The organism is Rickettsia senegalensis (assembly GCF_056135685.1).
Map to the genome: position 1 here is coordinate 576,716 of NZ_JBVYTQ010000001.1, position 57,671 is coordinate 634,386.

The window sequence follows — 57,671 nt, forward strand, 5'->3', positions numbered from 1 at the left end:
ATTCTTTCCAGTTGCAAACTTTTTGTAGCTTTGACATACACACTTGTGGTTAAGTTTTTTGTCAATTTACTACTTTTCTTAGTTCGCAGCTACTTTTTTTATATCTACGCAACAAGGTCTTGCGAGGAGCGAAGCATTGTTGCAACCTAGAAAATAATTAAAAAAAAATTCTGTAAATCAGAATTTTTAACTGGATTGCTTCGTCAATTACTTTGTAATTTCCTCGCAATGACGGAAAAGCAGGTCCACGCTACAATGTCACGCGAAATGGCATAGAATAAAAATTGTTCGGTATATAGGTCAAGCCACGGGATGACAGTGGTGAAATCGAGCTATGCAACAATGCTACGCGAGAATGACATCACCTAATTTTTCACCCAGTGCAATATCTTCATTAACCTCAAATTTTTATTGACTTTTAGTCGAAAAGATATAAAGCTTTACAGCTAGAAATTTAAAATTAATAAATATTATAAAAAAATATATATTAGTGATTAGTATACTTCTAATAAGCGGAACTATATTTGCTCAAAGTCAAATATCTAATTTAGTTGTACCGGTTAGCTATTTTATAAATCATGTATCGCAATTAGAAAAGCTAAAAGAAAATCTTAATAAATACAAGCAATCTAGTGTAGTAGGGGGAAGCGGTATGGGTAAAACCCAGCTTGCTAGGATGTACGCTTATGAAAATAAAGATAACTATAATATAATTTGGTTTATTGATTGTAATCTAAATATAGAGCAGCAATTACTCAAATTATCTAAAGCTATTAATATTGAGGTAAAATCACCGGTGATTTCAGAAGATATGGCAGTGATGAGGAACGATTTAATAGCTATCTAGCAAGTAAAGATAAATGGTTGTTGGTATTTGATAATTTTAAAAATAGGCGAGAATAAGAAAATAGAAGATTTTATTAATTGGGAATATAACGGTAATATTATAGTTTGTTCTCAAGATGATGAATTATTTGTAGAAGTCAAGATTTAATCTTACAGACATTATAAAAATTATATCTGAATGTCTGATAAGTTATGACTGTCAGATGAGTATTCAAGATATAAGATTTCGTTATTCTTTTCAACAGCTAACTTTTTACTATCCATAAAAGTCTGCATAGGTGTTTTTCCATAGCAATATTTACCGGAATGCGGTCTTTCATTATTATAATATTCTAGCCAAATATCAAGATCTAGTTGTAGATCATCAAGATCAGTATAGATCTTTTTACGCATAGCAGTATCAAAGAATTCTTGTTTCATAGTTTTATTAAAACGTTCACACATACCATTTGTTTGAGGAGAATATGCTTTAGTAGTAGTATGCTCAATACCCTCAATGCTTAAGAACAATTCAAAAGCATGATGTTCTATATTACCTTTATACTCACCACCTCTATCAGTTAAAATACGAAGTACTGGTATTTGCTGACTCTCATACCATGGTAACACTCTATCATTAAGCATGTCAGCAGCGGTAAGTGCTGTTTTATCAGTATATAGTTTAGCCTCTGCAACCCGAGTGTAACTATCAATAAACACTTGAGAATATACCTTGCCTATGCCTTTAAAATTACCTACATAATATGTGTCTTGGCATCCTAGATAACCTGGATGCTGTGTATCAATCTCACCATGAGCTTCTTTCTCGCTACGCCGTTTCTCTAATACTTGTAACTGAGCTTCGGTAAGAACAATACCATCCTGAGCCATTTTGGCTTCTAATGCTTTAAGTCTTTTATTGATATTATTTAAATCATTACGTAGCCAAATAGATCTAACTCCTCCAGGTGATACAAGAATACCAGTCTTTTTAAGCTCATTTGATACTCGCAGCTGACCATAAGCAGGGTATTCTATTGCCATATCTAATACTGCTCTCTCTACGGCAGGATCAACTCTATTCGCTATAATTGGCTTCTTCCGACTAATCTCATATAATGCTTCTTCTCCTCCTGTTTCATATAACTCTTTAAACCTATAATAACTGTCTCTACTGTAACCCATAGCTTTATATGCTGACGATATACTACCAAGACTCCTAGCTAATTCTAGTAATCCTATTTTTGGCTTTATTATTTTTTGATTTAGATTCATCTCTAATCCTCCATTTAATATTATCTTAATTTTACTAAATGTAAGATTAAATCTCAACTATTACATATGAAATAAGTAATATGTATCTTGCAGCCGCTAAAGCTAGTTGTGCTTTACCTAAGAAATTTTGGTATGAAAAATTCCGTAATAATCAGATAGAAAAATTTGGAGCTGATCATCCGAATAGTATTAAAATTTTAAACCTTAAATGTGATGGTTCAAATTAGCTAGAATTTTTTCTGATTAGTGCAATAAAAAAGCCGAAAGCGGTAAGAATAATTCCAAGCCAAATAAAGCTCATCATTGGTTTATAATATATTTTAGCATGAATTATATCGCCGTCTATATTACTTAAAACGGCGTAAAGATCATATGATAAGTAAGAATATATATCACTTTCTTGCGATAAGCTCTTCTCAACTATATAAAGCCTATTTTCCGGCTTTAATATAGTTATATTACGGCTATTATCCTCAAGCCAAAATTCAGCGATTTGTCTATAATAATTTTTACCTTGAGCAAACTTAATATTTTGCAAGGTTATTTTAAATTCGTTAAATGTTTTGCTTGCCCCTATTTTACCAGTAAAATCCATTTCACTTTGTAATAGTGCATTCATAGTAATACTGAAAGCAATTAGTGCAAAACCAAAATGCCCTAAGGTCATACTAGTAGTACTTGTTTTAAGCCTATTTCTAAAATAATTAGTTTTAATCAAAAGATAATAAACATTATGAAGCATCAAAAATATAGATGCGATTATAGTTAAAATCGATATAACACTAAATGTTACTTTTAACGAGATAAAATAAGTAATTATTAGAGATAATATTAGAATTATAATATGTTTTTTAATAGAGCTTTTAGTAGTAAATAATCCTATAGTACAAAGAATAGGGATAACGAATATAATAAAATTATTAACAAAAAATGTTTCACCGATAATAATAGGTTTATCGTCAAATAAAGAATAAATTGGCGGGTAAAGTGTGGCAGCTATTAGCACAATAAGGCTAAGGAGAAAGAAGATGTTGCCGAGGGTTATACCAGCCATTGTGAAGCCACGAAAGTGGCTGTGGCAATCTCGGTCAGTTTCCTGAGATTGCTTCGTCGATGCTGATGCATCTCCTCGCAATGATGTGGTAGTATACAACGAAGTACTACCAATCCCCATAATCAAGAATATCCCAAGTAAGTATATTCCTCTCTCAGGTGAGAATGCAAAAGAGTGAATTGAGGTAATAAAACCGGAGCGTACTAAAAAAGTACTAAATATTACGAGCAAAAAAGTAACAATTGATAAGATTATCGTCCAGTTTTGCATTCGGTTTGTTTTGGTAGTAACTATTATAGAATGATGTAGCATAATTCCGGATAACCAAGGAAATAGCGAAATATTTTCTACCGGGTCGAAAAACCAAAATCCACCCCAGCCGAGTTCTCTATAGGCCCACCAAGAACCTAGGCTAATGCCGATAGTAGTAAACAAGATACCAATATTGGAAAATGTTTTGAGAAAGCGTATGTCATTAATGGATTCCTGCTTTCGTAGGAATGACATAGAAGAGGAATGGAATAACATAGCGGCACAAACAATAGTAAAAGGCATTACATAGCTGACATAGCCTAAATAAAGCAGAGGAGGATGGATGCTCAAAGCAATATCTTGGAGCATCGGGTTTAGTCCAAGCCCCTCTTTAGGAGCGAAAGAAAACACGTTAAAAGGATTGGAGGTAAAGTAAATAAAACTACTAAAAAATAGTTGTATGGCTGATAGAATAATAATAGATGAAAATTTAAGACGGTTATCTTTAAGTAAAAATATATAACAGCAACTAACGATTTGTAATAAACAAAACCATAATAACATTGAGCCTTCGTGGCTTGACCAACTACCGGCTATTTTATATATTAACGGCTTTAAGATGCTAGAATTTAAGAAAACATTTTGTAGTGAAAAGTCAGAAATAATAAAAGCATAGACTAGGGTAAAGAAAGCGAGTACGGGGCATAAGGCACTTGCGTAGAAAGAAAAACTGATAATATTGTCATTGCGAGGAGGCACGAAGTGTCGACGCGGCAATCTCAGGAGTTTTTGTATTACTTCATGAGATTGCCACGCTCCTTTTAGTCGCTCGCAATGACGCGTTAATAAGCCAAAAACAATCGACATCCCGCTTAAGCACATCGTTGTTAGTAGTAAAAAATTACCGATTTCACTCACTGCTTATTGTTTCCTCGGTAGTAGGTAATACGGTAATTTTTACGCTATCAATCTTATTGGCAATTTTCTTTAAAATTATTATTTTAAAGTTAAATATTTCAATTACTTCTCCTTGATTTGGAATTCTAGCAATTTTATGGATTATTAACCCCGCTATAGTATTTGCATCCTCATCCGATAAATTCCAATCAAGTTCTCGGTTAATATCTCTAATAGTCGTAGTGCCTTTTATAATGAACTCGGTATTAGACTTCTTGATAATTTCATGATTAAGCCTATCATGTTCATCGGTAATAGGTCCTACGATTTCTTCTATAACATCTTCAAGAGTAATAATTCCCTGTAAATCGCCATATTCATCTACAACACAAGCAAAATGATTATTACGCTCTCTAAAGGCATGTAACTGATCTACTACAAGTGCGTTCTCAGGGATAAACCAAGGTGGAGTTAGAAGTTTATTAATATCAACTTTTTTTGCATCATTATTATTTTCGTATAATGCTTTAAGCAAATCTTTTAGATTGAGAATCCCTATTATATTATCTCTATTATCTTGCCACAAAGGTATACGTGTATGAGCCACCGATAATAAAGTTTTAATTATCTCTTCATGAGGTAGGTCAATATTAAGGGCTATAATACTACTTCTGTGAGTCATAATTTCCGATACCGTCATATTACGTATATCTAATATTCCGCCGAGCATATTACGATCGGATTTATAAACTCCGCCTTCTTGATGGTAATGCTCAATCACGCCTCTTACTTCTTCCGTTCCTGATATTTGAGGATTTAAATTAATACGAAATATGAAGCAAAATATTTTTGTAATGTAATCAAGAGCAATATTAATAGGTTTGAAAAGCTTTAAAAATATTACGATAGTTGAAGCCATTTTTAATGCTAATTGTTCAGGCTTAGCAACGGCTATTGCTTTCGGTACTACTTCGGCAAAAACAATAATTATAAAAGCCATAACGCCGGAAGCAACTATTGGTCCGTTATCGCCGAGAAAGCTAATAAAGAGAGTAGTAGCAATAGTGGTACAAACCGTATTGATTAAACTATTACCTATTAATAAAGTTCCTATGACTTTTTCTTTTTTCTTAAGAACCTCTAAAACTGTTTTAGCACGCTTATTACCGGCAATTTTAAGCTTATGAATTTTCCCCGGCGAGGAGGCGGTAATAGCAGTTTCTGTAGCAGCAAATAAAGCTGATAAGGTGATCATTATTATAATAACGATCACAAGTATGATAGTCATTCTTGTTAAATATAAATTAACTATAAATAATTATATTAGGAATTAGGAATTTTGCCTAATGTTTTTTTTGTATACTCAGGTAGAATTTCAAAAATTGGCTACGTCGTTCTACAAGAGCTGCGGTACTCACATATTAAGTATATGCTCCGCTCCGAGGACTTTGAACCGATTACTCTTTTTAAAGTTGCACCAAGTATACTACTTATTCTTATAAGAGTATATTAGAGTCGTCTAGAGTGATCAGTTGTTTTTTGATTCTTCACTAATTCTTGAAATTTATTACTTGATTGCTGTACAGAATTTGTTTTTAACGGTCTCACGATTTCTTGTGCTTGCTGTTGCATTAATAGTGTATTAGCTTGAGCCTTTCTTAAATTTATACCTTGTCCTTTAGATTCTTCAGTAGTTAGAATTTTTTGACCTTTAGAAAATTTTATTGCACTATCGCATACGAAAACTCCGCAATCATAAGCGTTTTCTTGTTGTTTGGTGTTTAGTTCTATTATTTTTGCACCGGGATAAACTTCGTTAATATATTTTGTTACTTTAGGACGAGTTTCTAATGGCTCACCATGGGGTCATTATAAATAAAGTTTATATTTCCTTTATCATCTTTACTAGCCGTTAAGAGTAACCAATGTTTATGCCCTGTATTTAATGGTATAATTGCAGATTTGTTATCTAATAGTAACCCCTCTCCTGTAGCATAAAGAGTATCTTTTAGTATTTCCGGCTCTTCTAAAGAGGCGTGATGAAATATAGAGAATTTATTCTTATCTATATTTGCTTCCAATATATTTTTTATATCATCTTCAGTGTATAAATACTCAGGTTGTTTTATATTTTCTGTATTATAAATACCGGCTTGAGCTTCAGTATCTTCAGTATTTATAACCGGTTATGATTTTTTTTAGGTATTTTTGGCTCTATTAGTGATTTAATTAATTGTTTTTCTGCTTGCAGAGATGCTTCATACATTTTTTGTGTAACTCCTAGTTCTTCCCATGGTTTTGTATTACTCACGGAAGCTTGTTGTTCCGGTTGAGTTATAGAAGGGACAGCAACTACTTGCTGTTCTTGCGTCATTGCTTCCGTAGTTGGAGATGTTGATTTTTGAGTTTTAGGTTCTTCTTTTTTGCCGAATATTTTTTCTTTAAAACTAGTTGCTATATTTTTAAAATAGTTAAAAACTCTTCTAAAAAAACCTTGCTGTTGTGGTTGGTTTTCTTGCGGAGGTTTATATGGTGTTGTTTGTTCTTTTTGTATATCCTCAGCTCTATCTTTCATAACTTTCTTTGTATTAAAATTAAAGTCAATAGGGCTTACCTCAGCTTTACCTAAATCTTTTTGAAATTGCCTAGATATTTGTGATACAAATTTTTTAAAGTTTTCAGCAACATTATTTGGATCTTTTAAGATTTCATTAATTTCAAGTTTCAATCCGTAAATTTGATCTTCAGAGCTAATACCGAATTTAGCAGTGATAAGATTTGTTGCTTCGTCTGCAGAAAGAGGCCAAGTTTCTATAATTACTCTACCACCTTGATTTTTAGCTGTTTTTATTAGTTTATCTAATTTTGCTTTGTCAGGTATCGTACCGGAGAGCAACTGGTCAATTTCACGATCATATACAAGATTGTTAAAAACAGATGTTACTAAACTTATATCCGTAATTGTAGTGGTTTTATCTTTTGGCACTATACCATCGGCTATAGCTAAATTTTGATCTGTTTCATTTGTGAAAAAAACATGATCAACTTTTTCCATAATTTGCTTCCAATAAGCTTCCAGCTCAGGATTTTGGGTTAATGAATTATATTGATCAAAAGTAATAGTAGTTTTTATATTTAAATTTTGCGAATTAATTAAATCTTGTACCCGAAAAATTGGTTTTACATCATTATTGTTAAGTTGAATGTTAAAAATCGGTGTTTTGCCCTCTTTATGGGATCTTTCTAAGATTTCCGAAAAAATACGTTCTTTATCGGATATATGTGATTCTTTATTAACTTGAAGCGGAATAATAGGTAGTTTATTTTGAGCTTCCTGATTGTTTATTCTTTCTAATATCTGATCTTTATTGCCAAGTAAAAGAGTAAATATGATAGGCTCAGCCATTACTAACCTTTATTAAATAAATAGTATTAATATAATTTAATTATCAGAATTTTTGGGCTTCAAATCAAGCTATATTTAATAATCCGTGCTTTAGCTTATATAATTTATCCATTTTATGTGCTAACTCATGGTTATGTGTTACCATAATAACTGCGGTGTTTTGCTCTCTTGCTACTTTTAAAAATAAATTAAATACTTCATTTGTAGTTTTGGGATCTAAATTACCTGTCGGTTCATCAGCTAAAATAATTTTCGGCTTATTAATTAGGCTCCGAGCTATTGCAACTCGTTGTTGTTCTCCTCCCGATAATTCTCCGGGCATATTATAGAGTTTTTTCTCAAGTCCTAAATCATCTAATATTTTGCACGCATCTTCTATTGCTTCTTTTTGATCAAGACCGCTAATAAGTCTTGGCATAATAACATTTTCAAGAACGGTAAAATCTTTAAGTAAGTGATGTTGTTGATAGATAAAACCTAAATAATGAAGACGAATGAGATGATATTTTTGATACTTGCTATTTGGTATAATGACTTGACCGTTTGTAGGTTTATCAAGCAAGCCGGCAATATGCAGTAAAGTTGATTTGCCGCTACCTGAAGAACCTATTATAGCGATTAATTCACCCTCATTAACCGTTAAATTAAGGTCATCAAGTACCCTAACAATAGTTTTGCCTTGGCTGTAATGTTTTGAGATATTTTTTAGAATGAGGACTGTATTATTCATATCTTAGGGCATCCACGGGATTTAATTTTGAGGCTCTATAAGAAGGATAAATTGTCGCAAGAAAACACAATATTATAGATAAAGAGGTAATTAAAATAATATCCTCAGCTCTTACTTTTGAAGGTAAACTATAAAGAAAATAAATAGCTGCCTCGAAAATTTTAGTACCGGTTATACGCTCCAAATAATTCTTGATAGTTTGAATATTATAAGAGAAAGTAACACCAAGGATTACACCTAGCGTTGTGCCAAGTAATCCTATAAACATTCCGTTATAGATAAAAATAAGCATTATTTGCTTAGTGCTTGCTCCCATAGTTCTAAGAATTGCAATATCTGAAGTTTTATCTTTAACAAGCATAAATAAGCTTGAAATAATATTAAATGCGGCAACCGTAATAATTAAAGATAGAATAGTAAACATAGCCGTACGCTCGACGGCAAGGGCGCTTAAAAACTGTGAATTTAAGGTTTGCCAATTAAATACGTATAGGTTTGGACCTAATAATGATTGTATTTTATATGAATATGCAAGAGCTTTATCGGGGTCTAGACTATTAATTTCGATTAAATTAATGTCGTCGCCGAGAGATAAGAAATTTTGTGCTGCGGTAAGCGGCATTAATATCGTTGTCAAATCATAATCATACATACCGCTATTGAAAATTGCGATAATTTTAAATTCTTTTGATCTTGGCATACTGCCAAAGGCGGTAGAAACTGAATTTGGTGAAATTAATCTAATCTTATCCCCAATTGTTACGCCTAAATTACTTGCTAATTGTTCTCCGAGTGCTATTACGTTTTTGCCGTGAAAATCATCAAAACTACCGAAATTTACATTTTTAAAAATTTCATTTCTTAAACTGAGATCCTTTAATTTCATACCTTTAATAAGCGCGCCGCTATTATTGCTTTTACCAAGAGCCAAAGCTTGACCGTGAGCGATGAATGTTACATGCTTTACATAATCTTGTTTTAGGAGTTTAGCTTTAATTTCTTCATAGTTACCAATACTACCGCCTTGCCGATTTATTACTATATCCCCATTTAAGCCGATAATATTTTTAGTAAGCTCTATATGAAAACCGTTCATAACAGACATAACTACTATCAATGCTGTAACGCCGATCATTACGCCTACTAAAGAAAAGGCAGAAATAATAGAAACAAATTTTTCGTTTTTCTTAGCTCTAAAATATCCGAAAGCTATCTTGAAAATAAAATTGTTATTGATCATTTTTTTATTTGTTCTTATATCTATATCGTCATTGCGAGGAGCGAAGCGACGTGGCAATCTAGTTTTTATTTCCTGAGATTGCCACGTTCCTTGCAGTCGCTCGCAATGACGAAACAAAGACCTCTACACTCTATCAGAAATCTCAAAGACTTTATCGTACTTAAATAATTTAGGTAATGTTATTAACCCAAATAGCGTAACAATGGATATAGTAATGCCAAGAGGGGCAAAAGTACCGTTATATAAAAATCCTACTAATTGCAGCCCAAATGCCGTTAAAATCAATCTAGCCGCAGTAAACATAGCCGTCATACGAGCTTTACCGTCCGGAATAGCTTCTAAAAGCAACGGCCATAATATGTTAATCGGATATATCACGCCAAGAGATAATAATAAAGTAACTATTGTTATAGTTAAAGGGTTATTAATATTATATATAACTAATATACTATTTCCTAGTAGGAATAGTATTATAAACATAACTCCAAAATAGAAGCAATTTCTAATACCGAATTTTTTAAAACAATAACCGCTTGAAAAGCTCATAATTGAGAATAGAGCCGCCATTGCTCCTTGATAAAGTCCGAAATATTCTAAAGTTACACCTAAATCTTGCATATATAAAATAGGAGCAATCCCAATAAATATCCAATATCCTTGTGCAAGAAATATCATTGTAAGTATATAATATATAGCTTTTGGTGATTTGAAGATAGGTATATATTCTTTTAAGGAAATATGTATTTTTTTATTAACTTTTCTTTTCGGAATAAATAATATACCAAGAATTAGACTAATCAAACCTACTATAAGCAATAAAACAAAATTACCTCGCCAGCCCCAAAATAAATTGACGTAGCTACCTATAACCGGTGCTATTGCCATAGAAAGAGCAATAGTGCCGTTTAAAATGCCTATTAATCTTTGCTGCTCTTGTACTGAATAAATATCGGCAAGAACAACATATACTAGCACTGCAACCGATGATATCCCGCATCCTTGCAAAAATCTTCCAAATAATATAGCTTCATAATTATTTGCAAATACACAAAATAAACTACCAAGATTAAAAATCAGTAAACCGCGTATAATAATCGGTCTGCGTCCATACCTATCTCCTAAATTACCGACTATAAGCGAAGTAATACAATAAGCGGTTAGATTTACACCGAGTAGTAGTTCCGTCATAAAAGTTGAAAGGTTGAATGTATCTTGTATTTCAGGGAAGCTTGGAACGAATAAATCTATTTCCGCTCCAGCGAGTATTTCCATGATGATTACGGTAATAAGTAATTTCATAAGTAATTGTTAGTTTTAGGTTACGTTGACGATGTCATTCCTGCAAAAGCGTATAGGTGTCAACTTAGGGCGAATCTCATTAGGTGTCATCCCTGCGAAAGCAGGGATCCATGCTAAAAATCTTTAATTTTAAAGATTTTTTTATTATATTTTTTAAAAAGCGAAGGTAATCTCGCTTTATGCTGGATTCCCGCCTATGCGGGAATGACATAGAGCCTTAAGTTGCCCCCGTGTGCTTTTGAGAGGATGACACAGTATTATTTTACTAAAGAAAGAATAAATGAATATTTATGCTCGTCTAGCAATTTTTATTTATCAATGAGTATATACATGACACGATAACAGGAAGACTGAAAGGAAGTGAAAGCAGAAACTTTTAGTGATATATGTTAAGAATAATTATTTCTAACATATGGGACTATTAACAAAATAAATTTTAAAGCTAATTGAGTTTACTTTTGCTGTAAATTATAAAACTTTTTTAAAATAGTATTAACTATACTTTCAAAAATCTTATTAATTTTCGCTAAAAATTCTTTTTAATTATTAATTAGAATTATTTTGTTAACAGCCCCCTATCGATTTTAAAAATCAATTAAAATATTACTGATTAATTCCTAAAGCTTGTTTTTGAGCATCGGTAGTATTTTCCATTACCCACTTTTGGACATCAGGACTTAGTTGAGTATATGGGTTTGAATCCGGAGTTACAGATGCTACTAAGCTAGCAACCCAAGCTTGTTGATCGTCAGTACTCATAGCTTGTATTTGGGTTGTTGTAACTGAAGCTGGGTCAGGCATTTGCATTGATGAAGCAAATACTGGGCTTGCGAAAGCTAGAATTAATAAAATCTTTAATAAATTTTTCATTTTGTAAACCTTTTTTGTTTTGTAATTACGATTATAACAAAGCCACGGCAGCTTTCAAGCTAAATTATATTTAATATTTAAATTTTTTATACCACGGAGCTTTTATTGTAACAAATATATCAATTATCTACTTTATTGTCATTCTTGTGAGGTATTGTTGAGTAGGCCGGTTTATCCGTCATTGCGAGCGACTGAAAGGAGCGTGGCAATCTCATGAAGTAATAACAAACTCCTGAGATTGCTTCGTCGAATTACCTTGAAATTCCTCTCGCAATGACGGGGTGATACCCACGCAGGCGCAATGACATACCCCTTTATACTGTTAACTGTTCTCTGCAAATATTACGATAGGTTTCTGAGTTTTTAGATAAATCATTATGTGATCCGCTAGCCGCTACTTCTCCTTTATCTATCACTAAAATATAATCAGCTGATTCTATACTACTAATCCGATGGGCAATTGATATAATAATTTTCCCTTTCATTATTTTTTTTATAGAGTCTAGTAATTTCTGCTCGCTCATGGTATCTAAAGCACTCATTGCTTCGTCAAGAAGTAGGATTTGCGGTTTACGTAGTAATGCTCTAGCAATAGCTATCCTTTGTTTTTGTCCTCCTGATAATCTAACTCCTCTCTCACCGATTTTAGCATTGATACCGTCATGAAGTTTAGCGGCAAATTCTTCTATTCCCGTAATTTTTATTATCTCATTTATTTCGTCGTCGCTCGCTTGCGTATTACCGAATATAATATTGGACCTTACAGTGCCGGAAAAAATGTTAGCTTCTTGGGGAACATAGGCAATTAATTTACGAATTTCCGCAGGATTTGAAAGAGTTATATCTTGATTGTTAATAAGGATAACGCCGCTTTCTTGCCGGTAAAAACGCAGCAGTAACTGCATCAAGGTACTTTTGCCTCCGCCTGATCTGCCTACAATACCGATAAATTTATCGGCATTTATCTTCAAAGACATATTATTAATAATCCTTAAATTAGGTCTTGAATGATAGGTAAAATCGACATTTTTAAATTCTATCGAGATTGGATCGGAATTATTTAATTCTAAGTAACTATTATGTGTTATAGGAGTCTTGTCTATAATTGTAATTATTCGCTCTAGCGCGGCGAGTGGTAGATGTATTTCGCTTAATAGTGCAAAAATACCGCCGCTACTAAAGCCGGCAATGATTGCGTAATAAATAAATGATATAATTTGTCCAGCAGATACGTTCCCTTTAACTATATCCGAAGCTCCAATCCAAACAACTAAAGTAATTGCAAGAAATATAATTGCTATTGAAATCGCAAAGAATAAAGCACGAATTTTTAAACGAGTTTTGCAGTATGTTAAATAGTTTTGTAGTTTAGTATCAAAATCGGTAATTTTATTTGTTTGATTGTTAAAAGCATAGATAGCTCTAATATTATTAAAAGTTTCATCAATATCCGATGCTAAAAATGATTTAGATTCTAGAGCTTTTTTAGATAAAGCTTTAACATGTTTGCCGAATTTAATTAAAGGAATTAATAAAATAGGAATGGTAATAATTACTATAGAAGCGAGTTTAAAGCTTTCAAAAAACATTAAAGTAACGCCGCCAATTAGCATCACTGAATTGCGAATGAAAAAAGATAAGAAATTAACTATGAGAGTAGATATTTGATCTATATCATTTGTTAGGCGTGAAATTATATCGCCGATTTTTAATTCTTCAAACTCTTCGATTTCATAATTAATTAAATTACTGTAAGCTTCTTTTCTTATTTGATTAACTGCTTTTTCAGCAACATTATTGATAAAATATGAACGGAAAAAACTAGCAATACTTAAGATGATAATTAATAAACAGATATATAGTATGGATTTATCAACCGATAAAATATGGTCTTTGCTCAAGCCTCTATCAACTAAATTTCTAAAAACACTACCGATTAGTAATAATGAAGCTGATACGCTAAGTAAAGAGATCATAACGATGATCAAGTCTTTTTTATAGAACTTTAGATACTTAATCAGTCTATATAAAAGTTTGATATCCATAAGAAAAAATGTCATTGCGAGTGACTTTAGGCGTTGTTGGATATCAAATCGTCATTGCGAGGAGCGAAGCGACGTGGCAATCTAGAAAAATAATAAAAAGTACTAACTTTAGTATTTTTTACTGAATTGCTTCGTCGAATTACTATGTAATTTTCTTCGCAATGACGATTTGGTAACCACATAACAATCCCAAAATATGGGGCGAGTGACGGGATTCGAACCCGCGACCCTCAGAACCACAACCTGATGCTCTAACCAACTGAGCTACACCCGCCATAAATTAACAACGTAAATTTAGATTATCAGAAGGATTTAGTCAAGAATAATTAGGAGTGATAAGATTTATTTTCGGAAAATACGTTTTATATCGTCTTACATCTCTTGTTAACAAATCTACCTTCAATATACTCGCATGAGCACCAATAAAAAAATCCGGTAACATTGAATTTTTAATACCACTGTTCAATTTATATTTTTGAAAGGCTTTGCCTGCTAAAAACAATGCTTCTGTAGACAGGGGGGTAAGTTTAAAAAAGTTTTCAGTTATTGTAGCTTCTAACTCTTCTATTCTTTCGAACCCAATTGATATTTCAGTATAAATAATATCATTAATTATAAGTTCATGAAATTGCGAAAGTAATTTAATTTTATTTGAAGACCGCTCATACCAATTATTATCAAAAGTTATAATATCTAGTATTATATTGCTATCGACTAAAATCATGATTTAGTTAATTTCATTATTTCATCGGTAGACATATTTGATGTACTCTTGCCAGATAATTGTTGTATTAATTTTATACCTCTTTGATTGGAATTTTTTTTCTTTTTTAATAAAAACTCCATCTTTATGTAAAACGAAAGAAATTTCAGTATTAGGCAGCATTCCTAATTTACTTCTGATATTAATAGGTATGGTAATTTGTCCTTTAGTAGATATTTTCATAATTATAAAATAATTTTATCATTAGAGTTATAGTATACTATAAGTAAGAAATTTACAAGTAAGATTCTTACCCTGCGTTTTTTAATTCTTGAATAATTTTTTAGTTCATAATTTTATTTAATTACAATATAATTGATATATAGACAAACTGAATATACAAGATGAAAGCAAATGACGCATTTGACAGGTTTACTATAGAGCTTTTTAAAGATACGGATGGAGATTGGTTAGCAAGATTTGAAGAATTACCGCATGTATCGGCTTTTGGCAATTCGCCCGAAAAAGCACTGCATGAATTACAACAAGCTTGGACTTTAATGAAAGAAAGTTATATAAGTCATAATCAATCTATTCCTTTAGCACCCTCTAGGAAAGAGTATAGTGGGTAGTTTAATGTTAGAGTAGATAAACGTGTGCATCGAACTTTAGTACTTGAAGCACTTGGAGCAAAAATCAGTTTAAATGCTCTAGTATCTCAAAAATTAACTTTATCGGTAAACAATGAAAAAAGCAGTTATTCTAGTTAGCGGCGGGGCAGATTCTGCTACGGTTCTTGCAATAGCAAGAGAAATGGGTTATGAAATCCATGCTATGAGTTTTAATTACGGACAACGTAATAATGCAGAACTTCGGAAAGTTAAGGAGCTTATAAAAGAATATAACGTCAAGCAGCATAAGATTGTTGATATAGATTTGCGGGCTTTCGGTAGTTCTGCTTTAACCGATAATAATATAGATGTTCCGCATTATCACGATGTAAACGAACTACCTGAAGATGTGCCGGTTACTTACGTACCTGCTCGTAATACGATATTTTTAAGTTATGCACTAGGGTATGCAGAAGTAATAGGAGCAAAAGACATTTTTATAGGTGTGCATACAAGCGATTCGGCAAATTATCCTGATTGTCGCCTTCAATATATTAAATCTTTTGAAGAAATGGCGAACTTGGCAACCAATATAGGAAACAGAATTACCATTCATACTCCTTTAATTGACATGACAAAAGAGCAAATAATTAAAACAGGGCTGGAGCTTGGTGTAGATTATAAAAATACAATTTCATGTTACGACCCTACGGAGGATTATTTATCTTGTGGTAATTGCCTTGCTTGCATGATAAGACTCGATGCTTTTAAAAAGAATAATATACAAGACCCGATTAATTATGTATGATATATACTACTTATCTTTCAAGAATTGCTCTTTCATTTTATCAAGGACTCGTGATGCTCACGTACTATAGTGTACGCACCGCGCACTCGCCTATCAAAATAAAATTCAATCCTTGAAATACAAGCAGTATAACGACTTGAAGTATTATGATAAATAGAGAATATTTATATACTCCTTTTCCTGCACTTGATTTAAACGATATAGTTTTACGTGCGTTAGTCGAAGATGATGCACAAGATTATTTTAATTATATGAGTAAGTCGGAAATGGCTATTTATATAACTGATAGTAATAGACCTAAAGACTTAGAAGAAGCTAGAGAAGAAATGCGTTATTGGTCTAGTCTATATAAAAATCATAGAAGTTTTTATTGGGGAATTGCACTTAAAGATGATAATAAATTAATAGGTACGGCGGGCTTTAATACAATAAATTTAGAGCATCACAGAGCAGAAATAAGCTATGATCTAGATCCTAGTTTTTGGGGTCAAGGTATGATGTTAAAATCTATAAAAAATATATTAAAATTTGCTGATTATATTGGTATTATAAGAATACAGGCAACAGTAATTACTGATAATTTTCGTTCAATTAATCTTCTTGAGAGATGCGGTTTTGCTAGGGAGGGAATCCTTAAAAAATACGAAATAGTTGCAAATGGACATAAAGATTATTATATGTATGGTAGGGTTGTATAAGGTGTTGTTGACCGTCGTTGCGAGCGACTGCAAGGAGCGTGGCAATCTCATAAAATAATACTCCTGAGATTGCGTACGTACAAAACTTATAGTTTTTCCTCGCAATGACGATAATAAGAACTATTAAAATAAACATAAAAAAGAAAGTTAATGGTAGTAGAAGCTGATAAAAAAGAATTGATTTGTTCATTTTGTAGTAAAAAACAACATGAAGTAAAAAAACTAATAGCAGGCCCTGCGGTATTTATTTGCGATGAATGTATAGATTTATGTACGGATATTATGAAAGAAGAAAGTAAAGTTGCGTTAAAGCAAATTACTTCTTCAATTCCAACACCGCAAAAAATATGTGCAATTCTAAACGATTACGTAGTTGGTCAAGACCAAGCTAAAAAGATTTTAGCAGTAGCAGTTTATAACCATTATAAGAGACTTGAATATGTACAATCCGGCAATAATGACGTTGAACTTAATAAGTCGAATATTTTATTGATTGGTCCTACCGGCTCAGGAAAAACTTTACTTGCTCAAACGCTTGCTAAAATTCTAGACGTACCTTTTACTATGGCAGATGCTACTTCTTTAACGGAAGCCGGTTATGTCGGTGAAGATGTTGAGAATATATTACTACGTTTATTGATAGCAGCTGAGTTTAATATAGCGAAAGCACAAAAAGGCATAATTTATATTGATGAAGTTGATAAAATTACCCGTAAATCGGAAAATCCTTCTATTACTAGGGATGTGTCAGGAGAAGGCGTACAACAGGCGCTACTTAAAATTATGGAAGGAACAGTTGCTTCCGTACCTCCTCAAGGCGGTAGGAAACACCCGCAACAAGATTTCGTACAGCTAGATACTTCAAATATCTTATTTATTTGCGGTGGTGCTTTTATGGGGATTGATAGCATTATAACCGCAAGAACTAATCATAGTTCTATAGGTTTTGCGGCTAACGTAAATATTGATAAAGAGAAAAATAATAGTGAGATTCTTAAATCTCTAGAAATTGAAGATTTAACTAAATTCGGTTTAATACCGGAGTTTATCGGTAGGTTACCTATCGTTACGACTTTAGACGAGTTAGATAAAGATGCTTTAATTACAATTCTAACTAAGCCTAAAAACGCTATAGTAAAGCAATATCAGAAACAATTCGAGCTTGATGATGCTGAGCTTGTAATTGAGAATTCTGCACTAGAAGCTATTGCTGAAAAAGCTTTAGCTAAAAAGACTGGAGCAAGAGGGCTCCGTTCAATACTTGAGCATCTTTTGCTTGATAGTATGTATAAAGTTGCTGAGCTAAAGAAACAACGCGTTACTATTACAAAAGAGGTAGTTAACGGCTTAGTAGCACCGATAATGACCTCTCTCATTTCTACAAAATCAAACAAAAAACAACCGATTATTGAAGATATACCGGCATAAATATTGTTTACTCTCTATGTAATTCTTACGGGCTTGCCTGCGTGTATCGAAAAACGCATTCGGTGTCATCACGTGGCTTGACCGGCGTTGTTGCATGGCTCGGTTTTCCCGTCATTGCGAGAAGAATTACGTAGTAATTCGACGAAGCAATCCAGTAAAAATGCTGATTTACAGAATTTTTTAATCTTTTTCTGGATTGCCACGTCGCTTCGATCCTCGCAATGACGACTGGGAGTCTACGCAAGCAAGCCTTTCTCGCAAGGCGTTGTTGCGTAGAGATTAAAAAAGTCAATATAGCGCTTAGAGTATAAAAATAATTAAATTTTATATAATTCTAAAAGCTATATTGAGCTTTCCCAAGTGTAGAAGTCAAGATTTAATCTTACAGACATTATAAAAATTATATCTGAATGTCTGATAAGTTATGACTGTCAGATGAGTATTCAAGATATAAGATTTCGTTATTCTTTTCAACAGCTAACTTTTTACTATCCATAAAAGTCTGCATAGGTGTTTTTCCATAGCAATATTTACCGGAATGCGGTCTTTCATTATTATAATATGTAATAGTTGAGATTTAATCTTACATTTAGTAAAATTAAGATAATATTAAATGGAGGATTAGAGATGAATCTAAATCAAAAAATAATAAAGCCAAAAATAGGATTACTAGAATTAGCTAGGAGTCTTGGTAGTATATCGTCAGCATATAAAGCTATGGGTTACAGTAGAGACAGTTATTATAGGTTTAAAGAGTTATATGAAACAGGAGGAGAAGAAGCGTTATATGAGATTAGTCGGAAGAAGCCAATTATAGCGAATAGAGTTGATCCTGCCGTAGAGAGAGCAGTATTAGATATGGCAATAGAATACCCCGCTTATGGTCAGCTGCGAGTATCAAATGAGCTTAAAAAGACTGGTATTCTTGTATCACCTGGAGGAGTTAGATCTATTTGGCTACGTAATGATTTAAATAATATCAATAAAAGACTTAAAGCATTAGAAGCCAAAATGGCTCAGGATGGTATTGTTCTTACCGAAGCTCAGTTACAAGTATTAGAGAAACGGCGTAGCGAGAAAGAAGCTCATGGTGAGATTGATACACAGCATCCAGGTTATCTAGGATGCCAAGACACATATTATGTAGGTAATTTTAAAGGCATAGGCAAGGTATATTCTCAAGTGTTTATTGATAGTTACACTCGGGTTGCAGAGGCTAAACTATATACTGATAAAACAGCACTTACCGCTGCTGACATGCTTAATGATAGAGTGTTACCATGGTATGAGAGTCAGCAAATACCAGTACTTCGTATTTTAACTGATAGAGGTGGTGAGTATAAAGGTAATATAGAACATCATGCTTTTGAATTGTTCTTAAGCATTGAGGGTATTGAGCATACTACTACTAAAGCATATTCTCCTCAAACAAATGGTATGTGTGAACGTTTTAATAAAACTATGAAACAAGAATTCTTTGATACTGCTATGCGTAAAAAGATCTATACTGATCTTGATGATCTACAACTAGATCTTGATATTTGGCTAGAATATTATAATAATGAAAGACCGCATTCCGGTAAATATTGCTATGGAAAAACACCTATGCAGACTTTTATGGATAGTAAAAAGTTAGCTGTTGAAAAGAATAACGAAATCTTATATCTTGAATACTCATCTGACAGTCATAACTTATCAGACATTCAGATATAATTTTTATAATGTCTGTAAGATTAAATCTTGACTTCTACATATTACCTTTATACCCACCACCTCTATCAGTTAAAATACGAAGTACTGGTATTTGCTGACTCTCATACCATGGTAACACTCTATCATTAAGCATGTCAGCAGCGGTAAGTGCTGTTTTATCAGTATATAGTTTAGCCTCTGCAACCCGAGTGTAACTATCAATAAACACTTGAGAATATACCTTGCCTATGCCTTTAAAATTACCTACATAATATGTGTCTTGGCATCCTAGATAACCTGGATGCTGTGTATCAATCTCACCATGAGCTTCTTTCTCGCTACGCCGTTTCTCTAATACTTGTAACTGAGCTTCGGTAAGAACAATACCATCCTGAGCCATTTTGGCTTCTAATGCTTTAAGTCTTTTATTGATATTATTTAAATCATTACGTAGCCAAATAGATCTAACTCCTCCAGGTGATACAAGAATACCAGTCTTTTTAAGCTCATTTGATACTCGCAGCTGACCATAAGCGGGGTATTCTATTGCCATATCTAATACTGCTCTCTCTACGGCAGGATCAACTCTATTCGCTATAATTAGCTTCTTCCGACTAATCTCATATAATGCTTCTTCTCCTCCTGTTTCATATAACTCTTTAAACCTATAATAACTGTCTCTACTGTAACCCATAGCTTTACATGCTGACGATATACTACCAAGACTCCTAGCTAATTCTAGTAATCCTATTTTTGGCTTTATTATTTTTTGATTTAGATTCATCTCTAATCCTCCATTTAATATTATCTTAATTTTACTAAATGTAAGATTAAATCTCAACTATTACATATTAGAGGAATTTTAATTAGTCTTCCAGGATTAACTCCAAGCCATTTTCTAAATCCAAGCAAGATATCCTTCATGGTAACTATGTCTGGTCCAACTATTTTTAATAATTTGTGGATTTTTCCTTCCTTTCTATACAGTGAATAATTACTTTCGTTAAATCATCAATATGAATAGGTTGAAATTGTTGTAAACCATCGCCTATTAAAGGAATAAAATACGGTAATGTTGCAAGAGCCCTAAATAGTGAGGTACTACCGTAACAACCGCTTGCGTAAACAAGAGATGGCTGCAAAATTACCCAGTCTATATTTTCTAATTTTTGTAAATATGCTTTAGCTGCTTTTTTAGTTAACGCATAAGCAGTGTTTTCTTCATCATCTATTCCAAGAGCTGAAATATGAATAATTCTTTTTACATTAGTAATGGTGCAAGCCTTAAATAGAGCCTTTGGACCATTGACATGAACATTTTCAATATTATTAGCATGACTAGACTTTAATACACCTGATACATTAATAACTATATCTATGTTATTTAATCTATTTATCTAGCTTTGTGGTGTTAGGTCTATATTAAAATCACAATATATAACTTCTGCAGTAGGGAATTTTTTCTTGGTAGATTCAACATCTCTAACACAGCATATTACTTCATAATTATTCTTTAATAATTCAGCTGTAATATATGAGCCAATAAAGCCGTTAGCTCCTGTTATTAGTATTCTCATTATAATATACTCCGAGTAAATGAAAAGTTGGTATACGAAGCTCAATTTGGAAAAGAGCAAGGAGTCTGTAAGCTGAGGAGCGGAGCGTAAAATAATAATACGTGAGCATCCGAGGTCTTACAAAGACGACGTAGCCAATTTTTCAGATTCAGCGAGTATATAGACGATTTAGATATTGATATTTTTTATATCATTAATCAGATTCTGTTGCAAATAGAAGATAAAAAAGGATATATTATGTCCACAACTATTGTTTTTTGGTTAAAAACTTTTGCGCCCTAATACTCTTCTCTCTTATCAGAAACCGGCGTTGCCCGTGTGTGATTTTAATGTTATCTCATAATAAAATAATTAAAGATTATAAATAATTAAATATAAAAGATTTGAATAAATATTAAGAGATTTTTATATTTTTATTTTAACTTTAATATTTATTTAATTGAAATTATGAGTAATAAACTAGAAGTAATAATAAAATATTATAATGATATATCAAATTTAGGCGTAAGATTATGGAAAACTACTACAGCACTTGCTAGTTTTAATTTAGGTGAGGTATTGAAAATATGGTTCTGTGATAAAAATTTTAAAGATTTAACGATACTAGATCAAAGTTTTATTTATACTCAATATTTAGAAACAATGTTAAGTAAAGTAGCTGCTACCGGAAAGTATCAAGATGAGAATATCGGTCATTCTCACTGGAGCAATTGTTTTGGAGAGATAAATAATCAAGATCATTTTTTAGATACAAAGCTACAGAAGTTAATAGGAGTAGAAAACAAGAATATCATTGATTCTATGCTAGATAATATAGGGGATATAAATGCACTAGAGTTTAGTACCTTTGTGACTAAAGCCCAAGGATTTTTAAAAAATAATTTAGATCAATCTGAAAGCTTGATTAAAGCAGCCGAAGAAATCGATGCTATGGCATATCCTCTGACGAGAGAGTATTTTTTATATCGCTATATAGCTAAAGCAATATTACTTACAAATACTTTAAACGTATCTTCCTCTTATGAAGCCGAGTTTAATATAGTAAAAAAAGCCCATTTAAATTTTACAAATCATCTTAATTCATTAGAGCAAAGTCTTACTAGAATAGAAAAAGCTACGGATAAATATAATGAAGATCATAAAATTGCTTCTTGGTTAACTGAAAAATCAGATTTAGTTAGCAACCATTCAGGTAAAATAGCAGCTACTTATGCTGCTCTTATAGCTGGTGTAATTGCTTTACGTTCGTATGTAATTGATGAAGATGATCCTTGGTATGAATTATGTGCTTTACCGACCACTAGCCTTGCGATGCTACAAATTTTATTATCTTTTCCAGGTACGGTCTTATCAAATAGACAAACTAAAGAGATTAATAATAATATGTTTCAAGCATTAGAAAATAACAATGACAATGAAAATGCTGAAGACATTAAATTTTTATTTGATTACACTCCAAGCCTTGCTAATGATGCCGTAAATACAACTGCGATTTGTTTTAGATATGCTGCTAATTTAGGGTTACAGCCTATCGATTTATTAAATAATGATATTATTAATCGTATAATTGTATATACGGCTTTGCGATGGTCTGCAGCTGCAGGAGTAGTAGAAGAACAAAGTAAAGTTACAAATTTTATGCAAAATAAATTAATTAAATTTTTGCATGATAAAATTGTACCGGCTTTAATTGAGAATAAGAAATTTACAGCTGAAGAAATTAAACCATATTTTCAGTTACTATATAAACATTCCGAAAAAGATAAGAATACGCAAATAAAACTTCAGGCAATATATAATAAACTTACTAATCAAGATATAGATTTTAACAATATTGAACCAGACATTAGTACCTATCATGGATGGAAGAGTACTGCTATGTGTTCGGCAATAGCCACGCTGATTTTAGATTATATATGTTTTTATTTTCGTAATCCAGAATTAGAATTTTATGAAGATCCAATGTTTTATGCCTCCACTTCTGTTAAATTAATGCGTCTTGCTTCTTTATTGGTATCAACATATTGTGGCAATAAAGTTATAGAAAATATCACCGGCAAAAAATTAACTAATGATGTGTTTTTTCAAAAGTTTTACTACAATGATGCTGCAAGGTTGACTGTAGCGATAGTACCTTTAATAATGTTTGAGTCTATTAAAGATTTAAAATTCTTAAGTCTTGCAACTTTAATAGATGTTTTAACAACTGCTATATCGGATTTAAATGCTGGTAAGGCAATTAGTAGTGCAGGTAAAAATATTGCTGAGAAAGCCGCTACTACCCTTACTTGGCTTAATAAAATTGCCTCAGGCACAAACGATGATACAGTTATTGATATTGATGCTACAGAAGAAGTACCATGTCTAGGTTCTGTGCATATTTGATTAATTATGATTATTCTATTAAAAGTAGACAGAATCGAGTATAAAAAATTATAATATTACTAAGAGCCTGTCGGTAAATAAATATTAATCGGTAATTTGGTTCTTTTTTTGCTGCAAATTATAAGATTTTTTTGAAAAATGAATAACTATTCCTGCAAAAATCTCATTAGTTTTCGCTAAAAAAGCTCTTTAATTACTAATTAATATTTATTTACCGCCAGGCTCTAACTTCTTTTTAGAGTATTTATGCGTATTAAAAATAAATCGAAACTTGTGTTAATTTTTCCATTTATATTATTAGCAGTAATTTTACCAATATATTTGTTATTAGAAATTTATGATCTAGGAAAAAATGGTATATATCGCAAGGATCTATATCAGGGGCTTTATTATAATTTTTCGTCCCTTTCATTACAGAAACAGTTAGAAAAGTACAATTATACCGTACAGCTTCCTAAAAATCCAAATGTTCCTTACAGAATTGCAATACTATGCAGACATGATCGTTTGGCCTGTATGAGAGTGCAGCAAGCAGCGAATAATCTTGGGTGGGAATCATTATTTATTTCAATAAGCACTGATATGCATCCGATAGATATTTTTAGAATGTATAGTATAGTTAGGCAATTTAATCCTGATTTTACTATATCCGCAGCTGATTTTGGTAAGGTTGGGGATATTAAACACTATTTTATTTTACATTTTCCTTGTCTGAGAAATAATGCTAAATATTTGATAGACATTGCTTTGGTTCCCTATTATTGTCCTAAACCTATTAAATCTGATGGATTGCTTGCTGTTACGGATTTTAAAAAAATTAATCAATATTATGAAGATATTTCCATACCTATAATTGATTTCAAGTTTTCACGACCTAAAACAGAGTTTATTAAAATTAATTATTCGAGGTTATTTATGTGTGGCTATAATTGGGATAATACTCGCTTTGGTCTCAAATATAAAAAGTTATATAAACTACTTGATAAACGTAAGGATGTAGACATGTATGGCCCTAGATCAGGATGGTTACTGCTTAATTCCTATAGAGGATTTATACCTTGTAACGATCAGTTATTTGTTGATACAATAAGAAAAAGTGGTATTGGTTTAGCATTGCATTCGGAAGATCATATTATGGAAAACTTTCCTTCCGGACGAGTTTTAGAACTTGTGAGTTCTTCAGCATTGGTAATTGTTGATGAAATGCCGTGGGCAAAAGAAACTTTTGGTGATAATATACTATATATAGAAACTTTAAACAAATCTCCTGAGGAAATATACTCTCAAATAAATCAACATTTAGAATGGATTAAGTCTCATCCTGAAGAAGCTTATGAAAAAGCAAAAAAAGCTCATCAGATTTATCTCGATAAATTTACTATGGAACAAATCCTTACAAACATAGCTAATATGCATAATAATATTGTAAGCCGGGAAAATTAGGGGGGCAGAGAGTGTATAAAGTTATACTTATAATTTTTGTAATTATTTGGGGAACAATAAATGTGTACGACTCTTCATTTATCCGTTTTTTTTATTATAGATTTTTACCTGTAGAAAAAATTACTAAACTGGATGTTATTAGTGGTGAAAACCTGCAGACCGGTAAGTTGGAGATGAGTAAACATAAGGTTGTTTTTGCCGGCATTACAAGGAGTAATGCGCCTCATTTACCAAACGCAATGCGTCATATAGAATATATAGGACAGTTTTTTTAGATTACAGGATAATAATTTTTGAAAATGATTCTACCGACTCTACAAAATTAATGCTAAACTTGTGGCAGTTAATAAATCATAAAGTAAAAATTATATCACAGGACTTTTTTAACCAAAAAAGACCTTCTATAAAGTTCCTAGCGGATATTAGAAATAAATATCTAGAAATTTTTAATACAAGTGAATTTGATGAGTTTGATATAGTAATCATTCTTGATATGGATATAGGTTACGGTATTGATATTAGGGGAATATTAGACAGTTTTAGCAAAATTGATCGTTGGGATGTTGTATGCTCAAATGGAATATTTAACTCCAAAGGACAAATGTATGATGCTTTTGCCTTTCGTAATGAAGAATTTTCCTATACACCGTATGAGTATAACCTAAAAACCGGCAAGAGTTATTTTGATACGGAAAACCTTGCTTTAATGCAGAAAATATATCCTCCGGATTCAGATTTACTACCGGTAAATTCGTGTTTTAATGGTCTTGCTATATATAAAAGAAAATTTTTTGAAAACTGCTTTTACGATTCCATAAAAGAAGATTGCGAACACATATACCTGCATGAGTGTATGCGTTCTAAGCATAATGCACGAATATTTATGAATCCAGCACAAATTATCCGTTATGAGCATTATAGGTAAGGTTATAGTATACCTCTATAATTTTTCTTCTATTTGTGGTGGATTTTCTACTTCTACTTCGATAATCTCAGATTTAGAAGAAACGATTTGATAACGCTCTAAGGTAGCTGGCATGACTTTATTTCCTGAATCAATGCCGAGTTTGTGAATGTTCTTAACTCTCGACATAAAATTACGATTAAACGAGGCAGCGAATTTATCATAATTAGTAACCATATTATGTAGGTTATTACCTATTTTCTGAGAATAATCAGCCATAGTACCGATAGAGCTTAGTAATTTTCTTACTTCTTCAATAATTACCTTATAATTTTCCGAACGACGATGATCGGTGATTTGAAATTTTGCAAATGATAGCATATTCATAAGCCCGGCAGGTCCTACGGGAAAGATATTACAGCTCCAAGCTTTTTGTAAAAATTCAGGGTCGGCTACAATGACTTTCTCGACCGCTTGTTCAGTGGGTAAAAACATTAAAGTAATAACATTGTTAAAGCTCTGATCCTTTTTGTTTAGATTAGTTAAAATATTTTCGGCATAGTCTTTATTAGCCAAAGATTTTAAATGATAATTCATGGTTTTACTAAGACTCATGTTATTATCCTGCTCGTCCACAAGAAATTTAGAAGCTTTAGAATCAATAACCATTAAATTACCAGAAGGAAGAAAAATAAGAGCATCAGGTCTTCGCTTTCCGCTATCTGTTGTAGTTAGACCGTATTGCATAATGAAGTCTAAATTAGGACGTAAGCCTGACGATTTTAGGATATTCTCAAGCGTAATTTCAGCAAGTAACCCCGCACCGATCGGAGAAAGCAACGACTGCTTAATCAAATCAACCGTACCTTTTGATTGCTCTATATCTTTATTTAAAGCTCCCACCATCGTAATTAATCGCTCGAACTCGCTATTAAACTTCCCTGATGCAGTAGCGATATTTTTCTCGGCTAGCTCTCTTGCCGCATTGTTTTCCATTTTGTGAATTTCGATTAATTGCTTGGATAAATCCTTACCTAAATCAAATAACGCAGCTTTAGCCGATGAAAATGATTCTTCTCTTATTTTTTCCGAATCCTTAATAGTCTGCTCTTGAAATTCTACTTTGCACTTCAATTGCTCAATTTTCTGTAAGAACCCTATTTTTTCTTGGTTCAATAATTGGTTGTTATTACTAATTTCTAGATTCTGCTCTGATAAGAATTGTAGCTGGGTTTTTAAGGTTGTAGTTTTTACATAAAGCCAAATGATTAAAGCTAGTAAAATAAGTAGCGTAGCTGCGGTAATCGGTAATAAATAAGGCATAGAATAAGTTTGAGTTTTTAATATTAGATAATACTAAAATCTTATACAATTTTCACCAAATATATTATTAACTAAATATTAAAAAATTAACTTGAAAATTTAAAGCTGGGTGTTTTATGAAAAAAATTATGTTGCAAGGGCCAAACGCAGATATGGATTATGACATAAACAATGAAGATATTGAAATACTAAACAATGAAGAAAGTTTTGATGATTTTCTTAATCCTACAAAAGATAAAAGAGCAGGAGCTGAAATATTTCTTTATGCTCATGGCAATACAGAATTAACAGAAGTAGCAGGAGATATATTAAATTTATATTCATCAGAGCGTAGTAACGATAATAAAGCTAACAAGATAATTGCAAGAATTGCTTATAATACTGAACCTGAAGAGGTTAATATTATTCATGTGCTTGCCTATCACTCTAGTGATATACATAATCATATAAAGCGGATAGAAGGTAATATAGTACTACTGGCCTATAGTCGTTCTGATGATGTAGCGTGGAGCGACGATTGTGAACATTTTTATAATTCTAGGGTCAATAATAATGAAAGTATTATATGTAATAGTTGAGATTTAATCTTACATTTAGTAAAATTAAGATAATATTAAATGGAGGATTAGAGATGAATCTAAATCAAAAAATAATAAAGCCAAAAATAGGATTACTAGAATTAGCTAGGAGTCTTGGTAGTATATCGTCAGCATATAAAGCTATGGGTTACAGTAGAGACAGTTATTATAGGTTTAAAGAGTTATATGAAACAGGAGGAGAAGAAGCATTATATGAGATTAGTCGGAAGAAGCCAATTATAGCGAATAGAGTTGATCCTGCCGTAGAGAGAGCAGTATTAGATATGGCAATAGAATACCCCGCTTATGGTCAGCTGCGAGTATCAAATGAGCTTAAAAAGACTGGTATTCTTGTATCACCTGGAGGAGTTAGATCTATTTGGCTACGTAATGATTTAAATAATATCAATAAAAGACTTAAAGCATTAGAAGCCAAAATGGCTCAGGATGGTATTGTTCTTACCGAAGCTCAGTTACAAGTATTAGAGAAACGGCGTAGCGAGAAAGAAGCTCATGGTGAGATTGATACACAGCATCCAGGTTATCTAGGATGCCAAGACACATATTATGTAGGTAATTTTAAAGGCATAGGCAAGGTATATTCTCAAGTGTTTATTGATAGTTACACTCGGGTTGCAGAGGCTAAACTATATACTGATAAAACAGCACTTACCGCTGCTGACATGCTTAATGATAGAGTGTTACCATGGTATGAGAGTCAGCAAATACCAGTACTTCGTATTTTAACTGATAGAGGTGGTGAGTATAAAGGTAATATAGAACATCATGCTTTTGAATTGTTCTTAAGCATTGAGGGTATTGAGCATACTACTACTAAAGCATATTCTCCTCAAACAAATGGTATGTGTGAACGTTTTAATAAAACTATGAAACAAGAATTCTTTGATACTGCTATGCGTAAAAAGATCTATACTGATCTTGATGATCTACAACTAGATCTTGATATTTGGCTAGAATATTATAATAATGAAAGACCGCATTCCGGTAAATATTGCTATGGAAAAACACCTATGCAGACTTTTATGGATAGTAAAAAGTTAGCTGTTGAAAAGAATAACGAAATCTTATATCTTGAATACTCATCTGACAGTCATAACTTATCAGACATTCAGATATAATTTTTATAATGTCTGTAAGATTAAATCTTGACTTCTACAACTGAAAAAACTAGAGAATTTCAAGGTGACTTTTTACTATACAGATGGAGGTCATGCCTCCATATTGCAGTTACGCCTATTAAAAAGCTATACGTTCAATAAGAGTACCAATAACCTTATCATGAATATCCAATGACTTGGAAAAGCAGATTGTCTTACGTGCAAGCCTCTTGCATCTCGTTCTAAGGTTCAAGTTACTTCGTTCTATCCGTTGAGTGATTTTTTACTGATAATATGCTTTTTAGGGTCTAATAACCTAGCATAACTCCCCCATCCATCTGTATAGTAAAAAGTCACCTTGAAATTCTCTAGTTTTTTCAGTAATGATTCTAATGTGCTATCACATCTTGTACCAAACGTATAAGCAACTACTTTTAACGAAATCTTATCCAAGGCATACCAAAGCCATCGTTGTCTGGATTTATTCTGTACATAAGACCATTGTTCATCTATCTCAGGAGCAATAATTACTTCTGTTGTACTGATAGAATGATTTATTGTTTTTTAATACTAGATTTTTTTAAAACACGGATAACTGTATTGATACCCACTTTTAATACTCTTACTGTATCTCTAACTCCAGAGCCGTTGATTGACATTTCTACTATTTGCTCCTTAACTCCAGGCTTAGATGCATTATTAATATACTCCAATTAAAAATATCGATTACACCGCTTGCATTGATATCTCTGTTGTTTTGAAATTGAATATCCTGACTTTATTACTTCTTCTGTGTTGTTACAATATCTACACTTAACATCTATTTTTGCCATAACTCCTTAACTATAATTCTCTCTTATTACTGTTTGAGGATTATAGACTATTTACTCTAAACTGCAATACGGAGGCACGACCTATGCACGATAGTTTAGAGAATGGTAGGAAATATCGTTTATTTAATGTGATTGATGACTTTAATAGAGAGAGCCTTGGTACTGAGACTGATTTTTTATTGTCAGCAGGAAGAGTTATCAGGTCACTAGATCAAATTATAGAATGGCGAGGTAAGCCAAAATCTATACGTTGTGATAATGGACCTGAATATATCAGTAAATTATTGAGCAAGTGGGCAAAAGAAAAGAATATCAAGTTATTATTCATTCAGCCAGGCATGCCTCAGCAAAATGCATATATTGAAAGATATAATAGAACTGTAAGATATGATTGGTTAAATCAGTATTTATTTGTTAATATACAAGAAGCACAGGATCTTGCAACTCAATGGCTTTGGTCTTATAATAACGAAAGACCTAATATGGCTATTGGCGGTATAACACCAATACAAAAATTAGCTCTCGCAACTTAACTCTCTACTCTCTATTGCGATTAAAAATGGGAGGATTACCGGTTATTATTGAAAAACAATTAACACATATGCTAAAAGAAATACTTCCTACTTCTTCATTTATTGTTAACAGTAATCACTTTGTAAAAGCTATTGAAACTAACAATCCTGAAATTATTAATTTAATATTCAATCAGCGTTCACAAGATGCTAGGTCGTGCCTCCGTATTGCAGTTTAGAGTAAATAGTCTATAATCCTCAAACAGTAATAAGAGAGAATTATAGTTAAGGAGTTATGGCAAAAATAGATGTTAAGTGTAGATATTGTAACAACACAGAAGAAGTAATAAAGTCAGGATATTCAATTTCAAAACAACAGAGATATCAATGCAAGCGGTGTAATCGATATTTTTAATTGGAGTATATTAATAATGCATCTAAGCCTGGAGTTAAGGAGCAAATAGTAGAAATGTCAATCAACGGCTCTGGAGTTAGAGATACAGTAAGAGTATTAAAAGTGGGTATCAATACAGTTATCCGTGTTTTAAAAAAATCTAGTATTAAAAAACAATAAATCATTCTATCAGTACAACAGAAGTAATTATTGCTCCTGAGATAGATGAACAATGGTCTTATGTACAGAATAAATCCAGACAACGATGGCTTTGGTATGCCTTGGATAAGATTTCGTTAAAAGTAGTTGCTTATACGTTTGGTACAAGATGTGATAGCACATTAGAATCATTACTGAAAAAACTAGAGAATTTCAAGGTGACTTTTTACTATACAGATGGATGGGGGAGTTATGCTAGGTTATTAGACCCTAAAAAGCATATTATCAGTAAAAAATACACTCAACGGATAGAACGAAGTAACTTGAACCTTAGAACGAGATGCAAGAGGCTTGCACGTAAGACAATCTGCTTTTCCAAGTCATTGGATATTCATGATAAGGTTATTGGTACTCTTATTGAACGTATAGCTTTTTAATAGGCATCACTGCAATATGGAGGCATGACCAGATGCTATAAGCGATAATCCTGCACAAATTCTTAACATAGCTATTGAGTACAACAACAAAGATGTCATTGAGTTTCTAGTATCAAATGTAGAAGATGAAATATCAGAAATGCAGCTAGAACAAACTTTAAAGAATAATTTTATATCATCACTTAAATATAATCTTGTAGATAGAGTAAAATTGTTATTGCCTTTCGCATCAAAAATATCCTTCGCATCACAAGATTTAATAAATAGTGGTATTGATATTAGAAAAATCGTTGAAAATCATGATGAAGAAATAGTAAAAATGATATTTGAATCTCCAAATATAATATCCCTACATGGATATTATGTTAACTTAGAAATACAAAACGGTGATTGGAAAAACGCTGTATATTTAAAAAAAGCTGCCAAATATACTCAAGGATCCAGTACCCTAGTGCAAGAAGGATTAATAAGAGCATGGGATCTACAAAATAAATTTACTGGAATGAGTGTAAGTGAAGTTGCTAAATTTGGCTCACCAGAATTAATGGGGCTAATATTTAAAAATTTAAGCCCTGAGCAAATTCAAGATACTCTTAGTAAAGCTGTAACAAAATCTATTCAATTTAATAAAGATACTGCTGAGCTTAAGGAGCTACTACAATATCCAGATATTAAAATAACTTCAGAAAATCTTTATGAAGCGATACTCACGGGAAATAAAGAATCAGTAGTATTAGTAGTTAATCATCCGTCTACTAAAATAGATTATTGGTCTTTTATAGAAACAATCTTAAGAGTAAAAAATTCAGAAATCCTAGATTTAATATGTACTCATCCGTCTTCAGCAGAATTAGTAAGAAATTATTATTACAAAAATGAAAGGCATCCGGATAAAATTGCTAAGATTTCACATTATGTTCAAGAAATCCATGAAGATACTATCAATATTTTAGGGAATGAAGAATTTTAGCATAACTTAATTTGTAGAAGTCAAGATTTAATCTTACAGACATTATAAAAATTATATCTGAATGTCTGATAAGTTATGACTGTCAGATGAGTATTCAAGATATAAGATTTCGTTATTCTTTTCAACAGCTAACTTTTTACTATCCATAAAAGTCTGCATAGGTGTTTTTCCATAGCAATATTTACCGGAATGCGGTCTTTCATTATTATAATATTCTAGCCAAATATCAAGATCTAGTTGTAGATCATCAAGATCAGTATAGATCTTTTTACGCATAGCAGTATCAAAGAATTCTTGTTTCATAGTTTTATTAAAACGTTCACACATACCATTTGTTTGAGGAGAATATGCTTTAGTAGTAGTATGCTCAATACCCTCAATGCTTAAGAACAATTCAAAAGCATGATGTTCTATATTACCTTTATACCCACCACCTCTATCAGTTAAAATACGAAGTACTGGTATTTGCTGACTCTCATACCATGGTAACACTCTATCATTAAGCATGTCAGCAGCGGTAAGTGCTGTTTTATCAGTATATAGTTTAGCCTCTGCAACCCGAGTGTAACTATCAATAAACACTTGAGAATATACCTTGCCTATGCCTTTAAAATTACCTACATAATATGTGTCTTGGCATCCTAGATAACCTGGATGCTGTGTATCAATCTCACCATGAGCTTCTTTCTCGCTACGCCGTTTCTCTAATACTTGTAACTGAGCTTCGGTAAGAACAATACCATCCTGAGCCATTTTGGCTTCTAATGCTTTAAGTCTTTTATTGATATTATTTAAATCATTACGTAGCCAAATAGATCTAACTCCTCCAGGTGATACAAGAATACCAGTCTTTTTAAGCTCATTTGATACTCGCAGCTGACCATAAGCGGGGTATTCTATTGCCATATCTAATACTGCTCTCTCTACGGCAGGATCAACTCTATTCGCTATAATTGGCTTCTTCCGACTAATCTCATATAATGCTTCTTCTCCTCCTGTTTCATATAACTCTTTAAACCTATAATAACTGTCTCTACTGTAACCCATAGCTTTATATGCTGACGATATACTACCAAGACTCCTAGCTAATTCTAGTAATCCTATTTTTGGCTTTATTATTTTTTGATTTAGATTCATCTCTAATCCTCCATTTAATATTATCTTAATTTTACTAAATGTAAGATTAAATCTCAACTATTACAACTTATTTTAATACTACTAGCTAGACTATTTCGTTGCTGATGTCGGAATAGTCTTAACCATTTCGACATTTAATTATAAGCCATATCCTCGTGCATACCAATAAATGTAGCTGAATTGACTATATTCACTTTATCTTCTAGAGGTCCGAGTGGCTGAGCCGGTTTTAACAATTCCTGCGTTAGTATAAATTTGGTTTTTTTCTCGATATTCGATAAAAAAGGTAAATGTAAGCTATGAGGGCTGTATATTATTGCATATTTATCCCATTCTAGATATTGTCTATTCAAATGCTCTTTATATTCAGATGGGCCATATACTTCTATACTACCAAATTTATATTTTTTTAAAGGATATAGTTCATACTCATAAAAAAAATCATTTGGATATTTATTACGCATGCTTTGATTAAAATGAACAAATTTATCATTTTCTTTATGAAATACGAAAATATCTAAGCATCTTTCCCCGCAAATTACATAAATTTTATTATGTTTAACGCGATATCCTAATTGTTCAAATTGCGGTAATATTTGTTGCAAATGTATTTCGTCTTCATGCATAATACCGATATCTAAATCATCGTCAAAAGGAATTATGCCTTGATGTCTAACGGCTCCAAGCAGAGTGCCGCCTTCTATCCAATAATTAATATTATTCTTACCAAGTAGCTCATGAGTATCTTTCATTAGCTGATAAAGGCTAAGTGCTTTTTTCTCACTAATTCTATATTTTTTTACTTGTTCATCACTTAAGGTTACATATCGCCAGTCATGTTCTAATATATAAGCATAAAAAAATATGCCGACGAAAATAGTAAGAATTAAGCGTAAAATATTTTTAAAGGATAATATTGACTTTAATTTTATCACCTTGAACTTTAAATTACATTTTCCTTGCTGATATAACATTTTAAAACAACTGGCTATTACTTCTTTATCTCAATTTGTTTAAAAGCTTATTCTATCCTCTAAAGGACTAAAAGGCTGAGCCGGTTTTAACAATTCCTGCGTTAGTATAAATTTGGTTTTTTTCTCGATATTCGATAAAAAAGGTAAATGTAAGCTATGGGAATGCTCTATCACTGCATACTTATCCCATTCTGGATATTGCCTATTTAGATTTCCTATAGGATCAGCAGGACCATAAACCTCTATACTACCGAATCTATATTTTTTTAAGGGATATAATTCATTATCATAAAATGAACTCTTCGGATACTTATCTCGAACTGCTAAATTAGTATGTATAAATTTGTTTTGTTCTTTATGAAAAATAAAAATATCTAAACAAGCTTTTTTGCATATATTATAAGCTCTCTCGTAGGAAACAGTATAACCGAGTTGTTCAAATTGCGGTAATATTTGTTGCAAATGTATTTCGTCTTCATGCATAATACCGATATCTAAATCATCGTCAAAAGGAATTATGCCTTGATGTCTAACGGCTCCAAGCAGAGTGCCGCCTTCTATCCAATAATTAATATTATTCTTACCAAGTAGCTCATGAGTATCTTTCATTAGCTGATAAAGGCTAAGTGCTTTTTTCTCACTAATTCTATATTTTTTTACTTGTTCATCACTTAAGGTTACATATCGCCAGTCATGTTCTAATATATAAGCATAAAAAAATATGCCGGCAAATATAATTAATATTAAGCCTGTAATATTTTTAAAGGATAACATCGACTTTAATTTCATCATCTTTCATCTCAAATTGTATTTCTTCTGCCGATGTGACGTTTTTTAAATCTTCTGTTAATTCTGCAGATAATTCTATGCCGCTAACTTTAAGCAGTTTTATAGGAGCTTTTATAGATAGATTTTTCTCAGCTTTGAATTTTCTGACGATATCTAAAATTTCAAGCAGCCCTTCTGCTCCTTTTGCATCTATATTATAGTTTAAGTCACTGTAATTAGTCCAGCTGCCCTTAACGTGAACAGAATTTTCACTATATAATAGCTGATATAATTCTTCGGTAATATGCGGCACGAACGGTGCAAATAGTTTCAATAACATTTGCATAATATGATATAAAGTTAATATGCTACTATATTGTCCTTGCGGGTTTTTATTTTCTTCATCATAAGCTCGATTTTTACTTATCTCTAAATAATTATCACAAAATATTGCCCAGAAAAATTTTTCTGTTAAGTGCATAGCATTTGCATATTCATAATTTTGTAACTCATTTGTGGCTAGCTTAACTAGTTCTACTAGCTTATTAATAACCCACTGATCAAATTCGTGAGTAACTTTCTCTTTAATATCGAACAAGCTTACTTTTTTATCTTCATCTTTTAATTTCTCAAAATGTATAGAAACAAATTTAGCGGCATTCCATAGCTTGTTAACAAGCCTTTTGCCGTTTTTCATAACGTCTTCAGAATAGGCGGTATCGCTACCCAGTTTTGAATTTGCCGACCAATAACGTATGACATCGGAACCGTATTGCTCTAGCAGTTTTTCAGGTACTAAAACATTACCCTTAGATTTAGACATTTTACTTCGGTCTTCAGCTAAGCACCAACCGCTTACCATGATGTTTTTCCACGGCAAAGTATTTTGGTGTAAATGAGCTTTTAAGATAGTATAGAACGCCCAAGTTCTTATAATTTCATGTGCTTGAGGTCTTAAATCCATCGGAAATAATTTATCGTGTCTATCTTTATTAACAGTGAAACCATCAGAAATACCATGAGTAGAAAGTTGAGGCGAAACGGAACTTGTTGCCCATGTATCCATAACATCTAAGTCAGGCTCTACTTCCTCCTTACTATAACCTATAGGCAAATCTTTTAGGGGGTCAATAGGTAGTTGCGAGACATCAGCATATAAAATCTTGCCTTCCTCACCGGCTCTTTTAGAGTACCAAACAGGGAAAGGTACGCCGAAATAACGTTGCCTACTTATGCACCAATCCCAACTAATGGCGTTAATCCAATTCTCTAAACGAATCTTCATATTTTTAGGATGCCAATTTAACTCACTTGCTCTTTTAAGTAGAGCTTCTTTATGTGATATAGTTTTAACGAACCATTGCGGTACGGTTAGTATCTCAAGAGGAGTCCCTGACCCCTCAGCACATTTAACGGTATGAGTTATCTCTTCTTGTTTAGTAAGTAAATTCTGCTCTTTTAAAATATCTATTATTTTTGTCCTAGCTTCTTTAATTTTTAATCCGTCTATAGCAATATCATGAGGGAAATCTATCGTACCTTTCTTAGTTACAATAGTTTTTAAAGGCAAATTATGTGTTTTCCACCAAGTAATATCCGTTTGATCACCAAATGTACAGCACATAACTAAACCCGTACCTTTATCCTGTTGTACTAAAGGATCGGCAAGTAGCGGAACTTTAGCATTAAACAGTGGAGTAACGGCAAATTTGCCCGCTAGATGATTATAACGCTTGTCATCAGGGTGATAAAATACGGCGACGCAAGCTGGTAATAACTCAGGTCTTGTAGTTGCAATAGTAATAGACCTCTTCCCAAACTCTACTTCTAGAGGTAATTTGTGCGTCAATCCGGTACTCGCATCCTCGCGTACTTTTATGTACGCTGCGGTACTGCGTTCCGTGTTTCCTACAAATTCCTCTCTATAAGCGAATTTGGAAAAAGGTCTATCATCTTCTTCAATTTCAAAAGTAATATAATTCATGAAAGAGGTTTTTTCCTTGTCCTCAATATCAGCTTGAGCAAGAGCGGTGCCGTCTACCGGATCCCATAATATTGGCTGATCATTGCGATAAACCTCGCCTTTTTTAACTAAATCAAGAAAAGACATTTGAGATATTTTTCGAGATAAAGGACTGATAGTTTGGTACTCTAAACTCCAATCAACCGATAATGCTATTTGGTTAAATAGACTTCTAAACCTCTCTTCTTCATTTGCTACTACCTCTTCACAAATTTTTATAAACTCAGATCGAGACATATTATAAGCTTTGATCTGTTTTTGCTTTTCAACAAGTCTCTCGGTCGGTAGCCCGTTATCATCAAAACCCATAGGATAGAAGATATTTTTACCCGTCATACGCTGAAAACGTACGATAAAGTCGGTTTGCGTATAGCTATAAACATGTCCGATATGTAACTGCCCCGAAACCGTCGGCGGCGGCGTATCGATTATATAAGTTTCTTCTTTTGAAATATTTGGATCATACGCATAAATTTGTTTTTCTTGCCAAACTTGCTGCCACTTTTTTTCATTTTCAGTAAAATTATAATTTTTTGGAAATTCTTTCATATGTTTTATTCGTGTTTAAGAATATTATTATAAAGATTATATGCGATTATGACAAGATACGTTTCTTTTCTTTGATATGATTTGGAGATTTAGAATTTGTGCAGCAGGTTGCTGCACAATATCGTATTTATTTAAATTTAAAAAATTACTTTTTTACAATTGAACGAATAAAATTTTCTTCACGATGTGTAATTTTGGCAATAAGAGAAATTTTAAAGCCTTCAGTAAACATTTCTTTTGCTACAATTACCGCTCTGTTGTGGTCTCCTATCTCAATACCTTGTGCCACACCTTCCTCTCTTCCTTCTTCTCTATATGTGTCAGCGATAGTTTTCATAATAATATCCTTATCTTGCGGTAATAGATGTTTATTCAATACTTCTACTAATTCAGGTTGTTTTTGTTTTGATAATTTTGCATCAGTATACCATAAGAACGATCTTAGGTAAATATAACCTTTTTCTTTATCCAATATTATAATATGTTTAAACTTTGTTAAAAATTTTTCCCATAGTTTTATCATATCACGCATGTGTATATATTTCATCATATATTCTAGCATGCCTAAATGCTTTTTCTTGATGATTCGGTAATCCTCCCATTTTTAATCGCAATAGAGAGTAGAGAGTTAAGTTGCGAGAGCTAATTTTTGTATTGGTGTTATACCGCCAATAGCCATATTAAGTCTTTCGTTATTATAAGACCAAAGCCATTGAGTTGCAAGATCCTGTGCTTCTTGTATATTAACAAATAAATACTGATTTAACCAATCATATCTTACAGTTCTATTATATCTTTCAATATATGCATTTTGCTGAGGCATGTCTGGCTGAATGAATAATAACTTGATATTCTTTTCTTTTGCCCACTTGCTCAATAATTTACTGATATATTCAGGTCCATTATCACAACGTATAGATTTTGGCTTACCTCGCCATTCTATAATTTGATCTAGTGACCTGATAACTCTTCCTGCTGACAATAAAAAATCAGTCTCAGTACCAAGGCTCTCTCTATTAAAGTCATCAATCACATTAAATAAACGATATTTCCTACCATTCTCTAAACTATCGTGCATAAAATCCATGGACCAGCAATCATTTATTGTTTTAGACACTATAAGCTTTTTAGGCTTTGCTCTAAGTAATCTCTTCTTAGGCTTTATTCTCATATTAAGGGCTAGCTCCTTATATATCCTGTATACACGTTTATGATTCCAACCAAAACCTTTGATATTACGTAAATATAAAAAGCAGAGGCCAAGGCCTCAGTTCTTTTGATCACCTACTAAACGCATTAGCTGGCCTGCTATAATATCATCCTCAGATGATAGCTTCCTTTTATATCTATAGCATGTTTCGCTGACACCAAAGATCTTGCATGCACTCCTTATAGAAATATCTTTTTCTCCAGATATTATTTTAGCCATCTCCCGCCTTTGAGATGGCTTCCTAACTTTTTTTCAAGTACTTCCTTTAATATATCAGCTCTTAGCCTTTCCTCAGCATACATCTTTTTAAGCCGTGCATTTTCCGATTCTAACTCCTTTAATTTAGTAATCATCGGTAAAGCTATACCACCATACTTTGATCTCCATTTATAAAATGTCGCTGATGGTATTTTGTGCTCTCTCAGTATAGACGCTACAGGCATCCCACCGCTCGCTTGCTTTAAGATAGACATGATTTGGCTATCACTGTGCTTTGATATTGTCATTTATAGAATCTCCTCCTTTGTTTCTAGAAAATTCTACTCCTTTTGTCGATTGTTTTTGGGGGGGTTACCATTTCATCATCTGACATAGCTTGCAAATCTACTAACCGGTAATCTTCCGTCATTAATTTATTTGCCATTACACTATCAGTAAATAAACTCCATAGATTTCTTGGAGCATTATAAACTGCTTTGCCGTTGTAAATAACTAAATTATAAACTAGCGACAATTTATCCTTTCCTTTTTTGTGTCTTTCACATAATAATAGCGTATATTTCCATAACCGCAAAGCCGTCCAATAATCAATTGTTGATTGAGCTTCTATTAACACATATACAAAAGCTTTTTCTTCACGCTTGGTACTAATTTTATATACTATATCACTATATTTCTTGTTTAAAGATTCCTCTATATAGCTTTCTTGCTCTAACGTTATTTTTGATAAATCTATTAGTTTCTTAAAGTCCTCGGGTAAATAATATTCTAAAAACTCCTCAGCTGCTATCGGGTTGGTCATTATTGTTTTTACTAATGAATCATGTTTTAATTTTTTTGACCATAAAAATTTAGTAGCTTTATTTTGCAGCGTATTTTATCTTAAATTATCTATAATATCTACATTTATTTAAATTTAAAGTTTAATATTAATAATGCCAAACAAACTTTTACTTACTTTGAGGTTAATGCGGGCAGATAAGCCGGTACCTTATATATTAGTTTTTTTTCCTGCTTTATTTGGATTATTGCTTGCAAATCCTTCTAACACGGAATTAGCTTATTTATTACCGTTATTTATTTTAGGTAGTATAACGACAAGGAGTAGTGGGTGTATTATTAACGATATATTTGATCGGAAATTTGATCAACGCGTTACAAGGACTAAAGACCGACCTTTAGCAAGCGGCGCTTTATCTGTTTCTTATGCTATTTTTATACTGCTTATTCTTAGTATTATCTCGCTTTGTATCTTGCTACTTTTAAACAAAACAGCCATATATACAGGTTTTTTTGCGGTAATAATGATTAGCCTATATCCGCTAACGAAACGTATTACCTACTTCCCGCAAATATTTATGGGCTTTACTTTTAAGCTCGGGGCATTAATAGCGTATGCGACAGTTCAGAATAAACTTGATGCGGCAGCAATTATTATGTATTTAGCATGCTGTTTTTGGGCAGCCGGCTATGATACGATTTACGGCTATATGGATATAAAAGACGATAAGAAAATAGGAGTAAAATCTTTAAGCATATATTTAGAGAACAAGCATCCTAAATTTTGGCTTTATGTATGTTATATAGGTTTTATATTATTATTTATCTTAGCAACAAAGATAACTAACCGTAATATCGACTATTTACCTATTTTAGCTGCTTTAATTTTACTGATATTGCAAGTAGCGACTCTTGATACCCGAAATCCAGCTGATTGTATGACAAGATTCAGAGCTAATAATTATGTCGGGGTACTGTTAAGTTTAGTATTTTATTAAAAAATAGTTTATTTTTTAACTTTTTATTAGTATGATTACTCTAAATAATAAAAAGGATATGAACTATGTTAAGAAACAATACTGATAAAAAATCTTTTGCAGCATTAATAAAAGACCCAACAGCAGAATTTTATTATTCAGCATATTTTTTGTGTTTTATAGAAAAATTTACTGACCCTTTGGTTTCAAGAGGGGATAAATATCGCTTGCATACTGATTCTAAAAAATTTTGGAGTAGCAGTGAGTATAATAGTCAGAAAGTTTATAATCGTGAAGATGTAAATAGCATGATATTTGATAAAGTAGCAGAAAAATACGGCACTAAAGATAAATCTGCATTTAAAGAATATATACATATTATCCGTAATAATTATATGGATATCGAGTACGCCGGACACATTAGAGCAGGTTGAGAATCTTATAAAGTACCTAAGTTTTGTAGACTTGTAAATGATGATTGCTATAAAGAACTAACAGACATTATAGGAGTAACTCCTGATGCTTACTTAGAAGCAGTATCTCATTAGACCTCTTCGGAAACTCGCTTATATGTAATAGTTGAGATTTAATCTTACATTTAGTAAAATTAAGATAATATTAAATGGAGGATTAGAGATGAATCTAAATCAAAAAATAATAAAGCCAAAAATAGGATTACTAGAATTAGCTAGGAGTCTTGGTAGTATATCGTCAGCATATAAAGCTATGGGTTACAGTAGAGACAGTTATTATAGGTTTAAAGAGTTATATGAAACAGGAGGAGAAGAAGCATTATATGAGATTAGTCGGAAGAAGCCAATTATAGCGAATAGAGTTGATCCTGCCGTAGAGAGAGCAGTATTAGATATGGCAATAGAATACCCCGCTTATGGTCAGCTGCGAGTATCAAATGAGCTTAAAAAGACTGGTATTCTTGTATCACCTGGAGGAGTTAGATCTATTTGGCTACGTAATGATTTAAATAATATCAATAAAAGACTTAAAGCATTAGAAGCCAAAATGGCTCAGGATGGTATTGTTCTTACCGAAGCTCAGTTACAAGTATTAGAGAAACGGCGTAGCGAGAAAGAAGCTCATGGTGAGATTGATACACAGCATCCAGGTTATCTAGGATGCCAAGACACATATTATGTAGGTAATTTTAAAGGCATAGGCAAGGTATATTCTCAAGTGTTTATTGATAGTTACACTCGGGTTGCAGAGGCTAAACTATATACTGATAAAACAGCACTTACCGCTGCTGACATGCTTAATGATAGAGTGTTACCATGGTATGAGAGTCAGCAAATACCAGTACTTCGTATTTTAACTGATAGAGGTGGTGAGTATAAAGGTAATATAGAACATCATGCTTTTGAATTGTTCTTAAGCATTGAGGGTATTGAGCATACTACTACTAAAGCATATTCTCCTCAAACAAATGGTATGTGTGAACGTTTTAATAAAACTATGAAACAAGAATTCTTTGATACTGCTATGCGTAAAAAGATCTATACTGATCTTGATGATCTACAACTAGATCTTGATATTTGGCTAGAATATTATAATAATGAAAGACCGCATTCCGGTAAATATTGCTATGGAAAAACACCTATGCAGACTTTTATGGATAGTAAAAAGTTAGCTGTTGAAAAGAATAACGAAATCTTATATCTTGAATACTCATCTGACAGTCATAACTTATCAGACATTCAGATATAATTTTTATAATGTCTGTAAGATTAAATCTTGACTTCTACAGCTTATAGGGAGTAATTTGTACGTCGATCCGGTACTCGAATCCTCACGTATGTCTATATACGCTGCGGTTCTGTGTTCCGTGTCTCCTTCAAATTTCTCACTATAAGCGAGTTTCCGAAGAGGTCTATTAACGTACCGCTCTCACAGCCCAGAAGGTTACCATCGATATTACCGTTATATAAACCGCAATTGATAAAGAGCTACCTGTTACATGCCAAAGCATTAGGCAGATTGACGGGGTAAGGCGTCCGATTAATGAAGAACCGATACTCCAGCCGATGCCGACTAGCATATATTTATCAGAAGTTTTAAATAAATCATTTAACCAGCAATCTAAAGGTGCTAAGTGAGAAACGCCAAGTGTTATAATCCAAACACGTACGAAATTAACATACCATATAGAAGAATTATTTAAGAATAGCCATAAAGGAATAGTGGTTAAAATTATTATAACAAGAATACTCTTTAATAATTTAAGATAATGTAGTTTCGTTGTTAAATATCCGATTACTGGAATCATCACCATATCAAAAATTAGAAATTCAGTATTAAACTTCATCATCGTTTCTAAAGATATATCAGTAATGAGAGGGATAAAACTATTCATAAATACGAACGGTATCATATAAATCATATACCAGAAACCGCCTGCAAAACTAATTCGTAAGATACTTAGCTTGTTGTTCCAAATTGTGGTTAGATCGTGTAATAGCGATGATACTACGTCATTGCGAGGAAAAACCGTAGGTTTTGACGAAGCAATCTTAGGCAAAACTCCTGAGATTACCACGCTCCTTTTGGTCGCTCGCAATGACGTATAATCCTGACTCTTCCTTAAAAAATAACCTATAAGGGCCGTAAATCCGCCAAATATGAAACATAAACGCCAATATGTATTATATTCTACATTTAAAACTATAGTACTGATAAATGAAGCAAGGATAATACCGACCATAGTAGATGTTTGATAAAGATAAGAAGCTTTAAACGCTTTTTTTTCTTCTTTATTCTCTAAAATAAATAATTTAGCAATAGCACATTCACCCTCGGAGTATACTCCTTGCAACGTCCTAAGCACAACTAATAATAGCGGTGCAAGCCAGCCTATTTGTGTATGAGAAGGAATTAGACCGATTAGGCTAGTTGTTAAAGCAACGCCGGTCAAAGAGTGAGATAAAGCAAAAACCTCACCGTATTTTTTAGCAATTACGCCAAAAAAATAAGAGCCTATAGGACGTGTAAATAATGATGTAGCAAGAACACTATAGGTAAGTATTAAGGCGACAATTTTATCATGATTCGGAAAGAAAATACCGGCAAGTAACGGTGCAAGAAAACCATAAAGTGCAGTATCAAAATGGTCCATCGCATTACCGATTAGAATCGAAAAATCCCTTTTGCTTAACGAATTGCTCATATACTAATAATTTAAATTTATAATGTATACTCGCTCAATTTGAAAAATTAACTACGTTGTTTTTTGCTTTTAATCCTCACGTACTAGTATGTATGCTGCGGTTAAAAGCTTCAAAACGCCTTGCTCTTTTCCAAATTGAGCTTCGTATAACTGTTCTTCATTTTGTAGGAGTATATAAGTATGTAATCTTCCTTGTAAATATTTTTTTAAGAGATATGATTATAAAGTTATAGCTTAAAGTAATTGTAATTAATGAATAATTTGAAACAAGGAAAGTTTATTACGTTTGAGGGCGGGGAGGGGATTGGCAAATCTACTCAATCTCAAATGCTCTATGAATATTTAAAATCTCAAAATACTCCCGTTATTTTAACTCGTGAAGTTGGCGGTACTGCCGTCGCCGAAAAAATGCGTGAAATCCTAGTACATGAAGAATTATTACCCATGTCCGAGCTATTACAAGCTATGGCAGCACGTTATGATCATATGGCGCGGAAAATTATACCGGCTCTGCAAGATGGACATATAGTAATATGTGATAGGTTTATTGACTCAACTGCATGTTATCAAGGATTAGAGCTAGAAAACGGCATAGATTTAGTTTATAATATGCACAAAACTTTAATGCCTTCTCTTATGCCGGATATTACGTTTTTTATTGATGTAGAGCTGGATACTGCTATTAAGAGAGTCAATTCACGAAATATGAGCAATAAATTTGACGTAAGAGGTATAGATTTTTATAAAAAAATCTATGATTGCTTTAAAGAATTAAGTAATAGATTTCCTGAGAGAATAAAAACAATTAAAGCATCAGATTTAAGTCCGCTTGAAGTACATGAGTTAATAAAAAAGCATCTATATACTCGGTGAATTTCAAAAACTGGCTACGTCGTTCTACAAGGACGAGGGTGCTCACGTATTAGGTATATGCTCCGCTCCTCGTCTTGAGAACTCCTGGCTCTTTTTGAAATTGACCTTCGTCTACCAACTCTTCATTTATTAGAATTATACTATGAAAAATACTTACTACATTACTACCCCTATATATTACGTTAACGATGTTCCTCATATCGGTCATGCTTATACTAGCGTTGCAAGCGACATTATTGCTCGTTTCATGCGACTTCGGGGTTTCGATGTAATGTTTTTAACTGGGGCTGACGAACACGGGCAGAAAGTAGAAAAAGCAGCTATTAGCAAAAATATCGATCCTCAAAAATTTACTGATCAGACATCGCAAAGCTTTCGCAATCTGATGACTGCTATGAATATTTCCAATGATGATTTTATCAGAACAACGGAAGATAGGCATAAAGAAGCCGTAGCTGTTTTTTGGCAAAAATTACTAGATAACGGTACTATTTATGAAGGTTTTTATGAAGGATGGTATGCAGTGCGAGATGAGGCTTTTTTTGATGAGTCGGAACTTACGAGTGACGGTTTAGCACCGACGGGTGCACCAGTTGAATGGGTTAAAGAGCCAAGCTATTTCTTTAACCTTTCAAAATGGCAGAATAAATTGCTTGAGTTTTATGAAGCAAATCCTGATTTTATTAGACCTATATCAAGGCGTAACGAAGTAATTAGCTTTGTTAAATCAGGTCTAAAAGATTTATCAGTATCGCGTACTACTTTTAACTGGGGGATAAAAGTTCCAAATAACGAAAAACATGTAATTTATGTTTGGCTTGATGCACTTGCTAATTATATTTCGGCACTCGGTTATCCCGAAGCACAAAGTAATTACGGTAAATTTTGGCCGGCTGATTTGCATGTAGTTGGTAAAGATATCTTACGTTTTCATGCGGTTTATTGGCCGGCTTTCTTAATGGCCGCTGAAATTCCGCTGCCGAAAACTGTTATGGCTCATGGTTGGTGGACGAATGAGGGGCAGAAAATTTCTAAATCTCTTGGTAATACCATTGATCCGATGAAATTAATCGATGAGTTCGGCGTTGATCAGGTTAGGTATTTTCTGATGCGTGAGGTAACTTTTGGGGCAGACGGTAACTTTGCTCGCAGTAATTTAATTACCCGTATTAATAGCGAGCTATCAAACAAAATAGGTAATTTATTGCAGCGTACTACATCTTTTGTTTATAAAAATAATGACGGCAAAGTGCCGTTAATTGAGCAAAATATCATTGATAAAATATATGAGCTACCGATTTTAAAAACCGCAAGTAAATTTGCCGAGCAGAATATTTTATTGATGGACAAAACAGAGATTAATAAAATTCTTGAAAATATTATTAATTTAGCCGAAGAGGCAAATATCTATATTGATAGTGAAGCACCTTGGAATTTGAAAAAAACCGATCCGGATAAAATGTTAGAGGTGTTATATACTTTACTAGAGGTGTTGCGCTATATTGCGATAATGCTTCTGTCTTTTATACCGAGTTCGGCGAATAAAATGCTAGATCAGTTAGGGGTAAATAAAGAAGAACGTTTATTTAAGCATTTAATACGTGATTATGCTTTAAGGGCGGGTAGCGATATTTTAGAACCTACCATAATATTTCCAAGATTTGAGGGGATGTTGTATGAATAAATTTTTATCGTCATTGCGAGAAGCAACTGTAAGTTTCGACGAAGCAACCTCAGGAGTTTATTTCATGAGATTGCAACAAAGCTTCGCTCCTCTCAATGAAGGTTCTAGTATCCATACAACAACGCCTGAAAGCAGGAATAACATCGGTGTTATAGCATGCTAATAGATTCGCATTGTCATCTGAATTTACTTACTAAAGATACGGATTTAGATTCTATCATTCAAAGAGCATTAGAAAATAATGTACAGTATATGCAAACTATCTGCACTAAAATTGAAGAATTACCGATTATTTTAGAAATAGCTGAAAAATATGAAAATGTTTTTGCTTCTGTTGGGGCGCATCCGTGCGAAGTGAATTCTTCTATTAGTCATTGCGAGGCACTGCAAGTGCTGTGGCAATCTCAGGAAGTTTGGACAAGATCGCCACGTCAAGACTACATCTCTCCTCGCAATGACGCTGAGGTAATTATTAAGCTTACCAAGCATCCGAAAATTATCGGAATCGGTGAGACAGGTCTTGATTATTATCATCAGCCTTACGATAAAAAATTACAGCAAGATTCATTTGTAGCACATATACATGCGGCATCCGCTACTAATTTACCTATTATTGTTCATACAAGAGAAGCAGACGAAGACACTATTGACATTTTAACCTCGGAAATGCGTAATACTAAATTTCCCGGGCTAATTCATTGTTTTATCTCATCAAAAAATCTAGCAACCAAAATGTTAGATATCGGTTTATATATTTCAATGTCCGGTATTATTACTTTCAAGAATGCAACCGATTTGCAGGAAATAGTTAAATATGTGCCGCTCGATAGATTATTGATTGAAACCGACTCACCTTATTTAGCACCTACGCCTATGCGAGGCAAACAAAACGAACCGGCTTTCGTTAGATATGTTGCCGAGAAAGTCGCCGAACTCAAAAATATCACATCAAAAGAAGTAGCAAATATTACTACTCGCAACTTCAAAACATTATTTTCTAAATTTGAAAAGCACACTCGTTTAATTTGAAAAATTGGAGACAAAGTCTCTTGCTGATAATCCTCACGTACTAGTTGTACGCTGCGGTCATCAGCTTCAAGACACCTTGCTCTTTTCCAAATTAAACTTCGTCTACCTACTTTTCATTTACTCATAGTATAAATAATACTTTATAAAATCATCAAGATTGGTAGTTTAAAGATGAAATTTATAAAATAACATGTATATATTTATAGTATTTCAATTATTAGTATATTTAATATGGAATTTGATCGTAAGAATGCTATCATTGGTTTTTTAAAAGAAAATGAAGGGCAGAAATTTACCTCTTATGGAATAGCTGAATGGCTTGTAGAAAATTACATTGAAGAAGCAAGACTCAAAGCAAATTCAAGTACAAATAAGAGATTGTTAGAAGCAAAGACTCAAGAAGAAAAAGGTCATGCCTCCATATTGCAGTTACGCCTATTAAAAAGCTATACGTTCAATAAGAGTACCAATAACCTTATCATGAATATCCAATGACTTGGAAAAGCAGATTGTCTTACGTGCAAGCCTCTTGCATCTCGTTCTAAGGTTCAAGTTACTTCGTTCTATCCGTTGAGTGTATTTTTTACTGATAATATGCTTTTTTTGTAGAAGTCAAGATTTAATCTTACAGACATTATAAAAATTATATCTGAATGTCTGATAAGTTATGACTGTCAGATGAGTATTCAAGATATAAGATTTCGTTATTCTTTTCAACAGCTAACTTTTTACTATCCATAAAAGTCTGCATAGGTGTTTTTCCATAGCAATATTTACCGGAATGCGGTCTTTCATTATTATAATATTCTAGCCAAATATCAAGATCTAGTTGTAGATCATCAAGATCAGTATAGATCTTTTTACGCATAGCAGTATCAAAGAATTCTTGTTTCATAGTTTTATTAAAACGTTCACACATACCATTTGTTTGAGGAGAATATGCTTTAGTAGTAGTATGCTCAATACCCTCAATGCTTAAGAACAATTCAAAAGCATGATGTTCTATATTACCTTTATACTCACCACCTCTATCAGTTAAAATACGAAGTACTGGTATTTGCTGACTCTCATACCATGGTAACACTCTATCATTAAGCATGTCAGCAGCGGTAAGTGCTGTTTTATCAGTATATAGTTTAGCCTCTGCAACCCGAGTGTAACTATCAATAAACACTTGAGAATATACCTTGCCTATGCCTTTAAAATTACCTACATAATATGTGTCTTGGCATCCTAGATAACCTGGATGCTGTGTATCAATCTCACCATGAGCTTCTTTCTCGCTACGCCGTTTCTCTAATACTTGTAACTGAGCTTCGGTAAGAACAATACCATCCTGAGCCATTTTGGCTTCTAATGCTTTAAGTCTTTTATTGATATTATTTAAATCATTACGTAGCCAAATAGATCTAACTCCTCCAGGTGATACAAGAATACCAGTCTTTTTAAGCTCATTTGATACTCGCAGCTGACCATAAGCTGTAATAGTTGAGATTTAATCTTACATTTAGTAAAATTAAGATAATATTAAATGGAGGATTAGAGATGAATCTAAATCAAAAAATAATAAAGCCAAAAATAGGATTACTAGAATTAGCTAGGAGTCTTGGTAGTATATCGTCAGCATATAAAGCTATGGGTTACAGTAGAGACAGTTATTATAGGTTTAAAGAGTTATATGAAACAGGAGGAGAAGAAGCATTATATGAGATTAGTCGGAAGAAGCCAATTATAGCGAATAGAGTTGATCCTGCCGTAGAGAGAGCAGTATTAGATATGGCAATAGAATACCCCGCTTATGGTCAGCTGCGAGTATCAAATGAGCTTAAAAAGACTGGTATTCTTGTATCACCTGGAGGAGTTAGATCTATTTGGCTACGTAATGATTTAAATAATATCAATAAAAGACTTAAAGCATTAGAAGCCAAAATGGCTCAGGATGGTATTGTTCTTACCGAAGCTCAGTTACAAGTATTAGAGAAACGGCGTAGCGAGAAAGAAGCTCATGGTGAGATTGATACACAGCATCCAGGTTATCTAGGATGCCAAGACACATATTATGTAGGTAATTTTAAAGGCATAGGCAAGGTATATTCTCAAGTGTTTATTGATAGTTACACTCGGGTTGCAGAGGCTAAACTATATACTGATAAAACAGCACTTACCGCTGCTGACATGCTTAATGATAGAGTGTTACCATGGTATGAGAGTCAGCAAATACCAGTACTTCGTATTTTAACTGATAGAGGTGGTGAGTATAAAGGTAATATAGAACATCATGCTTTTGAATTGTTCTTAAGCATTGAGGGTATTGAGCATACTACTACTAAAGCATATTCTCCTCAAACAAATGGTATGTGTGAACGTTTTAATAAAACTATGAAACAAGAATTCTTTGATACTGCTATGCGTAAAAAGATCTATACTGATCTTGATGATCTACAACTAGATCTTGATATTTGGCTAGAATATTATAATAATGAAAGACCGCATTCCGGTAAATATTGCTATGGAAAAACACCTATGCAGACTTTTATGGATAGTAAAAAGTTAGCTGTTGAAAAGAATAACGAAATCTTATATCTTGAATACTCATCTGACAGTCATAACTTATCAGACATTCAGATATAATTTTTATAATGTCTGTAAGATTAAATCTTGACTTCTACACTCCAGGTGATACAAGAATACCAGTCTTTTTAAGCTCATTTGATACTCGCAGCTGACCATAAGCAGGGTATTCTACTGCCATATCTAATACTGCTCTCTCTACGGCAGGATCAACTCTATTCGCTATAATTGGCTTCTTCCGACTAATCTCATATAATGCTTCTTCTCCTCCTGTTTCATATAACTCTTTAAACCTATAATAACTGTCTCTACTGTAACCCATAGCTTTATATGCTGACGATATACTACCAAGACTCCTAGCTAATTCTAGTAATCCTATTTTTGGCTTTATTATTTTTTGATTTAGATTCATCTCTAATCCTCCATTTAATATTATCTTAATTTTACTAAATGTAAGATTAAATCTCAACTATTACAAATTAGCACCTTTTTAGAAGTTGCTTTATCGCAAAATAAAGAAATGGTTAAGCTTTTACTTGCAAAAGGGTCATGCCTCCATATTGCAGTTACGCCTATTAAAAAGCTATACGTTCAATAAGAGTACCAATAACCTTATCATGAATATCCAATGACTTGGAAAAGCAGATTGTCTTACGTGCAAGCCTCTTGCATCTCGTTCTAAGGTTCAAGTTACTTCGTTCTATCCGTTGAGTGTATTTTTTACTGATAATATGCTTTTTAGGGTCTAATAACCTAGCATAACTCCCCCATCCATCTGTATAGTAAAAAGTCACCTTGAAATTCTCTAGTTTTTTCAGTAATGATTCTAATGTGCTATCACATCTTGTACCAAACGTATAAGCAACTACTTTTAACGAAATCTTATCCAAGGCATACCAAAGCCATCGTTGTCTGGATTTATTCTGTACATAAGACCATTGTTCATCTATCTCAGGAGCAATAATTACTTCTGTTGTACTGATAGAATGATTTATTGTTTTTTAATACTAGATTTTTTTAAAACACGGATAACTGTATTGATACCCACTTTTAATACTCTTACTGTATCTCTAACTCCAGAGCCGTTGATTGACATTTCTACTATTTGCTCCTTAACTCCAGGCTTAGATGCATTATTAATATACTCCAATTAAAAATATCGATTACACCGCTTGCATTGATATCTCTGTTGTTTTGAAATTGAATATCCTGACTTTATTACTTCTTCTGTGTTGTTACAATATCTACACTTAACATCTATTTTTGCCATAACTCCTTAACTATAATTCTCTCTTATTACTGTTTGAGGATTATAGACTATTTACTCTAAACTGCAATACGGAGGCACGACCGGGCATATGTTGACAGATATGATCCCATCAGATGATACACTGCTCATTAAACAACGTAACACAGCATGGATAACTAAAATAGATCATTACTTTAAAGAATATAATAAAGATATTGTATGTTGTGTAGGAACAACACACTTATTTGGTGAATATGGCTTGCTAAAGCTATTAATAGAAAGAGGATATTTAATTAATAGAATTAACAATGATTTAAGTAAAAACAGATTCTCTAGCAATGATTTAAATGAATTAGAATCATCAGCTAAAGATTTATTTATCTATAACGAAAATATAAATGAGTGGTGCATCAATAAGGAATTAGACATAGAATCAGAGAATAACCTATTATATGAAGCAATAAGTTTGGCTAATGCATTCTATGAGTTTCAAAGTGATACTAGTATAGAAAATAATAATTGTGTAGAAAGTTTAGGATAAAATTAAATTAGTAGCCAAAATAAAAATCTCCTTTTATCTTGGCTACACATTATTTAAAACTCCTTTCTAAAAGAATTTTAATACTGCCTTTCAAAGCACAAAGTAAATACAAGCAGTCCTTGAAAGAAATTTATTATGTCTCTATAATTAAATATAATTCATTAAATTAAATTTAAGGCTAAGTAATCGTGAGTGATCAAAATTTTTCTAATTTAGTACCGGTAAATATCGAAGATGAGATGAAAGTATCTTATCTTGATTATGCTATGAGTGTTATAGTAAGTAGAGCTATACCGGATGTTCGGGACGGCTTAAAGCCGGTACATCGCCGAATTATCTATTCTATGCATGAAGCCGGTAATCATGCTAGCAAACCTTATAGAAAATCCGCAAGAATAGTCGGTGACGTGATGGGTAAATACCATCCGCACGGTGATAGTGCTATTTACGACTCGTTAGTACGTATGGCACAAGATTTTTCCTTGCGTTTACCGCTTGTAGACGGGCAAGGTAATTTCGGCTCGATGGACGGTGATGCGGCGGCGGCAATGAGATATACCGAATCTCGAATGGCCAAAGTTTCGCATAAGCTTGTAGAGGATATCGATAAAGAGACTGTCAGCTTTAACCCTAATTACGATGGTTCTGAAGAAGAGCCTTCCGTACTTCCTGCAATGTTTCCCAATTTATTGGTTAACGGTAGCGGAGGTATTGCGGTCGGTATGGCAACTAATATCCCTCCGCACAATTTAGGTGAGGTTATCGAGGCTTGTTGTTTATATATAGATAATAACGATATAGAAATATTAGATTTACTCGAAGTCGTTAAAGGACCAGATTTTCCTACAGGTTCAATGATTTTAGGCATTAGCGGTATTAGATCGGCATATCTTACTGGTAGAGGTAGTATAATTATGCGAGGTCGAGCCGAGATTGAGAATATCGGTAATAACCGTCAAGCAATTATTATTACCGAAATACCGTATATGATAAATAAAGCAAGACTTGTTGAAAAGATTGCTGAGATGGTTAAAGAGAAACGTATTGAGGGTATAAGTGATTTACGTGACGAATCGAATAAAAACGGTGTAAGAATTTTCATTGAGTTAAAGAAAGACGTAGTTGCTGAGGTAGTCTTAAATCAAATATACGCATGTACGCAGCTACAAACTAGTTTCGGTGTTATTATGCTTGCTCTTAAAGACGGACTACCGAAAGTGATGAATTTGAAAGAAGTAATTGCGGCTTTCGTTAGTTTTAGGGAAGTGGTAATTACTAACCGTACTATATATTTGCTAAATAAAGCAAGAGATAGAGCGCATATTTTACTAGGGTTAACCATTGCCGTTAGTAATATCGATGAAATAATACGTATTATCAAAGCTTCAAATGATCCAAATGCAGCTAAACAAGAATTAATGGCACGCAGCTGGGATGCGTTAAATATTCTACCGCTTGTGAAGCTAGTTGATGATAAAGCAATGTTAAATGTGCAAGGCAAATGTAGCTTTACTGAGGTGCAGGCTAAGGCAATCTTAGAGATGAGACTACAACGTCTAACCGCTATGGAGAAAAACAAGCTTGAAGAGGACTTAAAGAACCTCGCTACGGAAATTGCCGAGTACCTTAATATACTTGGCTCTCGCACAAGGTTGCTTGAGATTTTAAAGGAAGAGTTAATTAAAGTTAAAGAAGAATTTGCGACTCCTCGTCTTACTTCAATTGAATTCGGCGAATTTGATCAAGATATAGAAGATTTAATTCAACGTGAAGAGATGGTTGTAACCGTAACGCTTGGCGGGTATATCAAGCGTGTACCTCTAAGTAGCTATCGTTCGCAAAAACGTGGCGGTAAAGGTAGATCAGGGCTCTCAATGCGTGATGAAGATATTACCACGCAAGTTTTTGTCGGTAGTACTCACACGCCAATGTTGTTCTTCTCAAATATAGGTCAGGTATATAGTTTAAAATTATATAAATTACCTTTAAGTAATCCGCAAGGTAAAGGAAGACCAATGGTTAATATATTATCGTTGAAAGAAAATGAGCATATTACAAATATTATGCCGCTACCTGAAAATCAGGATGAGTGGGATAATTTAAATATTATGTTCGCAACTGCCAAGGGTAACATCAGAAGAAGCGATTTATTAGATTTCAAAAAAATTCAGTCGAACGGCAAAATTGCTATTAGGCTTGATGAGGATGATAAATTAATAGACGTAAAACCATGTAAAGAAGACGAGCATATTTTACTTGCAACCAAAGCCGGTAAAGCTTTAAGATTCCCTGTTGGATCGCTGCGTGTTATTAAGAGCCGTACTTCCGACGGAGTGCGAGGTATGAAACTTGCTAAAGAGGATTCGGTAATTTCTATGACCGTGCTTAAAGGCATCAGCAGTACAAAAGAGGATAGAGATGCTTATTTAACAGTGCCATGGGAAAAAAGGCTTGAGATTGCTAAAGGTGAGAAGTTTAACCTTGAAGAGTTAAGTGTAACTTTGACTGCAGATTCTATTTTAGAAATGGCAAATTCCGAAGAATTTATCTTGACGGTTACAGAGAACGGTTTTGGTAAAAGAAGCTCGGCTTATGGCTATAGAATTACTGACCGTGGCGGCAGCGGTATAATCAATATGGATATTAACGACAAAACCGGTTTAGTCGTCGGTGTTATGCCGGTTAAAATGGATGATGAGCTAATGCTGATCACCAATAGCGGTAAGTTAATTCGCTGTAAACTTGAGTCAGTGCGTATTACGGGACGTAACACTAGCGGCGTAATCCTATTTAAGCTAGATGAAGGTGAAAAAGTCGTATCTGTCTCTTTAATTGCTGAAACTTCTGAAAGCGAAGAAGATAGTGAGTTAAAGGAAGATTTAGAGCAGGCAGAAGAGGTGTATACTTGATGAACTTCAAAAACTGGCTACGTCATCCTACAAGAGCTGTGGTGCTCACGTATTAAGTGTAATAGTTGAGATTTAATCTTACATTTAGTAAAATTAAGATAATATTAAATGGAGGATTAGAGATGAATCTAAATCAAAAAATAATAAAGCCAAAAATAGGATTACTAGAATTAGCTAGGAGTCTTGGTAGTATATCGTCAGCATATAAAGCTATGGGTTACAGTAGAGACAGTTATTATAGGTTTAAAGAGTTATATGAAACAGGAGGAGAAGAAGCATTATATGAGATTAGTCGGAAGAAGCCAATTATAGCGAATAGAGTTGATCCTGCCGTAGAGAGAGCAGTATTAGATATGGCAATAGAATACCCCGCTTATGGTCAGCTGCGAGTATCAAATGAGCTTAAAAAGACTGGTATTCTTGTATCACCTGGAGGAGTTAGACCTATTTGGCTACGTAATGATTTAAATAATATCAATAAAAGACTTAAAGCATTAGAAGCCAAAATGGCTCAGGATGGTATTGTTCTTACCGAAGCTCAGTTACAAGTATTAGAGAAACGGCGTAGCGAGAAAGAAGCTCATGGTGAGATTGATACACAGCATCCAGGTTATCTAGGATGCCAAGACACATATTATGTAGGTAATTTTAAAGGCATAGGCAAGGTATATTCTCAAGTGTTTATTGATAGTTACACTCGGGTTGCAGAGGCTAAACTATATACTGATAAAACAGCACTTACCGCTGCTGACATGCTTAATGATAGAGTGTTACCATGGTATGAGAGTCAGCAAATACCAGTACTTCGTATTTTAACTGATAGAGGTGGTGAGTATAAAGGTAATATAGAACATCATGCTTTTGAATTGTTCTTAAGCATTGAGGGTATTGAGCATACTACTACTAAAGCATATTCTCCTCAAACAAATGGTATGTGTGAACGTTTTAATAAAACTATGAAACAAGAATTCTTTGATACTGCTATGCGTAAAAAGATCTATACTGATCTTGATGATCTACAACTAGATCTTGATATTTGGCTAGAATATTATAATAATGAAAGACCGCATTCCGGTAAATATTGCTATGGAAAAACACCTATGCAGACTTTTATGGATAGTAAAAAGTTAGCTGTTGAAAAGAATAACGAAATCTTATATCTTGAATACTCATCTGACAGTCATAACTTATCAGACATTCAGATATAATTTTTATAATGTCTGTAAGATTAAATCTTGACTTCTACAACTGCTGCCGCTCCTCGCCTTGTGGATTCCTTGCTCTTTTTGAAGTTGTGTCGCAGTATACTACTGTTCATTTTACTTTGAAGTATAATGGTGATGTTGTTTTTAGTTAAGGCGTTGTTGCGTGGATCGGCAAACCTACTCAGTGTCATACCGCGACTTGTTCGCACAACTGTCCGAAGTTAAAATGAACAAAAGCCATTTAATAGCTAAAAATGGTATTTTTAACGTAAAACATTAAAAATACTACCAGCAATAGTTGTAAAAACAATTGCTTATTCTACTTATTTTTCAGCTTCGGACAGTTGTGCGGCTTGTTTGCGGTATCCAGAAAAATAATAAAAAAATTCTGTAAACTAGAATTTTTTTCTTCCTTGCTTCGTCGAATTACTTCGTAATTTTCCTCGCAATAACGTTAATTTATTAACTACTCTGCTTTTAATTAGCAATACCTCCCAAAGAGCTTCTAGAAAAGTATTGCAACACTAATTTTTCTCTCTATAATAACTGTATGTTGAATTTATGAATATGCAAATATTAACTTTCCAGTCTTTCTTTACTACTACAACCGGTTCAAGCCGGTAACAATATTTCTATATCTTTCTTTTAATTATATCCACCCCTTTAAATTAACTAATTATTATTAGGTAAGTTTTATGTTTAGTAAAATACCACTTATTTTAATGGCTATTATCATAGCTATCATATTGTTAAACCCACTAATGAGTCTAGAAGTAAAAAGGTTATTATATTCAATAAGTCAATCTATAAAATCTACAATTAGATTATTTCTTCCTTTAATTATTTTTGGCTTACTTTTTAAATCTGTTGTAATGCTAGCCAAAGATGCAACACGTATAGTTTTCTTAATATTATTACTAGTGCGTGGGTCTAATTTTGTTCTACTTTCATAAGTCATTATGTAGGTATATACATATACCAATTCGATTTATCAATGATTTCTCCTATAGAAAATGATAGTTTAAAGCCTTTATGGTTACTTAATTTTCCTAATATTATTTCTAATGATAAAATCGTATTTAGTAGTATTATCTTAGGCTTTATATCCTCAAAATTTTGTGCTGAGATTGCAATTGGAGTGGCTTTCAAGATGGAAGCATTTGTTGCAAAAATATTGTGATTGTTTATCTATATAATTCCCTTATTTATAATGGGCTTTATCGTAAAATTACAGTTTGATGAAGTATCAGGTATAATTATTAAAGATTATATGTTCATTTTTGTGACAATCGCATTTGCTTAGTTTGGTTATATCTTTCTTGCTTATTT

Annotated in this window: 44 protein-coding genes, 1 tRNA gene and 15 pseudogenes (1 of these 60 cut by a window edge); 29 read left to right on the plus strand and 31 right to left on the minus strand. The window is 32.9% G+C overall.

Annotated features, from left to right (window positions below; genetic code table 11):
- Positions 1–37, minus strand: the beginning of a protein-coding gene (locus tag AC0ODJ_RS03055; RefSeq protein WP_121843865.1) for a transposase. The gene continues 404 nt to the left of window position 1, outside the view; only the first 37 of its 441 coding nucleotides appear in the window; the start codon lies at positions 35–37; its stop codon lies beyond the left edge, outside the window.
- A gap of 453 nt (positions 38–490) precedes the next feature.
- Here AC0ODJ_RS03055 and AC0ODJ_RS03060 point away from each other — a divergent pair, with 453 nt between their 5' ends.
- The gene (locus AC0ODJ_RS03060; RefSeq protein WP_474464996.1) at positions 491–847 is read left to right on the plus strand and encodes an ATP-binding protein; all 357 of its coding nucleotides are present in this window, start codon (positions 491–493) and stop codon (positions 845–847) included.
- Positions 848–1,014: 167 nt separating this feature from the next.
- Here AC0ODJ_RS03060 and AC0ODJ_RS03065 read toward each other — a convergent pair whose 3' ends face one another.
- Positions 1,015–2,100 (minus strand): IS481 family transposase, encoded by a 1,086-nt coding sequence (locus AC0ODJ_RS03065; protein WP_121834048.1) that lies wholly within the window; start codon positions 2,098–2,100, stop codon positions 1,015–1,017.
- 80 nt (positions 2,101–2,180) lie between these two features.
- On the opposite strand from AC0ODJ_RS03065, the gene AC0ODJ_RS03070 reads away from it, so the two are divergent.
- Positions 2,181–2,327: a hypothetical protein gene (locus AC0ODJ_RS03070; protein WP_218460898.1), complete on the plus strand. Its 147-nt coding sequence runs from the start codon at positions 2,181–2,183 to the stop codon at positions 2,325–2,327.
- Here AC0ODJ_RS03070 and AC0ODJ_RS03075 read toward each other — a convergent pair.
- The 11 genes and pseudogenes from AC0ODJ_RS03075 to AC0ODJ_RS03125 all read right to left on the minus strand — a co-directional run bounded on the left by AC0ODJ_RS03075 (position 2,324) and on the right by AC0ODJ_RS03125 (position 14,839).
- The gene (locus AC0ODJ_RS03075) at positions 2,324–4,165 is read right to left on the minus strand and encodes a heme lyase CcmF/NrfE family subunit (RefSeq protein WP_371920423.1); all 1,842 of its coding nucleotides are present in this window, start codon (positions 4,163–4,165) and stop codon (positions 2,324–2,326) included. The genes AC0ODJ_RS03070 and AC0ODJ_RS03075 overlap by 4 nt on opposite strands.
- Positions 4,166–4,316: 151 nt before the next feature.
- Positions 4,317–5,591 carry an HlyC/CorC family transporter gene (locus AC0ODJ_RS03080; RefSeq protein ID WP_218460896.1) on the minus strand — a complete coding sequence of 425 codons (1,275 nt, stop codon included), beginning with the start codon at positions 5,589–5,591 and terminating at the stop codon, positions 4,317–4,319.
- 221 nt (positions 5,592–5,812) lie between these two features.
- Positions 5,813–7,709, minus strand: a pseudogene (locus AC0ODJ_RS03085) (Ulp1 family isopeptidase).
- A gap of 64 nt (positions 7,710–7,773) precedes the next feature.
- The gene (locus tag AC0ODJ_RS03090; protein ID WP_218460895.1) at positions 7,774–8,439 is read right to left on the minus strand and encodes an ABC transporter ATP-binding protein; all 666 of its coding nucleotides are present in this window, start codon (positions 8,437–8,439) and stop codon (positions 7,774–7,776) included.
- Positions 8,432–9,679: a lipoprotein-releasing ABC transporter permease subunit gene (locus AC0ODJ_RS03095; protein ID WP_218460900.1), complete on the minus strand. Its 1,248-nt coding sequence runs from the start codon at positions 9,677–9,679 to the stop codon at positions 8,432–8,434. The genes AC0ODJ_RS03090 and AC0ODJ_RS03095 overlap by 8 nt, the downstream gene beginning before the upstream one ends.
- Before the next feature lie 123 nt (positions 9,680–9,802).
- Entirely contained in the window at positions 9,803–10,978 is a 1,176-nt protein-coding gene (locus tag AC0ODJ_RS03100; protein ID WP_474465006.1) for a multidrug effflux MFS transporter, read from the minus strand.
- A 603-nt stretch (positions 10,979–11,581) separates the two neighbouring features.
- Positions 11,582–11,848, minus strand: coding sequence for a DUF2673 domain-containing protein (locus AC0ODJ_RS03105; protein WP_474465009.1), 267 nt, complete (start codon positions 11,846–11,848; stop codon positions 11,582–11,584).
- 314 nt (positions 11,849–12,162) lie between these two features.
- Positions 12,163–13,893, minus strand: coding sequence for an ABC transporter ATP-binding protein (locus AC0ODJ_RS03110; protein WP_218460899.1), 1,731 nt, complete (start codon positions 13,891–13,893; stop codon positions 12,163–12,165).
- A gap of 197 nt (positions 13,894–14,090) precedes the next feature.
- Positions 14,091–14,167 (minus strand) — tRNA-His (locus tag AC0ODJ_RS03115).
- Positions 14,168–14,209: 42 nt separating this feature from the next.
- Positions 14,210–14,617 (minus strand): type II toxin-antitoxin system VapC family toxin, encoded by a 408-nt coding sequence (locus AC0ODJ_RS03120; protein ID WP_474465012.1) that lies wholly within the window; start codon positions 14,615–14,617, stop codon positions 14,210–14,212.
- Positions 14,618–14,638: 21 nt separating this feature from the next.
- The gene (locus AC0ODJ_RS03125; RefSeq protein ID WP_256621532.1) at positions 14,639–14,839 is read right to left on the minus strand and encodes an AbrB/MazE/SpoVT family DNA-binding domain-containing protein; all 201 of its coding nucleotides are present in this window, start codon (positions 14,837–14,839) and stop codon (positions 14,639–14,641) included.
- Between the two features lie 161 nt (positions 14,840–15,000).
- Between AC0ODJ_RS03125 and AC0ODJ_RS03130 the strand changes: the two are divergent.
- From AC0ODJ_RS03130 to clpX, 4 genes and pseudogenes are all read left to right on the plus strand, one after another.
- Positions 15,001–15,366: pseudogene (locus AC0ODJ_RS03130) on the plus strand (toxin-antitoxin system HicB family antitoxin).
- A complete protein-coding gene (gene queC / locus AC0ODJ_RS03135; RefSeq protein ID WP_218460891.1) occupies positions 15,341–16,015 on the plus strand; it encodes a 7-cyano-7-deazaguanine synthase QueC in 675 nt (224 codons plus the stop codon). The pseudogene AC0ODJ_RS03130 and the gene queC overlap by 26 nt, the downstream one beginning before the upstream one ends.
- Before the next feature lie 146 nt (positions 16,016–16,161).
- On the plus strand, positions 16,162–16,713 hold the full coding sequence (locus AC0ODJ_RS03140; RefSeq protein WP_218460890.1) for a GNAT family N-acetyltransferase: 552 nt from the start codon (positions 16,162–16,164) through the stop codon (positions 16,711–16,713).
- A 150-nt stretch (positions 16,714–16,863) separates the two neighbouring features.
- A complete protein-coding gene (clpX, locus tag AC0ODJ_RS03145) occupies positions 16,864–18,141 on the plus strand; it encodes an ATP-dependent Clp protease ATP-binding subunit ClpX (protein ID WP_218460889.1) in 1,278 nt (425 codons plus the stop codon).
- Between the two features lie 400 nt (positions 18,142–18,541).
- Here the strand turns inward: clpX and AC0ODJ_RS03150 are convergent.
- A pseudogene (locus AC0ODJ_RS03150) lies at positions 18,542–18,709 on the minus strand (IS481 family transposase); the annotation flags it as partial.
- Between the two features lie 59 nt (positions 18,710–18,768).
- On the opposite strand from AC0ODJ_RS03150, the gene AC0ODJ_RS03155 reads away from it, so the two are divergent.
- Entirely contained in the window at positions 18,769–19,854 is a 1,086-nt protein-coding gene (locus tag AC0ODJ_RS03155; RefSeq protein ID WP_121834048.1) for an IS481 family transposase, read from the plus strand.
- Positions 19,855–19,891: 37 nt separating this feature from the next.
- On the opposite strand, the pseudogene AC0ODJ_RS03160 reads toward AC0ODJ_RS03155, so the two are convergent.
- Together AC0ODJ_RS03160 and AC0ODJ_RS03165 are read right to left on the minus strand one after the other, a co-directional pair.
- Positions 19,892–20,617 (minus strand): annotated as a pseudogene (locus AC0ODJ_RS03160) (helix-turn-helix domain-containing protein); the annotation flags it as partial.
- A gap of 166 nt (positions 20,618–20,783) precedes the next feature.
- Positions 20,784–21,410: pseudogene (locus AC0ODJ_RS03165) on the minus strand (NAD-dependent epimerase/dehydratase family protein).
- 447 nt (positions 21,411–21,857) lie between these two features.
- Here AC0ODJ_RS03165 and AC0ODJ_RS03170 point away from each other — a divergent pair.
- From AC0ODJ_RS03170 to AC0ODJ_RS03185, 4 genes are all read left to right on the plus strand, one after another.
- Positions 21,858–23,795: a hypothetical protein gene (locus AC0ODJ_RS03170; protein ID WP_474465016.1), complete on the plus strand. Its 1,938-nt coding sequence runs from the start codon at positions 21,858–21,860 to the stop codon at positions 23,793–23,795.
- 246 nt (positions 23,796–24,041) lie between these two features.
- Positions 24,042–25,238, plus strand: coding sequence for a glycosyltransferase family protein (locus AC0ODJ_RS03175; RefSeq protein ID WP_474465017.1), 1,197 nt, complete (start codon positions 24,042–24,044; stop codon positions 25,236–25,238).
- An 11-nt stretch (positions 25,239–25,249) separates the two neighbouring features.
- Positions 25,250–25,513, plus strand: a complete 264-nt coding sequence (locus AC0ODJ_RS03180; RefSeq protein ID WP_474465019.1) for a hypothetical protein — start codon at positions 25,250–25,252, stop codon at positions 25,511–25,513.
- 59 nt (positions 25,514–25,572) lie between these two features.
- Complete coding sequence (locus tag AC0ODJ_RS03185; RefSeq protein ID WP_474465020.1) at positions 25,573–26,163, plus strand: hypothetical protein; 591 nt, start codon at positions 25,573–25,575, stop codon at positions 26,161–26,163.
- A 15-nt stretch (positions 26,164–26,178) separates the two neighbouring features.
- Here AC0ODJ_RS03185 and AC0ODJ_RS03190 read toward each other — a convergent pair whose 3' ends face one another.
- Positions 26,179–27,465, minus strand: coding sequence for a DNA recombination protein RmuC (locus AC0ODJ_RS03190; protein WP_474465021.1), 1,287 nt, complete (start codon positions 27,463–27,465; stop codon positions 26,179–26,181).
- A gap of 116 nt (positions 27,466–27,581) precedes the next feature.
- Here AC0ODJ_RS03190 and AC0ODJ_RS03195 point away from each other — a divergent pair, with 116 nt between their 5' ends.
- Together AC0ODJ_RS03195 and AC0ODJ_RS03200 are read left to right on the plus strand one after the other, a co-directional pair.
- Positions 27,582–28,043: a hypothetical protein gene (locus tag AC0ODJ_RS03195; RefSeq protein ID WP_218460138.1), complete on the plus strand. Its 462-nt coding sequence runs from the start codon at positions 27,582–27,584 to the stop codon at positions 28,041–28,043.
- Positions 28,044–28,096: 53 nt separating this feature from the next.
- Entirely contained in the window at positions 28,097–29,182 is a 1,086-nt protein-coding gene (locus tag AC0ODJ_RS03200; protein ID WP_121834048.1) for an IS481 family transposase, read from the plus strand.
- Positions 29,183–29,300: 118 nt separating this feature from the next.
- Here the strand turns inward: AC0ODJ_RS03200 and AC0ODJ_RS03205 are convergent.
- Positions 29,301–29,994: pseudogene (locus tag AC0ODJ_RS03205) on the minus strand (IS1 family transposase).
- An 83-nt stretch (positions 29,995–30,077) separates the two neighbouring features.
- On the opposite strand from AC0ODJ_RS03205, the pseudogene AC0ODJ_RS03210 reads away from it, so the two are divergent.
- The 4 genes and pseudogenes from AC0ODJ_RS03210 to AC0ODJ_RS03225 form a co-directional block, all read left to right on the plus strand.
- Positions 30,078–30,527: pseudogene (locus tag AC0ODJ_RS03210) on the plus strand (integrase core domain-containing protein); the annotation flags it as partial.
- 26 nt (positions 30,528–30,553) lie between these two features.
- Entirely contained in the window at positions 30,554–30,745 is a 192-nt protein-coding gene (locus AC0ODJ_RS03215; protein ID WP_474465023.1) for a hypothetical protein, read from the plus strand.
- Positions 30,746–30,801: 56 nt separating this feature from the next.
- A pseudogene (locus tag AC0ODJ_RS03220) lies at positions 30,802–31,496 on the plus strand (IS1 family transposase).
- Positions 31,497–31,635: 139 nt separating this feature from the next.
- A complete protein-coding gene (locus AC0ODJ_RS03225) occupies positions 31,636–32,466 on the plus strand; it encodes a hypothetical protein (RefSeq protein ID WP_474465024.1) in 831 nt (276 codons plus the stop codon).
- A gap of 51 nt (positions 32,467–32,517) precedes the next feature.
- Here AC0ODJ_RS03225 and AC0ODJ_RS03230 read toward each other — a convergent pair whose 3' ends face one another.
- The 7 genes and pseudogenes from AC0ODJ_RS03230 to AC0ODJ_RS03260 all read right to left on the minus strand — a co-directional run.
- Positions 32,518–33,603 (minus strand): IS481 family transposase, encoded by a 1,086-nt coding sequence (locus AC0ODJ_RS03230; protein WP_474465612.1) that lies wholly within the window; start codon positions 33,601–33,603, stop codon positions 32,518–32,520.
- Positions 33,604–33,737: 134 nt separating this feature from the next.
- Entirely contained in the window at positions 33,738–34,538 is an 801-nt protein-coding gene (locus AC0ODJ_RS03235) for a LicD family protein (RefSeq protein ID WP_474465697.1), read from the minus strand.
- Positions 34,539–34,616: 78 nt separating this feature from the next.
- The gene (locus tag AC0ODJ_RS03240) at positions 34,617–35,369 is read right to left on the minus strand and encodes a LicD family protein (protein ID WP_474465025.1); all 753 of its coding nucleotides are present in this window, start codon (positions 35,367–35,369) and stop codon (positions 34,617–34,619) included.
- Complete coding sequence (locus AC0ODJ_RS03245; RefSeq protein WP_218460581.1) at positions 35,338–37,917, minus strand: valine--tRNA ligase; 2,580 nt, start codon at positions 37,915–37,917, stop codon at positions 35,338–35,340. Before AC0ODJ_RS03245 ends, AC0ODJ_RS03240 begins: the two co-directional genes overlap by 32 nt.
- A gap of 145 nt (positions 37,918–38,062) precedes the next feature.
- Positions 38,063–38,389, minus strand: a complete 327-nt coding sequence (locus AC0ODJ_RS03250) for a hypothetical protein (protein WP_474465026.1) — start codon at positions 38,387–38,389, stop codon at positions 38,063–38,065.
- Positions 38,390–38,545: 156 nt separating this feature from the next.
- Positions 38,546–39,633, minus strand: a pseudogene (locus tag AC0ODJ_RS03255) (IS3 family transposase).
- 65 nt (positions 39,634–39,698) lie between these two features.
- A pseudogene (locus tag AC0ODJ_RS03260) lies at positions 39,699–40,217 on the minus strand (Rpn family recombination-promoting nuclease/putative transposase); the annotation flags it as partial.
- Positions 40,218–40,281: 64 nt separating this feature from the next.
- On the opposite strand from AC0ODJ_RS03260, the gene ubiA reads away from it, so the two are divergent.
- From ubiA to AC0ODJ_RS03275, 3 genes are all read left to right on the plus strand, one after another.
- Positions 40,282–41,124, plus strand: coding sequence for a 4-hydroxybenzoate octaprenyltransferase (ubiA, locus tag AC0ODJ_RS03265; protein ID WP_218460003.1), 843 nt, complete (start codon positions 40,282–40,284; stop codon positions 41,122–41,124).
- 65 nt (positions 41,125–41,189) lie between these two features.
- Positions 41,190–41,537 (plus strand): hypothetical protein, encoded by a 348-nt coding sequence (locus tag AC0ODJ_RS03270; protein ID WP_218460004.1) that lies wholly within the window; start codon positions 41,190–41,192, stop codon positions 41,535–41,537.
- A gap of 202 nt (positions 41,538–41,739) precedes the next feature.
- Positions 41,740–42,825, plus strand: a complete 1,086-nt coding sequence (locus AC0ODJ_RS03275; protein WP_121834048.1) for an IS481 family transposase — start codon at positions 41,740–41,742, stop codon at positions 42,823–42,825.
- 3 nt (positions 42,826–42,828) lie between these two features.
- On the opposite strand, the pseudogene AC0ODJ_RS03280 reads toward AC0ODJ_RS03275, so the two are convergent.
- Positions 42,829–42,999, minus strand: a pseudogene (locus AC0ODJ_RS03280) (palindromic element RPE1 domain-containing protein); the annotation flags it as partial.
- Complete coding sequence (locus AC0ODJ_RS03285) at positions 42,992–44,281, minus strand: MFS transporter (RefSeq protein ID WP_218460590.1); 1,290 nt, start codon at positions 44,279–44,281, stop codon at positions 42,992–42,994. The gene AC0ODJ_RS03285 and the pseudogene AC0ODJ_RS03280, both read right to left, overlap by 8 nt.
- A gap of 252 nt (positions 44,282–44,533) precedes the next feature.
- Between AC0ODJ_RS03285 and tmk the strand changes: the two genes are divergently transcribed.
- The 4 genes from tmk (at position 44,534) to AC0ODJ_RS03305 (ending at position 48,362) form a co-directional block, all read left to right on the plus strand.
- Positions 44,534–45,154, plus strand: a complete 621-nt coding sequence (gene tmk / locus AC0ODJ_RS03290; protein ID WP_474465029.1) for a dTMP kinase — start codon at positions 44,534–44,536, stop codon at positions 45,152–45,154.
- A 142-nt stretch (positions 45,155–45,296) separates the two neighbouring features.
- Positions 45,297–46,838 carry a methionine--tRNA ligase gene (metG, locus tag AC0ODJ_RS03295; protein WP_218460588.1) on the plus strand — a complete coding sequence of 514 codons (1,542 nt, stop codon included), beginning with the start codon at positions 45,297–45,299 and terminating at the stop codon, positions 46,836–46,838.
- Positions 46,839–46,994: 156 nt separating this feature from the next.
- A complete protein-coding gene (locus AC0ODJ_RS03300) occupies positions 46,995–47,867 on the plus strand; it encodes a TatD family hydrolase (RefSeq protein WP_218460586.1) in 873 nt (290 codons plus the stop codon).
- A 231-nt stretch (positions 47,868–48,098) separates the two neighbouring features.
- Positions 48,099–48,362 (plus strand): hypothetical protein, encoded by a 264-nt coding sequence (locus tag AC0ODJ_RS03305; protein ID WP_474465030.1) that lies wholly within the window; start codon positions 48,099–48,101, stop codon positions 48,360–48,362.
- On the opposite strand, the pseudogene AC0ODJ_RS03310 reads toward AC0ODJ_RS03305, so the two are convergent.
- Together AC0ODJ_RS03310 and AC0ODJ_RS03315 are read right to left on the minus strand one after the other, a co-directional pair.
- Positions 48,306–48,479 (minus strand): annotated as a pseudogene (locus AC0ODJ_RS03310) (IS1 family transposase); the annotation flags it as partial. The gene AC0ODJ_RS03305 and the pseudogene AC0ODJ_RS03310 sit on opposite strands and share 57 nt — an antisense overlap.
- Before the next feature lie 31 nt (positions 48,480–48,510).
- Positions 48,511–49,347 (minus strand): annotated as a pseudogene (locus AC0ODJ_RS03315) (integrase core domain-containing protein); the annotation flags it as partial.
- 65 nt (positions 49,348–49,412) lie between these two features.
- On the opposite strand from AC0ODJ_RS03315, the gene AC0ODJ_RS03320 reads away from it, so the two are divergent.
- Positions 49,413–50,498 (plus strand): IS481 family transposase, encoded by a 1,086-nt coding sequence (locus tag AC0ODJ_RS03320; RefSeq protein ID WP_121834048.1) that lies wholly within the window; start codon positions 49,413–49,415, stop codon positions 50,496–50,498.
- A 40-nt stretch (positions 50,499–50,538) separates the two neighbouring features.
- Here AC0ODJ_RS03320 and AC0ODJ_RS03325 read toward each other — a convergent pair.
- A pseudogene (locus tag AC0ODJ_RS03325) lies at positions 50,539–50,850 on the minus strand (helix-turn-helix domain-containing protein); the annotation flags it as partial.
- Positions 50,851–51,013: 163 nt separating this feature from the next.
- A pseudogene (locus tag AC0ODJ_RS03330) lies at positions 51,014–51,708 on the minus strand (IS1 family transposase).
- 100 nt (positions 51,709–51,808) lie between these two features.
- On the opposite strand from AC0ODJ_RS03330, the gene AC0ODJ_RS03335 reads away from it, so the two are divergent.
- The 4 genes from AC0ODJ_RS03335 to AC0ODJ_RS03350 all read left to right on the plus strand — a co-directional run bounded on the left by AC0ODJ_RS03335 (position 51,809) and on the right by AC0ODJ_RS03350 (position 57,522).
- Positions 51,809–52,228, plus strand: coding sequence for a TraB/GumN family protein (locus tag AC0ODJ_RS03335; protein ID WP_474465031.1), 420 nt, complete (start codon positions 51,809–51,811; stop codon positions 52,226–52,228).
- A gap of 188 nt (positions 52,229–52,416) precedes the next feature.
- The gene (gene gyrA / locus AC0ODJ_RS03340) at positions 52,417–55,137 is read left to right on the plus strand and encodes a DNA topoisomerase (ATP-hydrolyzing) subunit A (protein WP_218459809.1); all 2,721 of its coding nucleotides are present in this window, start codon (positions 52,417–52,419) and stop codon (positions 55,135–55,137) included.
- Positions 55,138–55,259: 122 nt separating this feature from the next.
- Entirely contained in the window at positions 55,260–56,345 is a 1,086-nt protein-coding gene (locus AC0ODJ_RS03345; protein ID WP_474465598.1) for an IS481 family transposase, read from the plus strand.
- Positions 56,346–57,336: 991 nt separating this feature from the next.
- Entirely contained in the window at positions 57,337–57,522 is a 186-nt protein-coding gene (locus tag AC0ODJ_RS03350) for a transporter (RefSeq protein WP_218460847.1), read from the plus strand.
- The last annotated feature ends 149 nt before the right edge of the window (positions 57,523–57,671 follow it).

Coding starts and splice junctions, on each gene's coding strand:
- AC0ODJ_RS03065 (WP_121834048.1), bottom strand. CDS start 2,100: ATGAATCTAAATCAAAAAATAATAAAGCCAAAAATAGGATTACTAGAA.
- AC0ODJ_RS03070 (WP_218460898.1), top strand. CDS start 2,181: ATGTATCTTGCAGCCGCTAAAGCTAGTTGTGCTTTACCTAAGAAATTT.
- AC0ODJ_RS03080 (WP_218460896.1), bottom strand. CDS start 5,591: ATGACTATCATACTTGTGATCGTTATTATAATAATGATCACCTTATCA.
- AC0ODJ_RS03090 (WP_218460895.1), bottom strand. CDS start 8,439: ATGAATAATACAGTCCTCATTCTAAAAAATATCTCAAAACATTACAGC.
- AC0ODJ_RS03095 (WP_218460900.1), bottom strand. CDS start 9,679: ATGATCAATAACAATTTTATTTTCAAGATAGCTTTCGGATATTTTAGA.
- AC0ODJ_RS03100 (WP_474465006.1), bottom strand. CDS start 10,978: ATGAAATTACTTATTACCGTAATCATCATGGAAATACTCGCTGGAGCG.
- AC0ODJ_RS03105 (WP_474465009.1), bottom strand. CDS start 11,848: ATGAAAAATTTATTAAAGATTTTATTAATTCTAGCTTTCGCAAGCCCA.
- AC0ODJ_RS03110 (WP_218460899.1), bottom strand. CDS start 13,893: ATGGATATCAAACTTTTATATAGACTGATTAAGTATCTAAAGTTCTAT.
- AC0ODJ_RS03120 (WP_474465012.1), bottom strand. CDS start 14,617: ATGATTTTAGTCGATAGCAATATAATACTAGATATTATAACTTTTGAT.
- AC0ODJ_RS03125 (WP_256621532.1), bottom strand. CDS start 14,839: ATGAAAATATCTACTAAAGGACAAATTACCATACCTATTAATATCAGA.
- queC (WP_218460891.1), top strand. CDS start 15,341: ATGAAAAAAGCAGTTATTCTAGTTAGCGGCGGGGCAGATTCTGCTACG.
- AC0ODJ_RS03140 (WP_218460890.1), top strand. CDS start 16,162: ATGATAAATAGAGAATATTTATATACTCCTTTTCCTGCACTTGATTTA.
- clpX (WP_218460889.1), top strand. CDS start 16,864: ATGGTAGTAGAAGCTGATAAAAAAGAATTGATTTGTTCATTTTGTAGT.
- AC0ODJ_RS03155 (WP_121834048.1), top strand. CDS start 18,769: ATGAATCTAAATCAAAAAATAATAAAGCCAAAAATAGGATTACTAGAA.
- AC0ODJ_RS03170 (WP_474465016.1), top strand. CDS start 21,858: ATGAGTAATAAACTAGAAGTAATAATAAAATATTATAATGATATATCA.
- AC0ODJ_RS03175 (WP_474465017.1), top strand. CDS start 24,042: ATGCGTATTAAAAATAAATCGAAACTTGTGTTAATTTTTCCATTTATA.
- AC0ODJ_RS03190 (WP_474465021.1), bottom strand. CDS start 27,465: ATGCCTTATTTATTACCGATTACCGCAGCTACGCTACTTATTTTACTA.
- AC0ODJ_RS03195 (WP_218460138.1), top strand. CDS start 27,582: ATGAAAAAAATTATGTTGCAAGGGCCAAACGCAGATATGGATTATGAC.
- AC0ODJ_RS03200 (WP_121834048.1), top strand. CDS start 28,097: ATGAATCTAAATCAAAAAATAATAAAGCCAAAAATAGGATTACTAGAA.
- AC0ODJ_RS03215 (WP_474465023.1), top strand. CDS start 30,554: ATGGGAGGATTACCGGTTATTATTGAAAAACAATTAACACATATGCTA.
- AC0ODJ_RS03225 (WP_474465024.1), top strand. CDS start 31,636: ATGCAGCTAGAACAAACTTTAAAGAATAATTTTATATCATCACTTAAA.
- AC0ODJ_RS03230 (WP_474465612.1), bottom strand. CDS start 33,603: ATGAATCTAAATCAAAAAATAATAAAGCCAAAAATAGGATTACTAGAA.
- AC0ODJ_RS03240 (WP_474465025.1), bottom strand. CDS start 35,369: ATGATGAAATTAAAGTCGATGTTATCCTTTAAAAATATTACAGGCTTA.
- AC0ODJ_RS03245 (WP_218460581.1), bottom strand. CDS start 37,917: ATGAAAGAATTTCCAAAAAATTATAATTTTACTGAAAATGAAAAAAAG.
- ubiA (WP_218460003.1), top strand. CDS start 40,282: ATGCCAAACAAACTTTTACTTACTTTGAGGTTAATGCGGGCAGATAAG.
- AC0ODJ_RS03270 (WP_218460004.1), top strand. CDS start 41,190: ATGTTAAGAAACAATACTGATAAAAAATCTTTTGCAGCATTAATAAAA.
- AC0ODJ_RS03275 (WP_121834048.1), top strand. CDS start 41,740: ATGAATCTAAATCAAAAAATAATAAAGCCAAAAATAGGATTACTAGAA.
- AC0ODJ_RS03285 (WP_218460590.1), bottom strand. CDS start 44,281: ATGAGCAATTCGTTAAGCAAAAGGGATTTTTCGATTCTAATCGGTAAT.
- tmk (WP_474465029.1), top strand. CDS start 44,534: ATGAATAATTTGAAACAAGGAAAGTTTATTACGTTTGAGGGCGGGGAG.
- metG (WP_218460588.1), top strand. CDS start 45,297: ATGAAAAATACTTACTACATTACTACCCCTATATATTACGTTAACGAT.
- AC0ODJ_RS03300 (WP_218460586.1), top strand. CDS start 46,995: ATGCTAATAGATTCGCATTGTCATCTGAATTTACTTACTAAAGATACG.
- AC0ODJ_RS03305 (WP_474465030.1), top strand. CDS start 48,099: ATGGAATTTGATCGTAAGAATGCTATCATTGGTTTTTTAAAAGAAAAT.
- AC0ODJ_RS03320 (WP_121834048.1), top strand. CDS start 49,413: ATGAATCTAAATCAAAAAATAATAAAGCCAAAAATAGGATTACTAGAA.
- AC0ODJ_RS03335 (WP_474465031.1), top strand. CDS start 51,809: ATGATCCCATCAGATGATACACTGCTCATTAAACAACGTAACACAGCA.
- AC0ODJ_RS03345 (WP_474465598.1), top strand. CDS start 55,260: ATGAATCTAAATCAAAAAATAATAAAGCCAAAAATAGGATTACTAGAA.
- AC0ODJ_RS03350 (WP_218460847.1), top strand. CDS start 57,337: ATGATTTCTCCTATAGAAAATGATAGTTTAAAGCCTTTATGGTTACTT.